This window comes from Winogradskyella sp. HaHa_3_26 (assembly GCF_019278425.1).
Lineage (GTDB): Bacteria > Bacteroidota > Bacteroidia > Flavobacteriales > Flavobacteriaceae > Winogradskyella > Winogradskyella undariae.
Genome location: NZ_CP058981.1, coordinates 2,571,541 through 2,627,500, shown reverse-complemented (window position 1 = coordinate 2,627,500; position 55,960 = coordinate 2,571,541). Strand labels below are relative to the sequence as shown.

At 33.2% G+C, this 55,960-nt stretch carries 48 protein-coding genes and 1 riboswitch (2 of these 49 running past the window's edge); of the genes, 14 read left to right on the top strand and 34 right to left on the bottom strand.

The features are described from left to right. From H0I32_RS11235 to H0I32_RS11205, 7 genes are all read right to left on the bottom strand, one after another. Positions 1-1,718, bottom strand: the 5' portion of a protein-coding gene (locus H0I32_RS11235; RefSeq protein ID WP_179313314.1) for a putative porin. The gene continues 238 nt to the left of window position 1, outside the view; only the first 1,718 of its 1,956 coding nucleotides appear in the window; it begins with the start codon at positions 1,716-1,718; its stop codon lies off the left edge, out of view. 135 nt (positions 1,719-1,853) lie between these two features. Further along, a complete protein-coding gene (locus H0I32_RS11230) occupies positions 1,854-3,773 on the bottom strand; it encodes a S8 family serine peptidase (protein ID WP_179313315.1) in 1,920 nt (639 codons plus the stop codon). A 185-nt stretch (positions 3,774-3,958) separates the two neighbouring features. After that, a complete protein-coding gene (locus tag H0I32_RS11225; protein WP_173586583.1) occupies positions 3,959-4,783 on the bottom strand; it encodes a hypothetical protein in 825 nt (274 codons plus the stop codon). A gap of 8 nt (positions 4,784-4,791) precedes the next feature. Beyond that, positions 4,792-5,616, bottom strand: coding sequence for a hypothetical protein (locus H0I32_RS11220; protein WP_173586582.1), 825 nt, complete (start codon positions 5,614-5,616; stop codon positions 4,792-4,794). 10 nt (positions 5,617-5,626) lie between these two features. Next, the gene (locus tag H0I32_RS11215; RefSeq protein WP_256928805.1) at positions 5,627-6,631 is read right to left on the bottom strand and encodes a RagB/SusD family nutrient uptake outer membrane protein; all 1,005 of its coding nucleotides are present in this window, start codon (positions 6,629-6,631) and stop codon (positions 5,627-5,629) included. Positions 6,632-6,641: 10 nt separating this feature from the next. Next, entirely contained in the window at positions 6,642-7,022 is a 381-nt protein-coding gene (locus H0I32_RS11210; protein WP_218747071.1) for a hypothetical protein, read from the bottom strand. Positions 7,023-7,034: 12 nt separating this feature from the next. Then, positions 7,035-9,980, bottom strand: coding sequence for a SusC/RagA family TonB-linked outer membrane protein (locus H0I32_RS11205; RefSeq protein WP_179313317.1), 2,946 nt, complete (start codon positions 9,978-9,980; stop codon positions 7,035-7,037). A gap of 213 nt (positions 9,981-10,193) precedes the next feature. Between H0I32_RS11205 and H0I32_RS11200 the strand changes: the two genes are divergently transcribed. The 4 genes from H0I32_RS11200 to H0I32_RS11185 all read left to right on the top strand — a co-directional run bounded on the left by H0I32_RS11200 (position 10,194) and on the right by H0I32_RS11185 (position 15,196). Beyond that, the gene (locus tag H0I32_RS11200; RefSeq protein ID WP_173586579.1) at positions 10,194-10,796 is read left to right on the top strand and encodes a ribonuclease HII; all 603 of its coding nucleotides are present in this window, start codon (positions 10,194-10,196) and stop codon (positions 10,794-10,796) included. A gap of 96 nt (positions 10,797-10,892) precedes the next feature. Then, on the top strand, positions 10,893-13,262 hold the full coding sequence (locus H0I32_RS11195) for a ribonuclease HII (RefSeq protein ID WP_179313318.1): 2,370 nt from the start codon (positions 10,893-10,895) through the stop codon (positions 13,260-13,262). A gap of 87 nt (positions 13,263-13,349) precedes the next feature. After that, positions 13,350-14,402, top strand: coding sequence for a nucleoid-associated protein (locus tag H0I32_RS11190; protein ID WP_173586577.1), 1,053 nt, complete (start codon positions 13,350-13,352; stop codon positions 14,400-14,402). A gap of 23 nt (positions 14,403-14,425) precedes the next feature. Beyond that, a complete protein-coding gene (locus tag H0I32_RS11185; protein ID WP_179313319.1) occupies positions 14,426-15,196 on the top strand; it encodes a YoaK family protein in 771 nt (256 codons plus the stop codon). Here H0I32_RS11185 and lipB read toward each other — a convergent pair. The 3 genes from lipB to H0I32_RS11170 are packed head-to-tail and all read right to left on the bottom strand — an operon-like array spanning position 15,193 to position 16,870. Further along, positions 15,193-15,894 carry a lipoyl(octanoyl) transferase LipB gene (lipB, locus tag H0I32_RS11180; RefSeq protein WP_179313320.1) on the bottom strand — a complete coding sequence of 234 codons (702 nt, stop codon included), beginning with the start codon at positions 15,892-15,894 and terminating at the stop codon, positions 15,193-15,195. The two genes, H0I32_RS11185 and lipB, sit on opposite strands and share 4 nt — an antisense overlap. Before the next feature lie 12 nt (positions 15,895-15,906). After that, on the bottom strand, positions 15,907-16,671 hold the full coding sequence (locus H0I32_RS11175; protein ID WP_179313321.1) for a hypothetical protein: 765 nt from the start codon (positions 16,669-16,671) through the stop codon (positions 15,907-15,909). A gap of 40 nt (positions 16,672-16,711) precedes the next feature. Beyond that, positions 16,712-16,870: a YqaE/Pmp3 family membrane protein gene (locus tag H0I32_RS11170; RefSeq protein WP_173586573.1), complete on the bottom strand. Its 159-nt coding sequence runs from the start codon at positions 16,868-16,870 to the stop codon at positions 16,712-16,714. Positions 16,871-17,061: 191 nt separating this feature from the next. Between H0I32_RS11170 and lysS the strand changes: the two genes are divergently transcribed. The 4 genes from lysS to H0I32_RS11150 all read left to right on the top strand — a co-directional run bounded on the left by lysS (position 17,062) and on the right by H0I32_RS11150 (position 22,684). Beyond that, the gene (gene lysS / locus H0I32_RS11165; RefSeq protein WP_179313322.1) at positions 17,062-18,750 is read left to right on the top strand and encodes a lysine--tRNA ligase; all 1,689 of its coding nucleotides are present in this window, start codon (positions 17,062-17,064) and stop codon (positions 18,748-18,750) included. 306 nt (positions 18,751-19,056) lie between these two features. Beyond that, complete coding sequence (locus H0I32_RS11160; protein ID WP_179313611.1) at positions 19,057-21,546, top strand: zinc-dependent metalloprotease; 2,490 nt, start codon at positions 19,057-19,059, stop codon at positions 21,544-21,546. 211 nt (positions 21,547-21,757) lie between these two features. Continuing rightward, a complete protein-coding gene (locus H0I32_RS11155) occupies positions 21,758-22,210 on the top strand; it encodes a Spy/CpxP family protein refolding chaperone (RefSeq protein ID WP_179313323.1) in 453 nt (150 codons plus the stop codon). A 111-nt stretch (positions 22,211-22,321) separates the two neighbouring features. After that, positions 22,322-22,684 carry a hypothetical protein gene (locus H0I32_RS11150; protein ID WP_173586570.1) on the top strand — a complete coding sequence of 121 codons (363 nt, stop codon included), beginning with the start codon at positions 22,322-22,324 and terminating at the stop codon, positions 22,682-22,684. 73 nt (positions 22,685-22,757) lie between these two features. Here the strand turns inward: H0I32_RS11150 and hemL are convergent, their stop codons facing one another. Genes hemL through H0I32_RS11135 form a run of 3 tightly spaced genes read right to left on the bottom strand, consistent with a single transcriptional unit; the run spans position 22,758 to position 25,787 of the window. Next, on the bottom strand, positions 22,758-24,044 hold the full coding sequence (hemL, locus tag H0I32_RS11145; protein WP_179313324.1) for a glutamate-1-semialdehyde 2,1-aminomutase: 1,287 nt from the start codon (positions 24,042-24,044) through the stop codon (positions 22,758-22,760). Positions 24,045-24,047: 3 nt separating this feature from the next. Further along, positions 24,048-24,878 (bottom strand): glucosaminidase domain-containing protein, encoded by an 831-nt coding sequence (locus H0I32_RS11140; RefSeq protein WP_179313325.1) that lies wholly within the window; start codon positions 24,876-24,878, stop codon positions 24,048-24,050. Between the two features lie 3 nt (positions 24,879-24,881). Continuing rightward, entirely contained in the window at positions 24,882-25,787 is a 906-nt protein-coding gene (locus H0I32_RS11135) for a 1-aminocyclopropane-1-carboxylate deaminase/D-cysteine desulfhydrase (protein ID WP_179313326.1), read from the bottom strand. Between the two features lie 519 nt (positions 25,788-26,306). Here H0I32_RS11135 and H0I32_RS11130 point away from each other — a divergent pair. The 5 genes from H0I32_RS11130 to H0I32_RS11110 all read left to right on the top strand — a co-directional run bounded on the left by H0I32_RS11130 (position 26,307) and on the right by H0I32_RS11110 (position 31,373). Next, positions 26,307-26,468, top strand: coding sequence for a DUF5522 domain-containing protein (locus tag H0I32_RS11130; protein ID WP_173586566.1), 162 nt, complete (start codon positions 26,307-26,309; stop codon positions 26,466-26,468). After that, complete coding sequence (locus H0I32_RS11125; protein WP_173586565.1) at positions 26,468-28,468, top strand: urocanate hydratase; 2,001 nt, start codon at positions 26,468-26,470, stop codon at positions 28,466-28,468. Before H0I32_RS11130 ends, H0I32_RS11125 begins: the two co-directional genes overlap by 1 nt. 16 nt (positions 28,469-28,484) lie before the next feature. Further along, positions 28,485-29,036, top strand: a complete 552-nt coding sequence (locus H0I32_RS11120; RefSeq protein WP_179313327.1) for a DUF4136 domain-containing protein — start codon at positions 28,485-28,487, stop codon at positions 29,034-29,036. 125 nt (positions 29,037-29,161) lie between these two features. Continuing rightward, a complete protein-coding gene (locus tag H0I32_RS11115; RefSeq protein ID WP_173586563.1) occupies positions 29,162-31,060 on the top strand; it encodes a SulP family inorganic anion transporter in 1,899 nt (632 codons plus the stop codon). Between the two features lie 121 nt (positions 31,061-31,181). Then, positions 31,182-31,373, top strand: coding sequence for a cold-shock protein (locus H0I32_RS11110; RefSeq protein WP_020895249.1), 192 nt, complete (start codon positions 31,182-31,184; stop codon positions 31,371-31,373). 198 nt (positions 31,374-31,571) lie between these two features. Here H0I32_RS11110 and moeB read toward each other — a convergent pair whose 3' ends face one another. From moeB to H0I32_RS11055, 11 genes are all read right to left on the bottom strand, one after another. Next, a complete protein-coding gene (gene moeB, locus H0I32_RS11105) occupies positions 31,572-32,621 on the bottom strand; it encodes a molybdopterin-synthase adenylyltransferase MoeB (RefSeq protein ID WP_179313328.1) in 1,050 nt (349 codons plus the stop codon). Further along, the gene (thiH, locus tag H0I32_RS11100) at positions 32,621-33,742 is read right to left on the bottom strand and encodes a 2-iminoacetate synthase ThiH (protein WP_179313329.1); all 1,122 of its coding nucleotides are present in this window, start codon (positions 33,740-33,742) and stop codon (positions 32,621-32,623) included. Before thiH ends, moeB begins: the two co-directional genes overlap by 1 nt. Positions 33,743-33,745: 3 nt before the next feature. Beyond that, on the bottom strand, positions 33,746-34,516 hold the full coding sequence (locus H0I32_RS11095) for a thiazole synthase (protein WP_218841341.1): 771 nt from the start codon (positions 34,514-34,516) through the stop codon (positions 33,746-33,748). A 123-nt stretch (positions 34,517-34,639) separates the two neighbouring features. After that, on the bottom strand, positions 34,640-35,245 hold the full coding sequence (thiE, locus tag H0I32_RS11090; protein ID WP_179313330.1) for a thiamine phosphate synthase: 606 nt from the start codon (positions 35,243-35,245) through the stop codon (positions 34,640-34,642). Next, the gene (locus tag H0I32_RS11085) at positions 35,235-36,020 is read right to left on the bottom strand and encodes a hydroxymethylpyrimidine/phosphomethylpyrimidine kinase (RefSeq protein WP_179313331.1); all 786 of its coding nucleotides are present in this window, start codon (positions 36,018-36,020) and stop codon (positions 35,235-35,237) included. The genes thiE and H0I32_RS11085 overlap by 11 nt, the downstream gene beginning before the upstream one ends. A 22-nt stretch (positions 36,021-36,042) precedes the next feature. Continuing rightward, complete coding sequence (locus H0I32_RS11080; RefSeq protein WP_179313332.1) at positions 36,043-36,645, bottom strand: thiamine phosphate synthase; 603 nt, start codon at positions 36,643-36,645, stop codon at positions 36,043-36,045. Positions 36,646-36,919: 274 nt separating this feature from the next. Next, positions 36,920-38,779 carry a phosphomethylpyrimidine synthase ThiC gene (gene thiC, locus H0I32_RS11075; RefSeq protein ID WP_179313333.1) on the bottom strand — a complete coding sequence of 620 codons (1,860 nt, stop codon included), beginning with the start codon at positions 38,777-38,779 and terminating at the stop codon, positions 36,920-36,922. 30 nt (positions 38,780-38,809) lie between these two features. After that, on the bottom strand, positions 38,810-39,013 hold the full coding sequence (thiS, locus tag H0I32_RS11070; protein ID WP_179313334.1) for a sulfur carrier protein ThiS: 204 nt from the start codon (positions 39,011-39,013) through the stop codon (positions 38,810-38,812). Between the two features lie 46 nt (positions 39,014-39,059). Continuing rightward, positions 39,060-39,154, bottom strand: a riboswitch (TPP riboswitch). 208 nt (positions 39,155-39,362) lie between these two features. Next, on the bottom strand, positions 39,363-41,450 hold the full coding sequence (locus H0I32_RS11065) for a thiamine pyrophosphate-dependent enzyme (protein ID WP_179313335.1): 2,088 nt from the start codon (positions 41,448-41,450) through the stop codon (positions 39,363-39,365). A gap of 450 nt (positions 41,451-41,900) precedes the next feature. Next, complete coding sequence (locus tag H0I32_RS11060) at positions 41,901-42,953, bottom strand: branched-chain amino acid aminotransferase (protein ID WP_173586554.1); 1,053 nt, start codon at positions 42,951-42,953, stop codon at positions 41,901-41,903. Positions 42,954-43,079: 126 nt separating this feature from the next. Next, entirely contained in the window at positions 43,080-44,375 is a 1,296-nt protein-coding gene (locus tag H0I32_RS11055; protein ID WP_246293594.1) for a dihydrolipoamide acetyltransferase family protein, read from the bottom strand. Positions 44,376-44,549: 174 nt separating this feature from the next. Here H0I32_RS11055 and H0I32_RS11050 point away from each other — a divergent pair, with 174 nt between their 5' ends. After that, positions 44,550-45,032 (top strand): Lrp/AsnC family transcriptional regulator, encoded by a 483-nt coding sequence (locus tag H0I32_RS11050; RefSeq protein ID WP_179313336.1) that lies wholly within the window; start codon positions 44,550-44,552, stop codon positions 45,030-45,032. Positions 45,033-45,099: 67 nt separating this feature from the next. On the opposite strand, the gene H0I32_RS11045 is transcribed toward H0I32_RS11050, so the two are convergent. From H0I32_RS11045 to paaD, 10 genes are all read right to left on the bottom strand, one after another. Beyond that, complete coding sequence (locus H0I32_RS11045; protein WP_179313337.1) at positions 45,100-45,696, bottom strand: transferase hexapeptide repeat family protein; 597 nt, start codon at positions 45,694-45,696, stop codon at positions 45,100-45,102. Positions 45,697-45,805: 109 nt separating this feature from the next. Continuing rightward, on the bottom strand, positions 45,806-46,558 hold the full coding sequence (locus H0I32_RS11040; protein ID WP_179313338.1) for an enoyl-CoA hydratase/isomerase family protein: 753 nt from the start codon (positions 46,556-46,558) through the stop codon (positions 45,806-45,808). A gap of 67 nt (positions 46,559-46,625) precedes the next feature. Next, positions 46,626-49,127 carry a phenylacetic acid degradation bifunctional protein PaaZ gene (paaZ, locus tag H0I32_RS11035; RefSeq protein WP_179313339.1) on the bottom strand — a complete coding sequence of 834 codons (2,502 nt, stop codon included), beginning with the start codon at positions 49,125-49,127 and terminating at the stop codon, positions 46,626-46,628. A 430-nt stretch (positions 49,128-49,557) separates the two neighbouring features. Next, on the bottom strand, positions 49,558-50,769 hold the full coding sequence (gene pcaF / locus H0I32_RS11030; RefSeq protein ID WP_179313340.1) for a 3-oxoadipyl-CoA thiolase: 1,212 nt from the start codon (positions 50,767-50,769) through the stop codon (positions 49,558-49,560). A gap of 334 nt (positions 50,770-51,103) precedes the next feature. Further along, entirely contained in the window at positions 51,104-51,967 is an 864-nt protein-coding gene (locus H0I32_RS11025) for a neutral zinc metallopeptidase (RefSeq protein WP_173586547.1), read from the bottom strand. 20 nt (positions 51,968-51,987) lie between these two features. Continuing rightward, positions 51,988-52,392, bottom strand: coding sequence for a hotdog fold thioesterase (locus tag H0I32_RS11020; protein ID WP_173586546.1), 405 nt, complete (start codon positions 52,390-52,392; stop codon positions 51,988-51,990). 118 nt (positions 52,393-52,510) lie between these two features. Further along, positions 52,511-53,698: a 3-hydroxyacyl-CoA dehydrogenase NAD-binding domain-containing protein gene (locus tag H0I32_RS11015; RefSeq protein WP_173586545.1), complete on the bottom strand. Its 1,188-nt coding sequence runs from the start codon at positions 53,696-53,698 to the stop codon at positions 52,511-52,513. A 93-nt stretch (positions 53,699-53,791) separates the two neighbouring features. Beyond that, positions 53,792-54,727: a pyridoxal-phosphate dependent enzyme gene (locus H0I32_RS11010; RefSeq protein WP_173586544.1), complete on the bottom strand. Its 936-nt coding sequence runs from the start codon at positions 54,725-54,727 to the stop codon at positions 53,792-53,794. Between the two features lie 39 nt (positions 54,728-54,766). Beyond that, the gene (locus H0I32_RS11005; RefSeq protein ID WP_179313341.1) at positions 54,767-55,549 is read right to left on the bottom strand and encodes an enoyl-CoA hydratase-related protein; all 783 of its coding nucleotides are present in this window, start codon (positions 55,547-55,549) and stop codon (positions 54,767-54,769) included. A 110-nt stretch (positions 55,550-55,659) separates the two neighbouring features. Beyond that, positions 55,660-55,960: the 3' portion of a 1,2-phenylacetyl-CoA epoxidase subunit PaaD gene (gene paaD, locus H0I32_RS11000; RefSeq protein WP_179313342.1), read on the bottom strand. The gene runs 197 nt beyond the window's last position; only the last 301 of its 498 coding nucleotides appear in the window; the start codon falls outside the window, past its right edge — the gene reads right to left on this strand; it ends in the stop codon at positions 55,660-55,662.

Genomic DNA, 55,960 nt, shown 5'->3' with positions numbered 1-55,960 from the left:
TATTTAGAAAAATAATTAAGTGTTACACCTGTTTGTAACAACATCGATTTTTTAAATATATCATTAGAATAATACAATGTGTTTCTAGTAATAAATGAGGGTACATTAAGTACATTATCGTCACTAACTACATTTTGAAACATTATGGTATTATCTAATGCAAAATTCCCAACTTTGAATTCTTTCTGTAATTTGAGTCTAAAATATTGGAGTGGCTTGGTATACTGCTCCGGTTTTATAACGTTAACACCATCGGAAGTGGTTTCGTCTAAATTAAAATAGGTGTAATTATCTATATTAGATAAATCTAAAGAAGCGTTGAACCATTTTTTTGAGTTAAGATTGAATTTGATTTGCTGCGTATTTACATTATTAAAGTTTTCTAAATTATACCAGTTATAGTTGATATAATCACTTTGATATAATAGATAATTATAATTTGCAAGCCTAGAATTAATTGAAATACCACCAGAGAAGGCTATGTCTTCATTTAATTTTAAACTGATAACTCCATCTAGATAACTACCTACAAAAGTATCTGACAGATTTAGTCCTCCTTTTGCTACAAGATCGAATCCTTTATAACTTTTAGAATACGCTCCTTCTACACCAAAGTAATTAGATTGTATTCTATTTGTAATTGTTTCGTCTGATAATATAACAAGACTATCATACCCGTAATTGATATCAGTGTAATTTAGTGCGAATTCTACATTACCTAATAAATTGTTAGAATATTGAAAACCTATGGCTGTTTTAAAATCTTCTAACTTTACTTTGTCATTTACACTTGTTGTAAATGCATTACCGAAAAAAGTTGTTGCGGCTGTTGTTTGAGAATATTGGTAATATTTGTCTTCAAATGAAATTTTATTAAACAAGGCTAATTTATTATTTGACAATGAATCTTTCTTTTTAATGATATCATAGGATTGTTCTAAATAAAAACGTTTCCCTTCTAGAGTGTTTTCTGCATCCTCAAATTGTGGATCGAATAGAGAACGATCTAAAAACTCAGCATTACCAGATGTGAAGTTAATAATATCATCTGACTGCAATCCTCCGTTTTCATTATTAAGTAAATCTTGTGCTACAAAATATCCTTTTGCATGATATTTTTGATTTTTAGAGTTGTAATTTGAAATGAAACGAAAATTACCTGTACTTGTTAGTACGTTCTGATAATTCCCTAAAGACCTTAACCCTTTATAAGCAATCGCAAAATTGAATTGCCTGGATAAATTTACCGTAAAGAAAGCATCTAACATTTGTCCTTGCTCAAAAGCTGTTTTATAAGTTAACCTTGTCCAAGGTGTTGGTACTTCATAATAATAAATATCATCATGTTCTAAATAATTAAAGTGACGTGCTCTTGCCCCAAATGAAGGAGCTGTACTGGTATCCCAAGAATTAAAAGTAAGAGAATTATAGGTTTGACCAATATTGGCAAACGGCATTAAACCAAATTTATCTTTTTGAAGGTAGTTAAATTTATATGCCTTTTTAATGCTTAAGGTTGTATCTACTTGTACTGAGTCTGATAAATTATTATACTGCAGATACATATCAATTGTTGCTATTTCTTTTTCTCCTTTAGATTTTTTTAATGAAGAAACGTCTTGTTTGGCAGACGTATTATCTTTAGTCGGTTTATTTTGAGCTGTAAGACCAAGAGTAAACAAACAATATATAAGTAAGTATTTTATTTTGATGCGCATTTAAAACAATCTAATTTTAAAACAAAGTAAACTATAAAATATTGTAAAAGAACAAAAAATTACAAATTACTTAACATAAAAGCGACCAACAATAATTATTGTTGGTCGCTTTTTATATTATTTAGAGAATGAATACTATTCTATAATAATTTTTTTAGTTGTTTTAGTATTTCCTTGAGAAATATTAGCTAAATAAACACCAGATGCAACATCTGTTAAATTTATAGTCTCATTGAATTGATATGAATTATTAGTATAGGTATTTTTATAAACTAGACGTCCGCTAATATCATAAACATCAATCTTAACATTCTCACTGCTGTTATTGTTATTAAATCTAATATTGAACTCACCTTTACTAGGGTTAGGCCATATAGAAAACTCATCATATTCAAAATCTGAATTACTTAAAACTAAATCAGAACCTGTTAATATTAATGAGAAAGGCTGAGTTCCTCCTGTTAAAAATGGATTTTTATGAGTTACTGTTAAAGTATAAGTTGCAACTTCTCCACTATTAATATTGATTCTCTCAACATTATCAACAATATTATCTCCTTTTGTAGCAGATTGTGTAACATTAGCACTATTTAATTTCCAAGGCATATATGTCGTATCTCCCTGAGTAATTCTTAAATCTAAATCATTAACTAAAACTGGATCTGTATCATTTAATATACCTGATCTATCAGTACCTGCTGGATCTGTCCAACAAATTGTAGCTATTATAGGGCTTGAACCTGTAGATGTAAATGTATAAGTAAAAGTTTGACTACTATTTAAAGTTTCTTCAGAAAGAACAGCAGTACCTTCAACCGCATCTGCAATTGTTTCTGCCATAGCTTTAATATTTATTAATCCCCATCCAAATATAGGATCTGGACCAATAGAATAAACATCGTCATCTGCGGTATGACAAGCTAATCCTTTTAGAGTAGCTGATCTCATAAAATTAGAATGCAATTGATTATAATACTCTTGCATTAATAATAAACTACCAGCAATTGTAGGTGAAGCCATAGAAGTACCTGAAAGCCTACCATAAGCACTATCATCTGTACTATAAGTAGAAAAGACATTATTTCCATCTGCTGAAATATCTGGCTTAACACGACCATCATCAGAAGGCCCTTGACTACTACTTGAACTAATATTTAAAGATAATAATGTTCCATTACCATCTGTACTAATAACAGGGTCATCAGCATTAGCCACAATTAAATTATTCTTACTATTTTTTTCACCAACTAACTTATCATATCCTGATGCATTACCACCAGTATATGTATTTGAACCATCATTTCCGGCAGAAACTACTTGTAAGTAATAAGGAGCACTATATGCTATCTGATCCCAAGATCTAGCTTCTGAATTGTAGGTACCAATATTTGCTGCTGTTGCATTTTCAATTGGAATTCCATATGAATGATTAGATAATAACAAACCATTATTAGTTATTTCATTAATAACCTCACCACTATCACCATTCCAATCATAAGAAATCATATCTGTAGCAGTTGCCATACCTTTAGCACTACTATTAACTCCACTAGCTCCAATAGTACCAGTAACATGTGTTCCATGATTACTTATTCCTAAACTTGAGGCTGCATCTGGTGTTTCAACTCTAGACCCTCCCCCAAACACTCTAAATTCATTGTGTGTCGCTAATACTGATCCACCATCCCATATACCAATATACATAGAATTACCAGTTAAATTTAAACCTAAATCTCCTCCGGCTTGTACAAAATTAGTTCTACTCGTTCTGGCACCACCAAGGTTATCTGTAGATATATAAACTGGCTTATTATTTACAATTTTTCTTATTTCCATGACCTTATCACCATCTTTGATAATTCTAGGTACATTATTAGCAATAACATAGGCATTAATTATGTCATCATTAACTTTTTGTTGTTTTAAAAAATCAGCTTTAAGACTTTCCAAACTGGCAACATCTGTATTTCTTAAAATCTCTTTAACTTCTGATTCATTCTGTGAATAAATATTAAAAGAGATTACACATACAATAACAAAACAAATTTTCTTCATAATATAAATTTTCTTCATAACAAAAAAACGATAATAAATTAATCGTTATTTCTTTTTTTTAGTAAATATAGGATATTCATTTTTAATAGGCATAATTATAAGAATGACTTTTTTCTCAAAAAAAAATCATAAAAAAAAACCCTCATTAAAAAATGAGGGTTTATTAATAATATTTAAAATATTATTTATTGTAATACAACTGTTACACTTTCTCCTAAAAGAGTTTCGTCTAATAAATCGAAAGTAATAATGTCGTTACAAATATCATATGATCCAGAACCTGAAATCACATAAGGAATATCAATACCATAACCTTGGCCAGCATCTTCACCACCCGATACAACGGTTACATCATAAGTAACTGGATCGATAGAGAATCTTAACACACCAGGGAAATCACCTTGATTAACTTGTCCACCTGTAAGAGTGAAAAAGAAATCTGGCCCCCATATTGTATCAACATCATAAGTGTAATCCATACCATCTACAGGTGTTACAGTAACCTCATAACCATCTTCTCCTGTTCCACTAGGAATATATGTAGAAGTCCCTGTATAGGTAGGAGAAACATTGATAGCAAATTCTGGTGTAGAATAGGTAAATGAGCTCACTTCTTCTGATCTTAGACCATCATTATTTAAAGTAATGAAATAAGCTATATAATCTGTAGAAGGATTTAAATTCCCAGAAGTAAAAACAGCAGATCCATTTGTAGGAACTATAGTACTACCCGTCTCAAATATAGTTGATGAATCAGGAGCTTCAGAACCAACAGTAGTAAACAAATAGTATATAGTATTTGTAAATTCTGATGATGTTATAGTTATATCTGTTTTACAAGCAGATTCAGCAGATACAGCAAAAGTAGCATCACTAATTAAAGCTGTAGGTTCTTGAGTTGGTAAATCAAAAGAAAAAGAATCATCACTATTACAAGATGTAGTAAGTACTAAAAGCAATACAGCAAATATGCTTAAAGAACTTTTAGCTAATTTTATATAGTTTTTCATAATTTATATTAAAATTTAGTTAATGTCAATTCATAATCTCCATAAGTCCCAAGAGTACCTGTACTAGCAAGTGTTTTAGAACTATCACTATAAGCAGTAGTAGTATAATCGAAGTCAGCAAACAGAGCTAAATTAGGTGAAGTACTACCGTCATCAAAGATAAATTCTTTAGTACATGTTATAAAAGTTACAGTTGTACCGTTAGTTAAGTAAGTATCAAATCCTATTGAATTATTAAATACAATGGTAGTAGCACTATCTGTAGATAAAGTTGCATCTAATTGATAAGACTCACCAAAAGCATCAGCTAAAGTAAGACCTTCATTAGTTCCTCCTGCAGAAAAGACTTCAGTAACTGAGTAAGTACCTACAAATTCTTCAATTTCAATAGGACAATCATCTTCAATAATTCTAAGATCAGAAGTTACATTGTAAACACCTTGACCAGCAATCCCTAAAGAATAATCAGTATTACCTTCAATAGAAAAAGTAATAACAATATCATCAGTTGGAGTAACATCATCATCAGCTGTAACAGTTATGTATGCCTCAAACTCACCAGCAGGGATATTTACAATACCGTTAGCTGGTTCTACAGTAAAACCATCAGGTACTGTAGATGTGTAAGTAAAACTTACATCTATACCGTCAGGATTAGTAGTAGAAGCATATAAAACAGGTACTAATTGAGGTCCATCGCCTTCAGTCATGGTATCTGAACCATTTTCAAACTGTAACCAATCGCTGTTTAATCCAAGATCTGGAGTTTCAACATCTTCACAAGATGATAATAAAACAGTGATAAATAATAAAAATAAATATTTCGTTTTCATAATAATAGTTTTAGTATCCGTCATTCTGAATCATATTTGAATTTGCAAATATTTCATCTTGAGGGATAGGAAGTGTGAATAAATAATTACTATTTAGCATGCTACAAGCATCAGCAGCTAAGATTGAACAATCTGAATTGTCTCTTACTAAATCAGTACCAGTTCTTTTTAAATCTAAAAATCTGTGTCCTTCAAAAGCTAATTCTCTAAAACGCTCATCTAATATCTTAGACATTGCATCAGAAACATTGGTAAAACTCTCATCAGTATAACTAGAAATTCTAGTTGTTCTAAGTGCATTATAATCAGCTGCAGCAAGTCCTAACTGAGTTGATTGTGCATAAGCTTCAGCTCTAATTAAATATTGTTCAGCAACACGAAACTCTTTAAGATCATTTAAACCTGTTTGAGCAGCAACACCTGGATATTTATTAATAGATCTATTAGTTGCACCAATTAGACCTAATCTAATATCGTTAGCATCATAAGAATTATATAATTTATCTGAAGAGATCCAATCAAGAGATCCAGAAACAGTAGTATAAAACTGACCTATAGCAGATCCTCCTACTTCTCTAGCTAACTTGAAAATTATCTCAGAATCTTCATTATCATTCCACATATTAGTGTAATTAGAATCATCTGTTAAAGTATAACTATCAATCAGTAATGTTGATTTAGCAATTGCAGTTGGATAATCTTGACGGTATAAAGCCATTCTAGCCTCAAGTGCTGTAACAGCATCTAAAGTAAAGAAAATGTTTTCTGTAAACGTCGTTGGAATTAAATCCTTTGCTAAAGTAAGGTCTGCTTCGATACCTGCAAATACTTCACCTACTGTATTTCTAGCTGGTTGCTCTAAAACAACAGAATAATCTAGATAAGGAACAGCTAAAGCTGACTCATCAGTATAAGAACTACTAAAATATACCATTTGTTTAAAATGAGCCCAAGCTCTAATCGCATATAACTCACCTCTTAATTTATCAAACTCAGCTTGCTCATCCGTAGATATTGCAATACTATTACCAGCTTCTAAGAATACGGTTAGCTCTGTTTATAACAGTAGCATACCCACTATATATACCCGCTGAAGTATCTTCTGAAGTATTAATAGACCAAGTATGTACTTGTACACCAGAACCATTATTAGATTCAGGTAATTGCACTTCATCTGCAAACCAAGAGTTCCAAGTGATAGCCGAATTACCAGGTATAACAGCATAAACACCTATAACACCATCTGTAAACTCAGTTAAATTAGTAATTGCATTACTTTCTGTTATTTCATCATCCGGTCCTATTTCGTAAGCATCTTCACAACTTGTAAAAAATGCTAAAGTCAATAGAAGTAAAGCTAAACCTAGTTGTTTACTAGAATTTAGTATATTATTTTTTATTTTCATTATCAATTTATTTTAAAAGTTTAAATCTACACCAAACGTAATTGTTCTAGGTGTTGGATACTCATATCCTGCAATATTATTATCATCTTCAGGATCGAAACCTGAGAAGTTAGTCCATGTATAAAGGTTTTGACCTTGAACATAGAATCTCATACCAGAAAATAAATTAGTATCACCTAACTGTTCAGAGGTAAATGTATACCCAATTGTTACGTTAGTTAATCTCACATAAGAAGCATCTTCAATATCTTTAGAACTGAATTCTCTATTATAAGCAAAACCTTGAGTATCTGTAACCTGACCTGGAGTTCTCCAAATATCTAACATTGATGTCGCTAGGTTATATTGTGAAAAGTTTGCATTTTCTTGAAAGAAAGATTGGTTATTAAATCTATAATAATCCTCTACCCAAGTAAATTGTGCTGATGCACTAAATCCTTTATAATTAATTTGAGAACCAAAACCACCAGTCCAAGTAGGCTCATAACTTCCCCATTGTGCTAAACTATTGTCTTCACTATAAGTATCTGTAACATTACCATCAGCATCTAAATATAAAGGCTGACCGTTTGCTGGGTTAACCCCTGCCCATCCTACAGCATAATGAGATCCAAAAGCTAAACCTTCTCTAACAATTGAAGTTCCAAGCTGGTATTCATCAACTTGACCTAAATCTGTAATTTCATTTTTGTTATAGTTAAAATTAAAGTTTAAGCTCCAAGAAAAATCTTTGGTTTGTAAAACAGTACCATCAATTTGTCCATCAAAACCTTTATTTTGCATTTTACCTGCATTGGCATCAATAGAAGCAAACCCTGAAGAAAAAGATAATGATTGATCAATAAATAAATCTGAAATACTTTCGATATAATAATCAATACTACCTCTTAATCTATTATTGAAAAAACCGTAATCTACACCTACGTTAAATTTCTCAGACTCTTCCCATTTTAATTGGTTGTTACCAATTGAAGCTACAGATAAACCTGAAACCCCTGCATAAGAAGCTGTACCATAAGTACCTTCATCTTGAAAATCAGCAATACCTGCTTGATTACCTGTTGTACCTATACTTGCTCTTAATTTTAAGTTATTAATCCAACTAGCTGTTAAGAAATCTTCATTATGAATAGCCCAACCTGCTGCTACAGCGTAAAATGTACCCCATTTATTAGCATCAGAGAATCTAGAAGAAGCATCTTTACGTAAAGTAAATTCTGCAAAATACTTGCTATCATAATCATATTTGATATTTGTAAACGCACCAAATAAACCTCTTTGAGTTACACTACCTCCAACATCAGGTATAAACCCATTAGTATCAGTACCAGCTGTAATACCTGTAGCATAACCAAGACGCTTAGCATCAATACCATAACCTGCAAAATTAGCATTAAAAGCATGATATTTGTAATACTCTACAAATGCAGACACATTTAAATTATGAACATCATTAAAAGTATTATTATAGCTTAAACTAGAAAGCGCGTTAATGTTAGCAATAAATGTATTACTAAATTCATAAGTACCTTCATCACCTATAAAACCAGCATTAGCACCAAAAAAAGTATCTGGTGATACACCACGCTCAAATTTTCTATCAATATAATCTACACCAATATTAACTCTCGCTGTAACATTTTTCATAAACTCTAAACTAGCATTACCACTAATATTAATTTTTAAGTCATTTTGTATACTACTGTTAGTGTTAAGATTTTCTAAAGCATTACCACCTAATAAAGGAGTACCTTGATCAGAAATACCTGTATTATAAGAACCATCAGGATTGTAAGGTGTCTCATAAGGCTGAGCTAAATACACAACAGCAAAAGGGTTATTTGTATTAATAGAAGCTTCAGAACTTATATAATTAGATTTAGAATACCCAATAGATGTCTTAACACCAATTTTAAATTTATCAGAAACTTTATGATCTACATTTAACCTTGCAGTAAATCTCTGTAAGCTAGACCTAAGAGCAATACCTTCTTGATCATACATACCTACAGATGTAAAAAACTGAGTTTTTTCATTACCACCAGACACAGAAAAATCATGTGTTTGTGTAATACCTGTTCTAAAGAAATAATCACTCCAATCTGTTGTTTCTGCATTTGCAATATCTGCATCAGACCATGTCCCTGGTGATTTCCAGTTTTCAAAAGTCATTTTCTCTTGAGCATTCATCATTTCAAAACGCAAGTCTCCAATTTCAGAAATACCGTATTGAGTAGAATATTTAACTTTAGACACTCCAGCAACACCTCTCTTAGTAGTAATTAATATAACACCACTACTACCTCTAGATCCATAAATAGAAGTTGAAGCCGCATCTTTTAAAACCGTAATATTTTCAAAATCATTTGCATTTAATGTTGCAAAATCACTAGAAGTAATTGGAACTCCATCCATAATATATAAAGGATCAGAACCACCATTAATAGAGTGAGTACCTCTAATTCTTACTTTAGCACTAGAACCAGGCTGACCTGAACCAGATGCAATATGTAAACCAGGAGATTTTCCTTTAAGAATTTGATCAAAAGACCCGATTGGAACTTGCTCGATATCTTTAGCTCCAACAGTAGAAACAGCACCAAGTACAGATTCTTTCTTCTGCTCTCCATAAGCAACAATTACTACTTCTTCAAGAGTACTTCCATCTTTCAATGCAACATTGTAAGAATTAGAAGACCCAACTTTAATTTCTGCAGGCAACATACCTACATAGGAAACGACTAATATATCACCTTGATTAACCTTGATAGTAAATTTACCATCAAAATCAGTCTGTTGACCATTAGAAGTACCTTTTACAATTACACTTGCACCCGGAAGAGGAAAATCATCCGAAGCAGTAGTAACCGTACCTGTGACAGTTTTCTCTTGTGCAAAAGAAAACTGCATCACGAACGCCATAAAAAGCGTTAATAACCATGTTAATTTTAATTTCATAAAACAATTATTTGAGTTAGTCTAATTGCAAACATCTTAATTAAATATTAAATAAGCAAGGCTTTTTGCTAAAAAAATGTTAACAACATTACGATAATAACAACAATTCAAGAAAGTCGTTTCTTTATTGTTTATCCCGTACACTCTCTAGTTAGATGGCAAAAGTGTAAAAAGGTTGCGTTAAAATTTTAACTTTGTAAAAAAAAACTTCTTTTGACACTAAAATCTCAATATTCATCATATATTTTAGAATGTGGTACCGACGAAGCTGGTCGTGGTTGTTTGGCAGGCCCGGTTACTGCAGCAGCCGTTATTTTACCTACTTCATTTAAGAACAATGTTTTAAATGACTCGAAACAACTTTCAGAAAAAAAGCGGTCTGATCTAAAACCAATCATAGAACAACAAAGTATTTCTTTTGCTATACAACACATATTTGAAGCCAAAATTGACGAAATTAACATTTTAAATGCCTCTATTTTGGCCATGCACGGTTCTATTTCTAAATTAAAAATAGTACCTGAATTTATCATCGTAGATGGTAATAAATTTAAACCTTATAAAAAGATTCCTTTTGAAACTATTATAAAAGGTGATGGCAAATATTTAAGTATTGCAGCTGCTTCTGTGTTAGCAAAAACTTACAGAGATGCATATATGGAAAAAATTCATGAAGAATTTCCAATGTATAATTGGAAACAAAACAAAGGTTACCCTACCAAAGAACACAGAGCAGCAATAAAAGAATATGGTATTACCAAGTATCACAGAAAAACATTTCGATTACTCCCTGTGCAATACAATTTAGACATCTAACATAAATTTAAATTCTTTTACGCTAGCATTAATGTCTAGTTTTAAAATTATAGTGGTTATAACTTTTTATATTTGTAATCTAAAATTTTAGATTTAATGAAGCGACTTGGTTTTTTATTGATTTTATTCTTATTTGTTTTGTCATGTCAAAAAGACTACAACAAAACCAAGCAAGCGCATCAATTTATACCCAATAAAACAGATGTAATTATTCAAGTTAATGAGCTTAACGATTTTATTAATAGTATTGAAAATAATGATATTCTTTCTACTATATATAATGAGCAGTTAAAAAACATTATCCCTATCCTAAACAACTTAAACACAACAAATCAAGTTTATATTTCTTTTACAGATTCCATCAATACAAATCCTGATTATTTAGTGCTAACAAAACACGATAGTACATTATTTGTAATCGATTCTATACCTAATCTTATTTCTGAAACTTTAGCCGATTCAAAAATTGAAAAGACTCAAATAAACGACAATACTATCTATCATAAAATTATTGGAAACACTTTTGCTGGCTCTAATAATTTAGAACTTATAAAAACATTAAATTCCGAAAATGAAAATACAGAAATCAGTAAACTCATTGAAACTGCTGATAAAAAATCTGTTGCTTCTGTAATCTTTAAACCTACAGTAAAAAATTATTCAAAATTATTATTCTCAGATTTCATAAATAAAGGTAAAACCAACTTTACCGTTCTAGATCTTAAATATAATGACACAGGTCTAAGTTACAATGGAATATTAACCTCTAAAGATTCTAGTTATAATTACATTGATAGCTTTAAAAATACTATCCCACAAAAAACGAATAGTCCTGCAGTAGTTCCACGAAATACAGAATCATTATTAAGTATTGCTTACGATGATTTCTCAGTATTCTTCAAAAATAATACAAAACTAAAAGGTGAAGATGCTGATAACTCTAACACTTTTTTAAATTTCACAAACGAAATTGCGTTAATCGATAATGCTCTTATACTTCATTCTTTAGACCCTAACTTTCTAGTAGAATCTATTGAAAACAAATCTTACACAGAATCATTTAGAGATTTTGACATTTTTGAATTTGAAGATCACGATTATTTCAAAACCATTTTAAAACCTTTTATCAGTTTTGAAAACGCACAGTACTTTTCTGTTTTTGAAAATTTTATTATTTTTTCTGAAACCACAGATCATCTAAAAGAAATACTTACAGACGCTTTAAATAACAACACCCTTGTAAATTCTGATGCTTTTATTAATATCAATGATAATTTAAGTGACGAAGCATCCCTATTTATATACAAAGATTCTAAAGAATTATCATCTATAATGGGAGAAAACCTTGACGGTTATAATGCTAATGCTGTACAATTTATACAGGAAGATAATTACACTCACATTAATGGTATTATTCAGAAATTTAAAAAACGAGCAGCTACAAATTCTGTAAACGAAGCCTTTACAACAAAACTTGAAGCACCATTAATAAAAGCTCCACAAACGGTTAAGAACCATATTACTAAAGCCAATGATATTGTTGCTCAAGACGTAAACAATACACTTTATCTTATATCAAGCTCAGGAAATATTCTTTGGAAGAAAAAACTTGAAAACAAAATTTTAGGTAAAATTGAGCAAATTGATATGTATAAAAACGGTCGATTACAATTAGCTTTCGCAACCTCTAATCGCATATATGTTTTAGACAGAAACGGTAATGATGTATCACCGTTTCCTTTAAAATTTAATGATAACATTACACAACCCCTTTCTGTATTTGATTATGATAAAAAGAAGGATTACAGATTGCTTGTAACCCAAGGTAAAAATCTTTTAATGTATAATGCAAAAGGACAAACTGTTAATGGTTTTAAATATAAAAATAACGACTCCAATATAATATCTCAACCCAAACATTATAGAATAGGAACAAAAGACTACATTGTTTTTGGAGCTGGAGAAAATTTAAAAATATTAAACAGACAAGGTAGCGCAAGAGCAAACGCAAAAGACAAAATTCGCTTTTCGGATAACGAAGTGTATTTATATCAAAACAAGTTTACAACAACAAATACACTTGGAGAATTAATTCAGGTTGACACTAGAGGAAAACAAACGTCCGAAAACCTTAATCTCACTGATAAGCATAAAATAAGCACAACCAGTAAAACGCTTGTTTCATTAAGAGAAAATAGGCTTACAATAAAATCTAGAAAAATAGATTTAGATTATGGTGATTACTCAGAACCAAGAATTTTCTATTTGAATGATAAAATTTATGTCACTACAACAGATAAACAATCTAAAAAAGTCTATCTTTTTGACAGTCAAGTAAAGTCTATTCCTAATTTTCCTGTTTTCGGTATTGGAGCTGCAACATTAGAAAAATTAGATAATGACAACGGTTTAGAACTGATTACCCAAAGTGATGACCAAACTATTGTAGTATATAAATTGAACTAAATCCTAGTATTATTTCTGTAAGTAGTTAAAACATTTAAACGTTAACATTACAGTATTACCTATTTATTTTAAAGATGATTTAACCCCATGATAAAAAGACAAAAAGCTTCTATAAAAAGCTGTATTATTCATAAAGTTGGTAACAAATTTAATGGCACAAAAAATGCTTTTTCAGATGCTAGTGTAGATTTTGATGAAGCTACTTACCATTTAATGCTACCTTATCTTTTAAAACCATTTGTTAGTGTTGCAGAAAGCTATCGTTTTCATCACCATAGCGATGTTGCCCTTAATGAAATTAACACTTATAGCGAGCAATTATTTAAAGACGATGCTGATTTTGTAGACATATCTAAGCACATTGTCACCCATTTATTTGAACAAAGTAATTCTGCTCAAATCAAAACAGGAGATGTTCTTATTTGTCATTTTGAAAACATTCAATACGAAGATTATTTTACAGATGCCATTGGTATTTTTAAAATAGAAAATAAAACTGAGTTTTTTCAAACGTATTTAGAAGACGGTAATAATTACGATATTTTAGTTCAGAAAGGTATTCAGGCAAAAAAAGTAGATAAAGGCTGTCTAATTTTGAATACATCCGATATGGAAGGTAAAATTGTGCTTAGTGTAGACAACAATTCTTATGATACACAATACTGGATTAAAAGCTTCTTAAACATTAAGTACCCAGACGATAGTAACCAACACACTAAAAACTGTATTGAGCTTTGTAGAGAGTTTTCTAAAGAAGTTTTGCAACCAAATTTCGGAGGTCAAGAGCAAAGTAATTTCTTAGCTAAAACCGTTGATTTTTTCAAGGAAAATGAAATTGTAAATATCGACACATTTAAAGAAGAAGTATTTGCAGAAGAAGATAAAATACAGTTGTTTGAAGACTATAAAAAAACATACGAAACAGACAATAAAGTATTAATTAGAAATCAATTTGACGTTTCTGAAGTCGCTTTAAAAAAGCAAAAACAAAAAATTAAAACAGAAATAAAACTCGATACAAACATTCAAATAAAACTTGATGTTGATGCACCAGATGCTTCTGCAGAATATTTAGAACGTGGTTACGATGAAGAAAAGAAAATGCATTACTACAAAGTGTTTTTTAATGACGAGGCTTAATTTTAATTAGCAATTTAAATAAAATGTTTAGACATCAAGGCACAAGCAGAACTATAAAACATAATCTGCGAATTGCTACCATTTTGTCCTTTGTCGCTGGTATTGTTAATGTCTCTGGATTTTTAGCTTTTGGAGAATTAACAACCAATGTAACAGGTCATTTTGCACTTTTTATAAGTGATGTTGCTAACTTTGAATTTTGGAAAGGAACCATCTATTTTTTATATTTTTTCTCTTTCCTATTTGGTTCTTTTTCGTCTAGCTTTCTTATTGAAAAATACAGAGGAAGTAAAAGGTTAAATGTCTTTGTACTTCCTACATTGTTAGAGTGTATAATTCTAATATTTATTGCCTTAATTAGTCATGTTGGAGCAATAGAATACTCAGACCTTATTGTTTGCGCACTTCTTTTTGCAATGGGGCTTCAAAACTCTTTTGTAACTAAAATTTCTAATGCAGTCGTAAGAACGACACACCTTACGGGATTATTTACAGACTTAGGAATTGAACTTTCTCAGTTATTATTCCCTATTTACCACCCAAATAGAGAGACAATAAAATCAACCATCAAACTTCGGATTTTTATTATCTGTTTCTTCTTTTCTGGTGGACTAACCGGAGGTTTTCTTTACACAAGATTAAACTTTAAATTAAACACGCTAATTGTCGGCGCAATAATCTTATTGGTCAGTCTGTTTTTTGATGATTTTAGATATCGATTAATAAAAACTAAAAGAAAGTACAAACAAAGAAGAAAAGCTGTAAATAAAAATCTATTTAAATCTGTAATCTAGTCTATAAAAGAAGCCTCAAAAAGTGTACTAAAATTCTTTAATATTTTAGCTTTAACTTCAGCTTCATTAACTAGATCAACCCCTAATTCATTATTTAAAGTTGTTACTGCTTTTCCTTTTATTCCACATGGAATAATGTTATCAAAGTATCCTAAATCAGCGTTTACATTAAGTGCAAATCCGTGCATTGTAACCCAACGACTAGCTCTAACTCCCATAGCACAAATTTTACGTGCAAACGGCGTACCTACACCTAACCACACACCTGTTTCTCCGGGACTGCGTTCGGTTTTTAAACCATATTCACCCAAAGTAAGAATGATTACTTCTTCTAGAAAACGTAAATATTTATGAATATCTGTAAAGAAATTATCTAAATCTAAAATAGGATATCCTACTATTTGTCCTGGACCGTGATATGTAATATCACCTCCCCTATTAATTTTATAGAATGTTGCACCTTTTTTGGCAAGTTGGTCTTCTGAGAGTAATAAATTAGATAAGTGACCACTTTTACCTAAAGTATAAACGTGTGGGTGCTCTACAAAGATAAAATGATTTTCTGTAACCAAATTAGTATCCTCTCGTCTATTCTTTATCTTGGTATCTAAAATAGATTTAAAGATCTCTTCTTGATAATCCCAAGTTTCCTTAAAATCTTTGGTTCCTAAATCTTGTAGTTTTATAACTTTATTCAAAACAATTAATTTTTAATCTTCTAAAACAACTTCGATATTCAATATTTCTGGATCCTTAAGCATATCTATAAACCCTACTTCATAAGTAACAGTTTTCCTATCCTCACTGTACATAGCTCCTTCTTTTGAAAAGGACTTTACAGCTTTAGGAAAATGGTAATTAATTATATATTTCGAAGATCCCAACATCAAAGCCGATTTATCTATACTATCTAAAGATTGTTGGTGCTTTTCCATATCAATAATTGCCACATTTCTTTTAAAAACAGTACCATCATACGAGTAACTCACCAAAGTAGAGCCTTCATTTCCCATACTAGAAAATGGACTTAGAGGCAAATTATCACTAGCAGTTTCACCTCCTTTCAAATTGTTAAAGTTATTCATTGCTTTATACATATCACGCAACTCGTTGGCATTGTCAAAATCTGTTTCTATATCAAAAAACATCTTTCTTTTATCAGGATCCATAACCATGTGAAGTTTATAATCCTCCATAGCTTTAATCTTTTCCTGTTCTTCTAAAGACAAATTAGAAATACTATCTTTATATTCTACCAAAAAGTCCTTAAAAACGATTGTAGAATCTACAGCTTTACTCATTTCATCTGAAGCATTTTCACCCATTTGTCCTAAAACATCCATCATTTCTGAGGCATCCATTGAGAACTTTACTGTACCACTACCATCTTCATTGACATAAATATTTTCAGAAAACTGACAACTTGTAAGCATCATTAATGCTAAACAACTAAGTAATGTAAAAAACTTTTTCATTATAATATTTTAAGTATTTAAGACGACAAAGGTAAGACTTTTATCGCTCAGGATTATTAAGAATAATCAATGCTGCAATAACACCAGGAACCCAGCCACAGAGCGTCAACAGAAAAGTAATTAATATAGAACCACATCCTTTATCAAGGACAGCTAAAGGTGGACAAATGATAGCTAATATAACACGCCAGAAACCCATAATATTGTTTAATGATTTAATGTCTTTATAAGACGTGTGCTTTATTGAATTGTTACACTTTTTCTGAATTTGTTAGATTTAAAACAAGGTTTCCATAAAATCTAACTAAAAGGTGCTCATTAATTTTTCTAAAAAGTGTAATTTTGCATTCGCTTATCAAAAAAGTAGATAAGCCTTTAAAATCAATAAGAATGCAACTTTCAGAACAAGAATTGGTAAGACGCCAAAAGTTAGAAAAGCTAAGAGCTTTAGGGATCAACCCTTATCCAGCGGATTTATTTCCGGTTAATCATACTTCCAAACAGATAAAATCTGATTTCGAAGAAGGTAAACAGGTTATAGTAGCAGGCCGTCTAATGGCAATTAACATTCAAGGAAAAGCTTCTTTTGCGCAATTGCAAGATAGCGAAGGTCGTATTCAAGTTTATTTTAATAGAGACGAAATCTGCGAAGGAGAAGACAAAACATTATATAATGATGTCTTTAAAAAACTACTAGATTTAGGTGATTTTGTAGGTATAGAAGGAACACTTTTTACAACTCAAGTTGGAGAAAAGACTGTAATGGTTAAAGATTTTAAATTATTGAGTAAGTCTTTAAAACCATTACCAATACCTAAACAAAAAGACGGAAAAACATATGATGCTTTTACAGATCCAGAAATGCGTTACAGACAACGTTATGCAGATTTAGTAGTAAACCCACATGTTAAAGAAGTATTTATAAAGCGTACAAAATTGTTTAATGCAATGCGTTCGTTCTTTAATGAATCTGGTTATTTTGAAGTAGAGACCCCTGTTTTACAACCTATTCCTGGAGGTGCTGCGGCACGTCCGTTTATGACACACCATAACAGTTTAGACATTCCATTATACATGAGAATTGCTAACGAATTATACCTAAAACGTTTAATTGTTGGTGGTTTTGATGGTGTTTATGAGTTTTCTAAAAACTTTAGAAACGAAGGAATGGACAGAACTCACAACCCTGAGTTTACAGCCATGGAAATCTATGTCTCTTATAAAGATTACAATTGGATGATGGACTTCTGTGAAAAACTTTTAGAACATTGTGCAACAGCCGTAAATGGAACTTCTGAAGCTACTTTTGGAGAACACAAAATTAACTTTAAAGCACCTTATAAGCGTATTACAATGCGCGATTCTATTTTAGAATTTACAGGTTTTGATATTTATAACAAGTCTGAAGACGAAATAAGAGCAGCTGCAAAAGGCATGCATATTGAAGTTGATGAGACCATGGGTAAAGGAAAATTAATTGATGAAATTTTTGGTGAAAAATGTGAAGGAAACTACATTCAACCAACATTCATCACAGATTACCCAAAAGAAATGAGCCCTTTATGTAAAGAGCACAGAGATAACCCAGAATTAACTGAACGCTTTGAGCTAATGGTTTGCGGTAAAGAAGTTGCCAATGCTTATTCTGAGCTGAATGATCCAATAGACCAACGCGAACGTTTTGAGCATCAATTAAAATTAGCTCAAAAAGGAGATGATGAAGCCACTGAATTTATAGATCACGATTTTTTACGTGCACTAGAATACGGAATGCCTCCTACATCAGGAATGGGAATTGGTATGGATCGTTTAATTATGTTCTTAACAAATAATCAAAGTATACAAGAAGTCTTATTCTTCCCTCAAATGAGACCTGAGAAGAAAAAAGTAGACCTAAGTGATAATGAAAAAGCGATTTTAGAAGTATTAAAATCCGAAAAGCGAATGGACTTAAATGTACTTAAATCACAATCGGGATTAAGTAATAAAGGTTGGGATAAAGGCCTAAAAGGATTAGCTAAACATGGCTTAACTAAAGTTGAAAAAACAGACGAAGGTTTGTTTGTAGAGTTAGTTTAAAAAGACAATAACATATATTAAAAAAAAGGAATTATCGAAAGGTAGTTCCTTTTTTTGTTTTAGTAATACAAACTAAAGCAATGACTAGCGTAATCATTACATTTAATATCACACTTTAGTTTAAAATATTTTTTCGAAAATACTAAAAAAACAAAAATTCCCTGAAATATTTTAAAGACTTCAATTAAATTAAGAATAAAGAAATACAAGAAGTATTACTCGTTAAAAAAATACTAAATTCTATTCTAATATTAACAAAAGCTTAATAGAATATGTATTTTCATCAAAATTTAATAAAAACTGACTATCTTGAAACACTTAACACTCAAACTACTCTTAGTAGTTTCTGCTTTTTTGGCATTCTCATGTTCCACAGCTAAAAAAGCTGGTAAATCTAAGAAAGATGCCGCTACAACAGCACAATCTTCAGGAAAAAAACCTGGAAAAAACGATCCAAAACCTTATAGTAAAGTCATTACAAAAGACGCTAAAACTGACAAAGGTTTATTTACAGTTCACACCGTAGATGATAAATTCTTTTACGAAATACCAGATTCTCTTTTTAACAGAGAAATGCTAATGGTTACACGTATCGCTAAAACAGCTTCTGGACTTGGTTTTGGTGGCGGAAAATTAAGCGAACAAGTATTACGATGGGAAAAGAAAGACAAAAAAGTATTGCTACGCATGGTTTCTTACCAAGTCGTTGCTGCAGATTCTTTACCTGTACATGAAGCGGTTGAAAATTCTAATTTCGAACCTGTAATTGCTACTTTTCCTATTAAAGCATTCAGTAAAGACTCATTAAGTACCGTAATTGATGTTACTGATTTATTTGAAAAAGATGTAAAACCTTTAGGATATCCACAACGTGCAAGACAACAATATAAAATATCGCGCTTAGATGGACAACTTTCATATATTGAATCTATAAAATCTTATCCTACAAATATTGAATCTCGTACGGTAAAAACATATGCAGCAGGAGCACCTCCTTCAAATTCTAACACAGGTGCTATTTCTTTAGAAATCAATAATTCTATGATTTTGTTACCAACAGTACCAATGAAACGTCGTTATTTTGATGAACGTGTAGGTTGGTTTACTAGTAGCCAAACAGATTATGGTTTAAAAGATCAAAAAAGTAAATCTTTAGAATTCTTAGATCGTTGGAGATTAGAAGTTAAAGATGAAGATATTGAAAAGTTTAAAAGGGGAGAATTAGTAGTTCCTAAAAAACAAATCGTTTATTACATTGACAGAGCAACTCCTGAACAATGGAAAAAATATATCAAACAAGGAATTGAAGATTGGCAAGTTGCTTTTGAAGCTGCAGGATTTAAAGAAGCTATTATAGCAAAAGACCCACCATCTGTAGAAGAAGATCCAGAATGGAGCCCTGAAGATGCACGTTACTCTGTAGTACGTTATTTAGCTTCACCAATACCAAATGCAAACGGACCTCACGTTAGTGATCCAAGAACAGGAGAGATTTTAGAAAGTGATATTAACTGGTACCACAATGTAATGTCTTTATTACGTGGTTGGTTCTTTGTACAAACTGCAGCAATAAATCCAGAAGCACAAAGCCCACAATTTAAAGATGAAGTTATGGGACGTTTAATTCGTTTTGTATCTTCTCACGAAGTTGGTCACACTTTAGGATTACCACATAACATGGGGTCTAGTGTAGCTTACCCTGTTGAAAAATTACGTGATCCAGAATTCACTAAAGTATACGGAACTGCACCATCTATTATGGATTATGCACGTTTCAACTATATCGCTCAACCAGGTGATGAAGGTGTTGCTTTAATGCCAGACATCGGAACTTACGATAAATACGCAATCTCTTGGGGTTACAGACCTATCTTAGACAAAACAGCAGAAGAAGAAAAAGCTATTCTTAACGGATGGATTATGGAGCATGCTGGAGATCCAATGTATCGTTTTGGACACCAACAAGCTGGTGATGTTGTAGATCCTAGTTCTCAAACTGAAGACTTAGGTGATGATGCCATGTTAGCAAGTGAATATGGTATTAAAAACTTAAAGCGTATTGTACCAAACTTAATTGAATGGACTACAGAAGCTGGTGAAGGTTATGATGATCTAGAAGAAATGTATGGACATGTAATTTCTCAGTTTAATCGTTACATGGGACATGTTTCTAATAACATCGGTGGAGTTTATGAATATTATAAAGCAGCAGACCAAGAAGGAGCTGTTTACACTGCTGTACCAAAAGATCATCAGAAAAAAGCAATGGCTTTTATTCAAGAGAACTTATTTGAAACTCCTGAATGGTTAATTGATAAAAATATTTTTGATCGTATTGAATTTACAGGTTCTGTTGAACGTGTTAGAGGTTTACAAGCAAGAACACTTGATAATATCTTAAGTTTAGGTAAAATGCAACGTCTTATTGAAGCAAACACTTTTGATAGTAATGCTTATGCTTTAACAGATATGATGAGCGATTTACGCAAAGGTGTATGGAGCGAATTAAGTACAGGAAAACAAATCGATACTTATAGACGTAATTTACAACGTGCATATATCGATAGATTAGCTTATTTAATGACTGCAGAAAACCAAAGATCAGGAAGAAGATCTAGTGCTTACGTTAAAGTAACACCTGTTAACACTAGCCAATCTGATATCAGAGCGGTTGTGAGAGCAGAATTAACTTCTTTACGTAGTCAATTACGTTCTACCCGTGGTAGAGATTCTATAAGTAGAATACATATTGCAGATGCAATAGAACGTATTAATCTTATTTTAGATCCAAAATAATCTACTTTTAATTCATTAAAAAAGGCTTCAAGTTAAACTTGAAGCCTTTTTTATTGCCTAATTTTTATCAGCATAATAAAAGCAAATAAACATCTAAACCTTCGCTATTTTATTTTTTACAAATGTTAAAAAAGGTGTTAAATCCTATTTTAGAATTAAACTTTTTTAGAATTCTTACATCTAAACTAGTATAACATAAAAACTAAAGAACATGAAAAAATTAGCAATCATTGCCTTAGTATTAGTAACCTTAACCGGGTATGCACAAAAAAAGGATCGTAAAAACATGGATAAGGAAAACCGCTCTGAATTAAGAGAAGACATATCTCCTAAAGGCATGGCAGAATTAAAAGCGAAAAGATTAACTTTAAAATTAGATTTAACAGATGCTCAACAAGCAAAAGTTCAAAAAGTCATTTTAAAACAAGCAGAAGAAAATCAAAAATTAAGAGAAGAAAAGAAAGCTGACAAAAGTGAAGAAAAGCAGAAACCAACTAAAGAAGAAATGGTTGAAAGACAAAATCACAGATTAGATCAAATGATTGAAATGAAACGTGAAATGAAGACGATCTTAACAGCTGAACAATATGCTGAATTTGAGAAAATGAAACCAGAACAAAAAAGAAAAAAAGGTCAACAAAAAGGAAAATACAGCAGAAAATAAGATTAAAAAATAATTATTTTTAAAAGAAAAAGTATCGCATAGTCGATACTTTTTCTTTTTATTGAATAAAATTGTTACTTTAGTCTTCTAATCATAAATAATTAATCCATAATGAAAAAGATAATTACCCTTTGCTTATTTGTATTTGCTCTATTTTTAGGAACTCAATCTGCCGTAGCGCAAAACAGTAATCTAGAAGTAAAGAAAAAAACAAATACTATTGTAAATGCCAAAGCAGCAAAAGAAACTAAAGCTTTAAGAAAGATTGTTGGATTTGAAAAAGTTCAAATGGATGATGTTTATGAAGTGATAAGAGAATACACTTATCACACTTACTTAATTGAAAATCCAGATTTAACTCAAGGAAAAGAGCCTAAAAAAATGGCAACGGTAAACGAAGAATTGGATAATAATATGAAAAGTGTTTTAACCGAAGAACAATTTAAACGTTTTAAGAATTATCATAATAACTAATTAAACTAGTTTTATATCATAAAAAAAGTCTCGCCATTGGCGAGACTTTTTTTATGATATAACTTTTACTAATTTAAAGATACTTTGCAATTTCTTCTACTGCTTCAATAGTCTCATTTAAATCTTCATAACTTAAAGCATCTGTTATAAACCAAGTTTCAAATGCACTTGGAGCAATATAAATACCTTTATTTAGCATACCATGAAAAAACTTTTTAAAAGTTTCATTATTTCCTTTAGCAGCCGAATCAAAATCAACAACAGGTTCTTCTGAAAAATGAACAGATATCATTGAGCCAATTCTATTAATCGTATGAATTACGTTATTCTTATTAAGCGCATCAGCAATACCTTCATGCAAATATTTTGTCTTCTCCTCTAACCTAGTCATTAAATCTGCATCCTCTTCAATTGCTTTAAGCATTGCTAAACCTGCAGCCATAGCTAAAGGATTACCACTTAAAGTTCCTGCTTGATAAACAGGTCCTAGAGGTGCTAGATGATTCATAATTTCATTCCTAGCAGCAAAAGCACCTACAGGCAATCCACCTCCAACAACTTTACCGAAACAAACTATATCAGCATCAACATTTTTTAATTCTTGTACACCACCTTTTGCAAGTCTAAATCCTGTCATCACCTCATCAAATATCAATAAGATATTATTAGCATCACAAACAGCTCTTAAGCCTTCTAAAAAACCATCAACCGGAGGAATACATCCCATATTACCAGCAACAGGCTCTACTATAATTGAAGCAATTTCACCTTTATTAGCTTCTACTAATGACTTAACATTTTCAATATCATTATATTTGGCTAAAAGCGTATCCTTTGCTGTTCCTTCCGTAACACCAGGACTATTAGGAGTTCCAAATGTAACTGCACCACTTCCTGCTGCAATTAGAAATGAATCGCTATGTCCATGATAGCAACCTGAAAATTTTATAATTTTATCTTTATTAGTGAATCCACGCGCTAATCTAATAGCACTCATACAAGCTTCTGTACCCGAATTTACAAAACGAATTTTATCAATATTAGGAACCATTGACACTGCTAATTCTGCAATCTCAGTTTCAATAGCTGTAGGCATTCCAAAAGATGTTCCTTGCTTCGTTTTTTCTATAACAGCATCAACTACTGGTGGAAATGCATGGCCAAGTAACATTGGCCCCCAAGAATTAATATAATCTATAAAACGATTTCCATCTTCATCATAAACGTAAGCTCCTTTTGCAGATTTCGCAAAAATAGGAGTACCACCAACAGCACTAAATGCTCTTACTGGAGAATTTACACCTCCAGGAATAACTTCTTGGGCAGCTTTAAATAAAACACTACTTCTTTGATATAACATAAATTAATTGGGAATAATAAGTTTTTGACCAATTGTAAGGTCATTTGATTTTAAATTGTTCTCAGCTTTTATAGCTTCAACAGATGTTTTATATAATCGAGAAAGAGAATACAATGTATCTCCTTTTGATACCACATGATTTTTAGTGTTATTTTTCTTTACACCTTCAATAATCGTAGTAGATTTCCTTTTAGAGGTCTTAACAGAAGGCTTAAGCACTTCTTCGTCATACTCATATAACTTATAACGCTCAATAAGACTAATCAATTTTTCAGGATATTTTCTGTCGGTTGCATAACCTGCTGCTCTTAATCCTTTAGCCCAACCTTTATAGTCATCTTCATCTAATTTAAATAAATCAGCATAACGACTTCTTCCTGTTAAAAATTCTGAATGATCTTCATAAGACATTTCTGCTTTTGGATATTTTCTAAAACATTCTTGAGAGCGATCATCGTCGTGATAAATTTTATCACCTGTCCATCCATGGCATTTAATTCCGAAGTGATTATTTGCCTTTACAGCCAAACGTCCACTACCCGATCCAGATTCTAAAATCCCTTGTGCAAGTGTTATACTTGCTGGTATTTTATGCGAACGCATTTTAGATTTAGCAATCTCAGCATATAAATCAATATAAACATCAACACTACTTGGTGCTTTGGTCTCTGTTACAACTGTAGGTTTTTCAACTGTTTTGTTACTTTCTTCTCTTTCCTTAACAGCAACAGTTTTATTCGTTCTGCTTTCTTCCTTCTTTGTTACAATACCTTTTTTAGGTCCACAACTCATTGCCAATACAGCAATTAACACTATTAAATATCTCAACTTCATATTTTATTCTACAATTAAAGGACGTTTTTTACGCTTCAACATTTCATTTACACCTGCAATTCCTTGTAAGCCTCCGGTATGAATGGCTAATATATTAGAACCCTCTGGAAAAAATCCCTTCCCAATTAAATCAAATATTCCATAGAGCATTTTACCAGTGTAAATAGGATCTAATGGAATGTTATAATCGGTCTTAAATCTATTGATAAACGAAATCAATTCGGGCTTTATTTTACCATAACCACCAAAGTGATAATCAGTTATCAGTTTCCAATTTTCTTGATTTGCAAATTTACGAATATCTTCTTGTAAAAAATCACCTTTTAACGCCGGAAAACCCAATACTTCCTGATCCTTTTGAGAAGCATTAATTAAACCTGAAATTGTACCTCCTGTTCCAACAGCGCTACAGATATAATTAAAATGAGAATCTTCGGGCACTAAAATTTCTTCACATCCTTTTACTGCTAGATCATTTGTACCGCCTTCAGGTAATATATAACAAGCTTTAAACTCTTCTTTTAATTCATCTAAAAAAGTTTCATTCATCTTTTCTCTATAAGCTTCCCTAGTTACAAAATTTAATTGCATACCACAGGTTTTAGCGAATTTTAGAGTGGAATTTAATTCACTTTTATAAGCTAATTCTTCACCTCGGATAATACCTATCGTTGGAATTCCATATTCTTTTCCGGCATAAGCAACCGCTGCAATATGATTTGAAAAAGCTCCACCAAAGGTTAATATTGATTTTGCACCAATAACCTTAGCTCGTTTTAAATTATACTTTAGTTTACGAAACTTATTTCCTGAAATAAAAGGATGAATTAAATCTTCGCGTTTAATTGTAAGCTCAATCGAAGATTTTTTTAGGCTTATTTTCTGATTTTGAATAGGATAGTGAAACAAATTCTTTATATTTTTAAGATAAAAAAGCGCTTATTAAGCAAGACTTACCTAAAGATTAAAACTAAAATTATTCTGCCTTAAAAGTAAGATTTAAATTTCAAAAAAGACCTAGATTTCAAATAGTTCAAATCTTTTTCATTACCATAAGCTTCACGTTCAAATGAAATATTTCTATATGCTAAATTCCATTTTCTATATTGAATCAATCGTATTAAAAATTCAAATACATAAATAATAAAAAACGGAAGGATTAGTAACTCTATTTGCTGTCGTAAATGTATTCTTTCATGATTTATAAGCACCAAATCTTGTTTTAATTTTTTTGTTTTTAAAATTACAAAGGGAAATATGGTAATACCTATATAACCTCTTGGCACTATATATTTTGAAATTAAGATCACAATTTATTCACTTCAAAAATTAAACCATTCTCATTTACAAAGAGAATAATACAGTATTAAAAAACCTCACTAAAGCCTCAGATTTATTTTCTCGAAATTAAGTTATCTTTGTTTAAATATGAAGAAATACGTTCCGATTGAAGAAGGAGACTACTATCTTACACCAGAAGGCTACCGTTGTTTTACTGAACAATACCATTTAAAACGTGGTTATTGCTGTGAAAGTGGTTGTAGACATTGCCCTTATGGCTTCAATAAAAATACATTAAAAAAGAAGTAATGCAAAGCAGAAAATTATCTTTTAAAGACCAAATATTAGAAGGCATTCCAAATATATTACCAGAGCCAAAACCTTATGATGCCTCTATAAATCATGCACCAAAACGTAAAGCTATTCTGTCGGCTGAAGAAGAAAAATTAGCACTAAGAAATGCCTTACGCTACTTTGATGAAAAGGATCATAAAACGTTATTACCTGAGTTTAAAAACGAATTAAATACGTATGGAAGAATCTATATGTATCGTTTAAGACCAGATTATAAAATCTATGCTAGGCCAATTTCTGAATACCCATCAAATTCAACACAAGCAGCAGCTATTATGCTTATGATTCAGAATAATTTAGACCATGCTGTAGCGCAACATCCACACGAATTAATTACGTATGGTGGCAACGGTGGTGTATTTTCTAATTGGGCGCAATACAGATTAACAATGGCTTATTTAGCCGAAATGAATGACGAACAAACTTTAGTAATGTACTCTGGCCATCCTATGGGATTGTTCCCTTCACATAAAGAAGCTCCAAGAGTTGTTGTAACTAATGGGATGATGATTCCTAATTATTCAAAACCTGATGATTGGGAAAAATTCAACGCTTTAGGAGTCACACAATATGGACAAATGACAGCAGGAAGTTATATGTACATAGGCCCACAAGGTATTGTACATGGAACAACAATTACGGTATTAAATGCTTTTAGAAAAATAAAAAAAGAACCAAAAGGAAATCTCTTTGTCACTTCTGGTTTAGGTGGTATGTCTGGCGCGCAACCAAAAGCTGGGAACATAGCAGGTTGTATTACGGTTTGTGCTGAAGTGAATCCGAAAATTACACAAGTTAGACTTGATCAAGGTTGGATTGACGAAAAAATAACAGATTTAGATCAGCTCGTTAGTCGTGTAGAAAAAGCCAAAGCAGAAAAAGAAACCATATCTATTGCCTATTTAGGAAATATAGTAGACGTTTGGGAAAAGTTTGATGACGCTAATATTCATATCAACATAGGAAGTGATCAAACTTCGCTTCATAATCCATGGGCTGGAGGCTATTACCCTGTAGATATTTCTTTTGAAGATGCTAATGAAATGATGGCAAATAAGCCAGAACTCTTCAAAGAAAAAGTTCAAGAAACATTACGTCGCCACACAAATGCTATAAACAAGCACACCGCAAAAGGCACTTATTTCTTTGATTACGGAAATGCCTTTTTATTAGAAGCTTCTCGTGCTGGTGCAGATATTATGGCTAGCAATGGTATTGATTTTAAATACTCAAGTTATGTACAAGACATAATGGGCCCCATGTGTTTTGATTATGGGTTTGGCCCTTTTAGATGGGTTTGTGCTTCTGGAAAACCTGAAGACTTAGCTAAAACAGATGCTATTGCATGTGCTGTTTTAGAAGATATTAAAAAGAATTCACCTATTGAAATTCAGCAACAAATGGCTGATAATATTCAATGGATTAAAGGCGCACAAGAAAACAAACTTGTCGTGGGCTCGCAAGCCAGAATTTTATATGCAGATGCAGAAGGTCGAATGAAAATAGCCGAAGCATTTAACCAAGCTATTAAAAATGGTGATATTGAAACTGTTATTTTAGGACGAGATCATCATGATGTTTCAGGGACCGACTCCCCATATAGAGAAACCAGTAATATTTATGATGGTTCTCGGTTTACAGCAGACATGGCCATACAAAATGTGATTGGAGATAGCTTTAGAGGAGCAACTTGGGTTAGTATTCACAATGGCGGTGGAGTTGGCTGGGGAGAGGTTGTTAACGGAGGCTTCGGCATGGTTCTTGATGGCAGTATAGAAGCATCAAAACGATTAAAACAAATGTTATTTTGGGATGTTAATAACGGGATTTCAAGACGAAGTTGGGCGAGAAACGAAGGTGCTGTTTTTGCTATAAAACGTGCAATGGAAGTAGAACCCAACTTAAAAGTGACTTTACCCAATTTCGTGAATGATGATTTATTAAATGAAGTATAATTAAAAACAAAATGTTATGAAAAAATTACTCAAACTCACACCTATGTTTCTTTTACTTATAGCGTTATCCTCTTGTAGTTCTGTACAAGTTGCTGCAGATTACGACAGAGAAGCTAATTTTGACAATTACAAAACTTTTGCATTTTTTAAACCCGGAATTGATAAAGCTGAAATCAATGATATTGATAAGCGTAGAATTTTAAGAGCTATTGAAGCCGAATTGATGGCTAAGGGTTATACAAAATCTGAAAACCCTGATATGCTTGTTAGCATCTTTACAAAATCGAATCAACGTGTAGACATTTACAATAACGCCTGGGGAAATGGCGCTTGGGGATGGGGCGGTTACGGCGGCTGGGGTTGGAGATCTGGTTGGAATAACAACCAAGTATCTACAACAACAGAAGGTGTATTATTTATAGACCTTATTGATACCAATAAAAAAGAATTAATCTGGCAGGGTTCTGGAACAGGAAATCTTGAAACAAGAAATATGGAAAAGAAAGAAGAGCGCATTAAAGAATTTGTAGCAGAAATGTTGATGCAGTTTCCTCCAGAAGAAAAATAAAAAACACTTATATTATATACAAAAGCATTGGTCCTCACCAATGCTTTTTTTGTTTGGGCAGTTTACGATTTATAGATTAAATTCAAAAAGTCTACCTTTGCCGCCTTTTAATAATAAGAAATATTATGTTCGGTCAAAACACCATTAAAAACTTCACACAAAACCCTAAGAATGATATCCTTGCAGGTATCACCGTTTCTTTAGCCATGATCCCTGAGGTTGTTGCCTTTGCCTTTGTTGCTCAAATTAGTCCAATAGTTGCACTTTTTGGTGCCTTTATAATAGGTATCATTTCTGCACTTTTTGGCGGAAGACCTGGTTTAATATCTGGAGCTGCGGGAGCCGTGGCGGTCATTTTTGTTCACATGATTCAAGAAGGGCATGCAAAAGGACTTTTATTCGATTCACCTGTAGAAAACATGGGCTATTTTTATTTATTAGCTGCAGTTGTTTTAATGGGAATTATACAAGTATTAGCAGGTGTTTTTAAGCTTGGAAAATTTGTACGCCTCATTCCACATCCCGTAATGTTAGGGTTTGTAAATGGTTTAGCCATTGTTATTTTTATGGCACAATTAGGAATGTTTAAGGAAAACACAAAAGATGTTTTTGGACAAAACATGCGTAAAACAGAATCTAAAGAACTGATTTATAATGTAAGTGATAATTCTGTGAAAGATTTAATTTCTGACACTAAATTATTTTCGATAAAAGGAGAATCAATAACCAATATTAATACGGGTGAAGAAGTTTTTATTATGTCTAACAATCAAGTTTTCGATGTAAAAACGAAAAAGGTTGTTTTTAATGTTCAGGATAACGGTTTCTACTCTGTTAAAGATAGCGGTGTTGTGAAATCAATTATGGAAGGCAAAAAACTTTACATAATGATAGGTTTGGTCTTATTAACCATGCTTATTATTTGGGGCTTACCTAAATTAACTAAAAAAATGCCAGCAGCATTAACAGCTATTTTAATCGTGACATTGATTTCTATCTTTGGTGGTTTACAATCTATTAATGTAGGAGATTTTATTAGAGATGGTGGTGGCGCTGGACTAAATGGATTTGACGAACTCTCTAGCAAACTAAATCTTGGTGAACTTTGGAGTCATTTGCCATTTAACTTAGACACTTTAAAATTCATTGCACCTTATGCTTTTTTAGCGGCGTCTGTAGGATTAATTGAAACCTTAATGACAATGAATCTTGTAGACGAACTAACAGACACTAGAGGTGACGGAAACAGAGAATGTGTTGCTCAAGGAGCAGGAAACATGGTCAGCGGTATCTTTGGAGGAACTGGTGGTTGTGGAATGATTGGACAAACCGTTATTAACGTTAATGCCGGTGGTAGAGGTCGTTTATCTGGTGTTATGATGGCTATTACGCTTCTAACTTTTATCTTATTTGCAGATAAATATATTGAACAAGTACCAATCGCTGCTCTAGTTGGTGTAATGTTTATGATGGTTATTGAAACTTTTGCTTGGTCTAGTTTAAGAATCATGAAAAAAATACCAATGTCTGACGCTGTCGTTCTTGTCATTGTATCTGTAGTTACGGTTATTTTCGATTTAGCTATAGCTGTATTTGTTGGTGTAATTATTTCAGCCTTATCTTTTGCTTGGGAAAACGCTAAGAAAATTAGAGCCCGTAAGCGTATTCAAGCTGATGGGACAAAAACCTATGAAATTTGGGGTCCTTTATTCTTTGGAAGTATTACTGCTTTTAATGAAAAATTTGATATTAAAAATGACCCTGACCATGTAGAAATCGATTTTGTTGAAGCACGAGTTTCTGATCATTCAGCGATTGAAGCTATTTTTATTATTGTCGAAAAATATCAAGCGGAAGGAAAAACTATCAAATTAAAACATTTAAGTGAAGATTGTAAAATATTACTTTACAAAGCGAACCCTAAATTTAAAGATGTTATTGTTGAAGCCATTAACGACCCTAGATATCATTTAGCTGCTGATCCTGAAAAATTTACAAGACCATTATCTGAATATAATGTTTAAATTTAATTGGCTATAAACAGAGATTAAAGCGCTTATTACAATAATTAAAAATAACTAGATTAAATTAATTGAATTTCAATTAATTACCTTATATTTGCACCTTAATTTAATATATTTTAATATGAGTACTGGTACAGTAAAATTTTTTAATGACTCTAAAGGTTTTGGATTCATAACAGAAGAAGGAAACAATAAAGAGCATTTTGTACATATTTCTGGTTTAGTCGATGAGATTAGAGAAGGTGATAATGTAGAATTCGATTTAGCAGAAGGAAAAAAAGGATTAAACGCAGTTAATGTAAAAGTTATATAATTATATATCTTACAATCTTTTTAAGAATAGAAGCCTATCTTTTAGATAGGCTTTTTTATGCTTAATAATTTAAGCTTTTATATTAAAAAGAATCGGCAGCCTTAATTTAACAACCAATTATCATCTTTTCTTTTTATAAGACTAGAAAGTGTTTGTTTTAGAGCTAATGTTATTGAAAACTACACTTTAAATACGCCACTATAATCCTTCTTTTAAATTATAAAAAACGGACTTCTCTAATCGTTTCTTTAAATAAGTAATAGCGCTATTACTTCTTTTTCCAGATTTGCAATAAACAACGACAGGTAATGTAATATCTATTTCTTTAAATCGTTTTGATAACTGTCCTAGAGGAATATGTTGTCCACCAATATGATACGCTTCTCTTTCTGATGCTTCTCTAACATCTAACAAATTATAACGTCCTTTGTTTCTATTCAATTCATCTAATGTGATCTCTTTAGTTGAAACAATGCCGCAGAAAAAATTATAATCTTTTTCTAAAGCATTAATTGTTGACGTTTCATCTTTTTCAAAACCCAATATCTGTTGATTCAAACTTAAAGCATCAAATAATAATAGCTTATTCGTCAACAGTTCTCCAACACCACAAATAAGCTTAATGGCTTCATTTGCCTGTAAACTCCCAATAATGCCAGGCAAAACACCCAGGACACCTATTTCTGAACAACTGGGAGACGCTTCAGGTTTTGGAGGTGTTGGATACAAACATCTATAAGTTGCACTTCCTAAATAATTAAAGACACTAACTTGACCTTCGAATTTAAAAATAGCGCCGTAAACTAAAGGTTTGTTCGTAATTACTGCTGCATCGTTTGTTAAATATCGCGTTGAAAAATTATCACTTCCGTCTATTATTATATCATAATTAGAGAATAACCCCATTGCATTTTCACGAGTTAGTTTTTCGTTATAAGTATTAAAAAGCACAAACGGATTCAATTGAGATAACCGCTTAGCAGCTGTTTCTGCTTTAGAAAAACCAACATCATTAATAGTATATAAAATCTGACGTTGTAAATTACTTTGATCGACTATGTCATGGTCTATTATACCAATAGTTCCAATACCTGCAGCTGTTAAATATTGTAAAACAGGACAACATAAACCACCAGCACCAATGACTAAAACCTTTGCTTGCTTCAGTTTTAATTGTCCTGCTTCTCCTATTTCATCTAAAATAAGATGACGACTGTATTGCTTTCGTTCTTCTGCGGTAAGACTCATTACTTTTGTATTTCTTCAAAATGTTCCCAATCTTTCCAAACCACTTCTAACCCTTGACCTTTTAACATTTTTACGATTTCTTCTGTACTCCTTTCATCAGAAATTTCAAACTGTTCTAAAGATTGTGGCTCTACAGTATAACCACCCGGATTTGTTTTAGATTCTGCACTAATTGAAGTAGCACCTAATTGAACAATATTATTTCTAAATATTTCATTTTCCCTTGTAGACATAGACAATTCTATATCTTCATCTAACAAACGAAAAGCACAAATTAATTGCACCAAATCACTATCGGTCATTTCTACTTTTGGCTCTAAACCTCCAGAATGCGGCCTTAATCTTGGAAATGAAATAGAGTACTTTGTCTTCCAATACGTTTTCTGTAAATATTTTAAATGTAATGCTGTAAAAAAACTATCTGCACGCCAATCTTCTAAACCAAACAGAGCACCTAATCCAATTTTATGAACACCTGCTTTCCCTAATCTATCTGGTGTATCTAAACGGTAATTAAAATTAGATTTCTTTCCTTTTGGATGGTGTTTCTTATACTCTTCTCTATGATACGTTTCTTGATATACCAATACAGCGTACAATCCGTTTTCAATTAACAACTCATATTCCTCTTGATCTAAAGGCTGAACTTCGATAGTAATATTCGAAAATTGAGAACGTATTATTTTAATCGCGTTTTTAATATAATTGACGCCTACCGTTTTATTGGCTTCACCTGTCACTAACAAAATATGGTCGTAACCTTTTGCTTTTAAAAAAGCCACTTCTTTTAAAATTTCAGCATCGGTTAATGTGCGTCTTGGTATTTTGTTAGTCATGCTAAAACCGCAATACGTACAGATGTTCTGGCACTCGTTACTTAAGTACATTGGCGCATACATTTGTATGGTATTGCCAAAACGTTTTTTAGTGAGCATGCTACTTTTCTGTGCTATTCGTTCTAAAAATGGTTTTGCAGCAGGAGAAATTAAGGCTTTAAAATCTTCTAAATCTAGCTTTTCTTTTGCTAAGGCATTTTCTACCTCAACGGTCGTTTTACTAAAGATACTCTCTAGTGTATTATCCCAATTATAAGTATCGAAAAGTTCTATGAAATTTGCCATACTTTAGTTTAAAAAACTTGTTAACGGACTACTAGCTTCCGCTTTATTTTTAATAGGAGCTAGTTTGGCTTCAAACGCCATTCTACCAGCTTCCACTGCCATTTTAAATGCTTTTGCCATCGCTACCGGATTTTTAGATACTGCAATTGCTGTATTTATTAACACAGCATCGGCACCTAATTCCATTGCATAAGCCGCATGCGATGGCGCGCCAATACCTGCGTCTACAATGACAGGTACATTAGATTGCTCAATAATAATCTCTAAAAAATCTTGCGTTTTTAATCCTTTGTTACTTCCTATCGGTGCTCCCAATGGCATAACACATTGTGTTCCTACATCTTCTAATCGCTTACACAATACAGGATCCGCATGAATGTAAGGCATCACTACAAATCCCAACTTCACTAATGCTTCAGCCGCTTTTAAAGTTTCTATAGGATCTGGTAATAAATACCTAGGATCTGGATGAATTTCTAATTTAATCCAGTTAGTCCCTAAAGCCTCTCTTGATAATTCTGCTGCGAAAATGGCTTCTTTAGCGGTTCTAACCCCAGATGTGTTTGGTAATAAATTAATATGAGCATGTTGTAAATGCGTTAAAATATCATCTTCATTATTTTGAACATCTACTCTTTTTAAAGCAACCGTTATGAGTTCACTTTTGGAAGCCAATAAAGCATCTTTCATTAATTCTGAAGAGCTAAACTTTCCTGTTCCGGTGAATAATCTAGAGGTAAATTCTTTATCTGCTATTTTTAATATTTTATTCATTTCTTTGTCTTTTTGAATTCGCATACTATTTGAATTCGTGTCAGGTTGAGCGCAGTCGAAACCTAATTAAACTTTATTTACAAGTTAATCTCTTGACTGCGCTCGAGGAGACATGCTTATTTTTTAGTATAAAATCTCTTTAAATTTTGAAATACTTGTAAAATCTTTAGTTATTGTCCCTGAGACCGCTATGCCATAAACACCTGTTGCTATAATTGCCGGAACGTCTTCCATACCAATACCACCAATAGCAATTATAGGCTTGGCTTCTTTTAATTTATCTATTAACTGCTTATAGCTTTCGATACCTAAAATTGGACTTAAATTCTTTTTAGTTTCTGTAAACTGAAAAGGTCCTAAACCAATATAATCCACTTGCTTTTCTATTAAACCTTTGCAATCTTCTAAAGTGTTTGCAGTACCACCAATTACAAATTGTTTTCCCAAATAAACTCTAGCTATTAATGGACATGTATCTATTTTTCCTAAATGAACACCGTCTGCTTTTACGGCTTTAGCTATTTTATAATGATCATTTATTATGAGCTTTACTTTAAATTGAGTGGTGATTTTTCTAGCTTTTTTTGCAGTTTCTAAAATGATATCTAGTGCCATTTCTTTTAAACGCAACTGTACTAATTCTGCTCCATTTTCACATGCTTTTTGTATGTTTTCTAAATGATCTTGCGGTGTTTTACCTTGAGAGATATAATGTAGTTTACTTAGCATTTTCTGTATATTTATGTGTTCCTAGCAAGGTGTTGTTTGAATTTAAAAACTGTTCGGTATACCATTTTACATTTTTACAGGCATCTTCTATGTTCATTCCTTTTTCTAAATTAGAAGCCAATGCTGACGATAAAACACAACCGCTTCCATGTTTTTGAAAAACGGTTTCTGCAATTGGCGGAATGTTTAGTTTTACTATTTTACTGTAATAGACTTCATCCCATCCTTTTTTATCCGTTCTATGACCTCCTTTTAAGTAGATATTTGTTCTTTCTGAAATAAAATCGATGGTGTCTTCTATAGATTTCTCTGGAAATAAGGCTTCAATCTCTTCGTAATTTGGTGTGATAAAATCACAACTTCTCAAGACTTCTTCTAAAATTTTTAAATCTTGTTTGTTATGAAAATTAAAACCTGCACTTGCTTTTAAAATAGGATCTAGTACTATTTTTATAGTTGGATTAAGCTTTTTTAATGTTTGAATAACTTCTAATAAAACGTCCCAAGACTGGATGATTCCTATTTTTACTACAGCAATGGCAAACCGTTGAAATAAAAGGTCAATCTGATTTAAAATAGTTTCTTTTTCAATCCAAATACAATCTTTAAAATCTATATCGTTTTGAACAGTAACTGCCGTACACACGGCTAAACCGTATAAACCATGAGCTTCAAATGTTTTAATATCTGAAGTAATTCCGGCGCCACTCGATGGATCTAAACCCGCTATTGTTAAGATGTAGTTTTTTTGATTCAATTTTTCTGTATTTAACATCAATAGGTTATTCAAAAAACACTTATTTATTGGTGCGTTTATTATATGTTTCTTTTATTTTTATAAAACCCTCTAACGGATTTTCAGTATTCCAAACACCACCTAAAACACCTATTCCTTTAAATCCTAACGTTATAGTTTCTTCTATCGTTTCAGCATTAATACCACCCATACCAATGATTGTTTTATCAATATGCTTAACATCAAAACCTTTTCCCTTATATCCTTTTTTTGATATTGAAGAAAAAACAGGACTTAATAAATGATAATCGAACTCAAAATAACACGCTTTTAATACTTCTGGCTCATGAAATGAAGAGCTTATGGTTTTACCAAACATATTTAGGTTTTTGAAATATTGACCAGGATTATCTATATGGTCCATTCTTTTTTGTTCTTGAAAATGAATACCTTTTAAATTGAAATCGTTTATCAGCTCATGAAAATAATGCACTACAATTCTGTTGTGATATTCTTTATCAATTTTGTTTAAATACGCAACGTGTTCTTCGTGATTTTTATCCGGTTTTCTCAAATGATACACCAATAAACCTTCTCTAAATAATTGGTTTAGTATTTCTATTTCGTTTGGAATATCGTTTTCTGGTGCGATAAGAACTATCATAGTGTTTTTAGTTTTTAATATTAAAAGATAAGATTACTTCGTCGTATCTCTTCGTAATGACGGTTACTTGGATTTTGAGTTAGGGATTACTCAGTTATTCTATTTTACTAAATAGGAACTCGTGAGTGTTATACAATTATAATGGCATTCTTTTGCTGTCAGTTCGAGTAAATTTATGCAGTGCCTTAATAAATTTGTATCGAGAACCAGCAAAAGATATAACGGAAAGCCCGCCCACGCTTTTTTTTCAAAGCGTGGGAACTTCCTTATAATTTTACAAATAAACTTCGGATCCTTTTTCTTTAAACTCTTTAGATTTCTCCTCCATTCCTTTTGCAATAACCTCGTTATCTACAATATCGTTAACTGCAGCAAAATCGCGTACTTCTTGAGAAATTTTCATAGAGCAGAATTTTGGTCCGCACATAGAACAAAAATGAGCGATTTTAGCACCTGCGGCAGGCAAAGTTTCATCATGATATTCGCGTGCACGCTCTGGATCTAAGCCTAAATTAAATTGATCTTCCCAACGGAACTCAAAACGCGCCATACTCAACGCATTGTCTCTGTGTTGCGAGCCTGGGTGACCTTTGGCCAAATCTGCAGCATGCGCAGCCAATTTATAAGTTATCACACCAACACGCACATCTTCTTTATTGGGTAAACCCAAGTGCTCTTTTGGCGTTACGTAGCACAACATGGCACAACCGTACCAACCTATCATTGCGGCTCCAATACCTGAAGTAATATGATCATAACCTGGTGCAATATCTGTAGTTAAAGGGCCTAAAGTGTAAAAAGGAGCTTCGTCGCAAAGTTCTATTTGCTTCTCCATATTTTCTTTAATCATGTGCATTGGCACGTGTCCTGGTCCTTCTATGAAACACTGGACTTCGTGTTTACGTGCAATTTGCGTTAGCTCTCCTAGCGTTTCTAATTCTGCAAATTGTGCTTCGTCATTAGCATCTGCAACAGAACCTGGACGCAGACCATCTCCTAAAGAAAAGGCTACATCGTACTGTTTTAAGATTTCGCAAATATCTTCGAAATGCGTATATAGAAAACTTTCTTTATGATGTGCTAAACACCACTTTGCCATAATTGATCCGCCACGAGATACAATACCAGTAACACGTTTTGCCGTCATTGGCACGTAACGTAATAACACACCTGCGTGAATGGTAAAATAATCGACTCCTTGTTCGGCTTGCTCTATTAATGTATCGCGAAAAATCTCCCATGTTAAGTCTTCGGCAACACCATTTACTTTTTCTAATGCTTGGTAAATGGGCACGGTACCCACTGGCACTGGAGAGTTACGAATAATCCACTCGCGTGTTTCGTGAATATTTTCTCCGGTAGATAAATCCATAATATTATCTGCTCCCCAACGGCAAGCCCACACTGCTTTTTCTACTTCTTCTTCTATGGATGAGGTAACGGCAGAATTTCCAATATTTGCATTTATTTTCACTAAGAAGTTTCGACCTAAAATCATAGGTTCTGCTTCTGGGTGATTAATATTTGAAGGAATTATTGCACGACCTCTTGCGACTTCAGATCTTACAAATTCTGGTGTAATTTTATCTGGAATAGAAGCACCAAAGTGTTCGCCTTTGTGTTGCTTTCTAATCTCTGTCATTTCATCTATTCGTTGGTTTTCTCGAATAGCGATATACTCCATTTCTGGCGTAATTAGTCCTTTTTTAGCGTAATGTAATTGTGTTACATTTTGACCTTTTTTAGCTCTTAGCGGATTCTTTAATAACTTAAAACGCATGTGATCTAAACTAGCATCGTTTAAACGCTCGTTACAATATTCTGAAGAGAATGATTCTAATTCCTCTACATCACCACGTTCTTTAATCCAAGGTTCTCGAATTCTTTCAATACCGGTATGTACATCTATTGATTTGTCTGGATCTGTGTAAGGTCCGGAAGTATCATAAATAGTTACGGGCTCGTTGGGTGTTTTCTTTTTTGTCATTGAGTCTACCGTATCACTCAATGTAATTTCACGCATAGCAACTTTAATTTGCGGGTGAATTTTTCCGTTGACATAGATTTTCTTAGAATTCGGAAACGGATGTCTTGTAATACCGTTTTGCTTTGGAGCTGTGTCTTTGTTCTTCATTTGATAATTGGTTTCCTTTTAAAATAAAAATCATCCTCCTTGAGTAGATTTTATAATTAAAATATCATCATTATTGTGAAGTAATCTTGAAGACCAATCTGTTTTCTTTACCACAGTATTATTTATAGCAATAGCAATGCCGTTTGTTTGAATTTTTAAATTTTCAACAAACTCTTGTAGTGTTATGTTTTCTAAAATGTGGTGATCTTCTTGGTTTACTTTTATAGTAATCATATTTATAAAATATTACTGTAAACCAAAATGGTAGTATTTCGATGTTTTATCGAACATAACTTTTTCCTACGTTGGTATTAACCAAATCAGGTTCTAAGGATGTTTCTCAAACTAATTTAATAGCTACTCCTAAAGTTTACACCTCAAATATAAAAGATTATTTACGACTTCCATACGCTTTTGAATTTATTTTTGAAATCTCTTTTTTTGAAAAAACATATTTTGACTAAAATCTATTTCTATAAAAATGAAGCAAATTGAAGTCATAAAAAAAGGGATTCATAATTGTTTTCCAATTATGAATCCCTTTTATTACACACATAACTATGTGTGTAATACTATTATAAACTTAATAGTTTAGTAGCTTTTCAATCTTAGCTTTTACTTTTTCTGTTGAAGGAATCATGGTTTGCTCTAAAGTAGAATTTAAGGGTATTGCAGGCATATTTTCACTGCCTATGGTCATTACTGGTGCATCTAAATATTTAAAGCATTCTTCTTGAATTTTACCTGATAAGGCTCTTGCAAAACTATTATTTGAAGGCTCTTCTGTTACAACAAGACATTTTCCAGTTTTCTTAACCGATTTCATAATGGTGTCTTCGTCTAAAGGATATAAAGTACGTAAATCAATTACTTCTATCTGATCTTGTATCCCTAATTCTTCCGATGCATTCATTGCCCAATGTACTCCCATTCCGTAAGTCACAATAGTTAATGTTTCTAAATTTTCTTGTTTCCAAATTTCTTGTAAAACCCATGCTTTACCAAAAGGCAATACATAATCTTCACTTGGCTCCACAGACGTTGCACCTTTCGTTCCTGGCACTTTAGACCAATATAAACCTTTGTGTTCTAAAATTACAACTGGATTAGGATCGTAATAAGCCGCTTTCATCAAACCTTTTAAATCTGCTCCATTACTTGGGTAAGCAATTTTAATACCACGAATATTTGTAATTACAGATTCAACTGAAGAGGAATGGTAAGGTCCTCCACTGCCATAAGCTCCAATTGGCACTCTAAGAATCATTGACACTGGCCATTTACCGTTAGATAAATAACAACTTCTACTTACTTCTGTAAATAACTGATTTAAACCAGGCCAAATATAATCGGCAAACTGAACCTCAACAATTGGTTTTAATCCAACTGCACTCATTCCAACGGTTGAACCTACAATAAAAGCTTCTTGAATTGGTGTATTAAACACTCTGTCGTCTCCAAATTTTTGCGCTAATGTTGCTGCTTCTCTAAAAACACCACCAAGTCTTCCACCAACATCTTGTCCGTATAATAAACACTCTTTATGCTTTTTCATCAGTTCTTCGACTGCAAATAAAGCACAATCTACCATCACCACTTTTTCTACACCTTCTGGTGAACGTGTTCCTTTTTCTTCGGTAATTGGTGTTGGTGCAAAATCGTTTGTAAATAAATCTTCAGGTTTTGGGTCTTCAGCTTTCAAGGCTTTTTCAAAATCGGATTGTACATCTGCATAGGCAGAAGCTTCAATTTGCTTCACTTCCTCTACTGAAAATCCTGCATCTAATAATTGTTGTTTTATTACTGGATATGGATCACGAGAACGTGCTTCATCTAAATCGTCTCGATACCATTCCATTCTTACACCTGAAGTATGGTGATTTAACAACGGAACTTTTGCGTGTACTAAAAATGGTCTGCGTTCTGTACGAATAGTTTCTATTACTTTTTCTAAGGCTTCGTAGCTTTCTGTAAAGTTGGCGCCATCTATTGATATCGCGTCTAAACCTTTAAATCCTGCTGCATATTCAAAAGCATTTTGTGCTCTTGTTTCTGCTGCATTAGCACTAATATCCCAACCATTATCTTGTACTAAATATAAGATTGGCATTTGCTTTAAAGCCGCCATTTGAAACGCTTCTGCTATTTCTCCTTCGGTTACTGAGGCATCTCCTAAACTACAAACGGTAATTGGTTTTAGAGCGTTCTCGACTGCGCTCGAACTGACAGGATCTGATTCTAAACTATAATCGTCTAAACCTTGTAATTCTTTATACTGCATGCCCATGGCGACTCCCGTAGCTGGAATGGTTTGCATTCCGGTTGCGGAAGATTGATGTGGAATTTTAGGCTTATCGTCATCCTTTAAACTAGGATGTGAATAATAGGTTCTTCCTCCAGAAAATGGATCGTCTTTTTTAGCTAACAATTGCAACATTAAATCGTAAGGTTCTAAACCAAAAGATAGTAACATGGCATCGTCTCTGTAATATGGAAATGCATAATCTTGAGGTAATAATTGTAGTCCTAAAGCGATTTGAATGGCTTCATGTCCACGAGATGTTGCATGTACGTATTTTGAAACTTGTTTAAAATTAGCTTCGTATAATTCTGCCATTGCTTTTGCTGTGCAGAGTTTTGAAAATCCTTTTTCTAGTGTTTCTTTTTTCATCTTGAATCGTTCTGTCATTGTGAGGACGAAGGACGTGGTAATCTCTTGTTGAGATGTTTCTCTTTCGCTTTGAATGACATTAATTTATGTTTAATTATTACTCAGAGTTTCATTGAGTTTTCGCAGAGATTCTATGAGATTCCTCGCTTTCGCTCTGAATGATATTATATTTATACTACCTACTTCGAAATGGATTCCTGCCCTCACAGGAATGACAAAACGTTAGGTCAGTTCGAGTGAAATTGCTTTTTCTGCAATTTTGTATCGAGAACTTTTATTGCTTCTCGATACAACTTGCTAATGCTTCACAAATCACTCGAAGTGACACTATTGCTTATTGCACGGTAATTTCTGCGTTAGCGATTGAACGGTCTGTTTGAGCTCCTTTTTGTTTTTCTCAAAAAGAGCGAGTAGTGAAAGCGCGACCCTTGTGGTAACGCCCAAATGACTCTAAGCCTTAATCATCCATCCAAATTTATCTTCAACCTTTCCTGTTTTTATAGCGTTTAAGGTGTTATTTACTTCTAAACCAACCGGACTTTCGTCGGAAACATGAATAACATCATCACCAACCCCAATGTCTTGAATGTAAGCAATACCAACGGCTGTACCAGTTCCGAATGCTTCTTCTAAGGTTTTATTTTTTGAAGCCTCTTGCACCTCATCAATTGTGATGGCACGCTCTATAACGTCGTAACCTTTATCTTTTAAAATAGCGATAACACTCATTCTAGTAATACCATCTAAAATAGAACCATCGCGTTTTGGCGTGATGAATTTACCTTCGATTTTAAAGAAAATATTCATGGTTCCTACTTCCTGAATATATTTATGTTCTACTGCGTCTAGCCACAATACTTGATCGTAACCTTTAGCTTTTGCTAACTCTGTTGGACGAATAGCTGCCGCGTAATTACCTGCTGCTTTTGCCTCTCCTGTTCCTCCTGCTGCTGCACGTATGTACTGTTTTTCGGCCCACAATTTAATACGGTTACTAAAAAATGGTCCTGCTGGAGATGCCATGATTATAAACTTATAATGATTTGCTGCCCGCATACCAATAAATGGCTCGTCGGCATACATGAATGGCCTTAAGTATAGTGCGCTTCCGTCTGCTGGAGGAATCCAACTGCGTTCGATATCTACTAATTGTTTTAAACCTTCTACGAATAAATCTTCTGGAAAATTAGGCATTCCCATTCGGTCTGCACTTGTATTTAATCGTGCTGCATTTTTATCTACTCTAAACAACATTGGGTTTCCATTTGCATCTACAGTTGCTTTCATGCCTTCGAAAATGGCTTGTCCGTAATGTAAAGCCATTGCTGCTGGATGTGTAGGAATCATTCCCATTGGGATTATTCTTGGGTTTACCCATGTGCCATTGTTATAATCACAAATAAACATGTGATCTGTGAATGTTGTGCCTAATGGTATGTTATTGAAGTCTAAAGCATCTACTTTAGATTTTTCTACTTTTGTTATTGAAATGTTAGGTTTCATAATTTTATTTTTTTTCGTCAGTTCGAGTCAAATTGCTTTTTTGCAATTTTGTATCGAGAACCTCTGAAAGCTTCTCGATACGATTCCGATAAAAAAATCAGAATCATTCGAAGTGACGTACGTTTTTTATATTTCTCTATTGATATCGAATTGTTCGAAATAATCTGCTACTCTTTTTACAAAGCTTCCGCCTAAAAAGCCATCAACTACTCTGTGGTCAAAAGACAGTGATAAATACATCATGCTTCTAATTGCAATTTCATCACCTTTTTCGGTAGTAATAACTTCTGGTCTTTTTTTGATGATTCCTAAAGCTAAAATGGCAACTTCGGGTTGATTGATAATTGGTGTTCCCATGACACTTCCAAAAGTTCCTACGTTAGAAATTGTGAAGGTGCTGCCTTTTATATCGTCTCCTGCTAGTTTGTTTTCTCTAGCTTTTCCTGCTAATTCGTTTACGTTACTAGCAATCTCTTTTAAATTTTTAGTATCTGCATTTTTTACTACAGGTACTATTAAGTTTCCACTTGGTAATGCTGTTGCCATACCAATATTAATATCTTCTTTTACAATAATGTTATTACCATCGACAGAAGCATTAATATTCGGAAAATCTTTTACTGCTTTCGCTACCGCTTCTACAAATAATGGCGTGAAGGTTAAACGTTCTCCGTGCTTTTGTTGAAAAGCTACTTTGTTTGCATTTCTCCAGTTCACCATGTTTGTCATGTCTGCTTCTACATAAGCAGTAACATGTGGTGATGTGTGTTTTGAGTATACCATATGATCGGCAATCATCTGACGCATACGGTCCATTTCGATGACTTTTCCTTTGCCTTTATCGAAATTTAATTGTGGAATTCTATATGCTGTTGGATCTTTCTCTGCAGCTGGTTGTGCGAACTTAAATGGTCTACCATCTTCTATATATTGAAACACATCGCTTTTACGAAGCCTCCCTTCGTGACCTGTTGCAGGAATTCGTGCTAATTCTTCAAAACTGATGTGATGTTCTTTTGCTATTGAAATGATTAATGGCGAAAAGAATGTGTTTGAATTTGATGTTGAAAATGAAGTTGAAGCTTGTTGAACTTGTTTTGGTCTTTTTGGTACTTTTTCCTTCTTTTGAGACGTCTCGACTGCGCTCGACGAGACATTACCTTGCTTTAAAGGTTGTACGTCTTCTGAAACTTCAAGAATTGCCATAACTTCTCCAACAGGAACTACATCTTTAGCTTGAAACATCGTTTTTACTAAAGTTCCTGAAGCTGGTGCAGGCACTTCATTATCGACTTTATCTGTTGCTACCTCAAGAATAATATCTCCTTTTTCAAATGTATCTCCTTGAGCAACTAACCAGTTGATTATAGTTCCTTCAGTAATACTTTCGCCCATTTTAGGCATTTTTAATTCAAAAGTCATCAAGCTGTTATAGTTTAGGATTATAAGAATTAAAGATAATGTATATCGCATTACACAATTGTTAAAATCTTTTAATTTACCATTAAAAAGGATATTATTCTTTAATTAAACGATAGTTAAGATTATTTAACTTATAATACTTAAATTTACCGTTTTAAAGCAACTTATTTCCTCATGCCACATACACTCGATAAAATAGACACACAACTACTCACTATACTTCAAAAAAACAGCAATCGTACGACAAAGAGTATTGCTGAAGAACTCGGCATGAGCACTTCACCAATATTTGAACGCATCAGAAAATTGGAAAAGGAAGGTTATATTGAAAAATATGTGGCTGTTTTAAACAATAAGAAAATAGGCTTAAAGCTCACCGTTTTTATTGGGATCACCTTGCAAGGTCATACGAGAAGTTATTTAGAAAAATTTGTAAAGGAAATTAACAATTTTCCTGAAGTTGTAGAATGCCATCGCGTCAGTGGAAACTTTGATTATTTACTGAAGCTTGTTGTTGAAGATATTGAAGCTTATGAAACCTTTATTATTTCAAAATTAACGCTACTTCCTTATTTAGGGAATGTACAAAGTTTGATTGCTTTGTCTACGAGTAAAGAGACTAATGAGATTGATTTGAGTCGGGTTTTAGAATTTTAATTAATAGAATACTTCTCGATATAATTCCGATAAAAATCGGAATCACTCGAAGTGACGTTACCTTACTTTACTTTTTAAAAGTCTCTCGAAGTGTTTTATAAACATCATCTTGTACTTTCATGTTTTCTGGTACTTCTCGAAGTGGTTCAACTTCTTTTAAACTTTCGTGACAATCCGCAGGTAATTGTTGGTATAATTGTGTGCCTTTTGTTTTCCAAGCAATCATTTCGTCTGTAATTCCTCTTATTATTTTTGCAGGATTCCCAACCACTAAACTTCGGTATGGAATTTTAGTTTCAGCTTTTACAAAAGACATGGCTCCGATAATACATTCATCACCAATCTCAGCATCGTCCATGATTACTGTATTCATTCCAATTAGGCAATTTTTACCCAAATTAGCACCATGAATTATCGCTCCATGTCCCACATGTGCGCTTTCTTTTAAGGTGATTGATTTCCCAGGAAACATGTGAACCGTACAATTCTCTTGTACGTTTACACCATCTTCTAAAATAATTTGTCCCCAATCCCCACGAATAGCGGCTCCTGGACCAATGTAACAGTTTTTACCGATGATAACATTTCCTGTAACTGCAGCTAATGGGTGAACAAAACTTGATTCGTGTACGACTGGTGTGTAACCTTTGAATTTGTAAATCATATATTATTGAACATTGTTATTTAGAGTAAAAGCGAAGAATCTCACAATGGGATTGCCATACTTCGACTACGCTCAGCACAAGCTTAAACTTCGGTCTCATAATGACAGATTATTTAAATCCTTTTAATTTTTCTTTTGTAAAGTTACTTAATACTAACCTACCACTAGTTGCTGCACGTTCTGCTAACAAGTTATCCCAATCATCAGTTCCTTGCCAGAATACTTTTTTCATTTCTTGCATCGCTTCCGTGTTATAAGTACATAAATGTTCGGCTGTTGTTTTAACTGCTTCATCTAATGCCTCTGTACTTTCAAAAACATGCGTATATAATCCTTTTTGTCTTGCGAATTCTGGTGAATAAAATGTGTTAGCATCAATCGCGATTTGCGACATTGCGCTTACTCCCATTTTACGCTCAATTGCTGGTCCAACCACAAATGGCCCAATACCAATATTTAATTCACTCAATTTAATGGCAGCGAATTTTGTTGCCATACAATAATCGGTTGCAGCTGCTAGTCCAACACCGCCACCAACGGTTTTACCTTGTACACGTCCGATAATAAACTTCGGACATTTACGCATGGCGTTAATTACGTTTGCAAATCCTGAAAAAAATACTTTTCCTGTTACTGCATCGTTGATGTTTATTAACTCTTCAAAGCTTGCTCCAGCACAAAAAGTTCTTTCTCCTCCACTTTTAAGGACGATTACTTTAATAGCATCGTTTGTTCCTGCATCAGTTATTGTTTGTGCTAGTTTTGCTAAGATATCTCCTGGTAGTGAATTGTGAGCAGGATGAAAAAATTCTATGTATCCTACTTCGTTTTCTGTTTTTATTTTTACGTATGCTTCTGACATGTTTGCTGTATTACTTATGTAATAGACCTGCTAGGTTTTAGAAACCTGCAAGGTCTTACATTGCTATTTATATTAATCCGAATTGTTCGAAATGATGATTCAAGTGTTTTCTCTCTAACAAATATCCTTCATATTTATTTAATTCTCCAAAAACTAAATTCTTTAATTTCGCTTCAGGATTTTCTTTGTAATACTCTAAATATTTCTCTCTTTGTTCTTTGAATTTTTCGATTGCAGTTTCTAAATCTGGATGTTTTAAACTATCTAATTTATCTTTTTCTAAATGAGGAAACTGTGATTTCAGCGGGAATTTATCATAATTCCATAAACTATGATGTACTTTTTCTAGAATCTTTTCTGGTGTCGCTATTTCAAAATCTTGAATTTCTCCTGAAGCAATTTTATAAGTATATTCTAAATGCTCAATCATATGCTGAGGTGTCATAATTCCCCATTTTGGCTTAGCATCTTCTTTTAATGCGTAAAGACAATCGTTAATTTTATCATCAGTCATTTCAGTTAAAACTTCTTGCTTTTTCTGAACCATAGTTAAGACTGTTGCGAATGCTACTTTCTCATCGGTATTAGCATCAAAAATTTCTGCATACCATTTTACAATTCCGCTTGGATGCTCTGCAGAAGCCACATCTCTATCTATTTTTTGCTTACACGTTAAGCGTACGTAAATGGTATCGTTGTGATATAACGGTCTTAAAAACCTGCATTCTTCTAGTCCGTAATTTGCTGAAACTGGTCCTTTATTTGGGTAGACGAATAATCCTGCCGCAGCTGAAATAATAAAATAACCATGCGCTGTTCTTTGTTCGAAAATACTTCCGTCTAAAGATGTAATATCTGTATGTGCATAGAAATGATCCCAAGTAACATTTGCAAAATTAATAATGTCTGTATCTGTAAATGTACGTCTGTGGGTTTTCATTGACATTCCTGGTTGAATATCTTCCCAATGGTATTTAAATGGATGTTGTGGAGCTTCCTTATATTTTGCGTTTTGCTGGTAAATACCAGTGATTTCTGTAATTGTTGTTGGTGAACCTTGAATTGCTGTACGCTGTAAGTAATGTTTAATACCTCGCATTCCTCCCATTTCTTCTCCTCCTCCAGCACGACCTGGACCTCCATGCACTAAGTATGGCATTGGCGAACCATGACCTGTACTTTCTTTTGCCATGTCTCGATTAACTACCATAATACGACCATGATGACTTGCGGCATTTATAACATACTCTTTAGCAATTTTATCATCATTAGTAGCAATAGAAGAAACCAACGAACCTTTCCCCATTTGTGCTAAAGTAATGGCTTCGTCTAAATTTTTATACGGCATTATTGTACTTACTGGACCAAATGCTTCACGTTCGTGAATGATTGTATTTTCAAAAGGATGATCAGAACGTAATAAAATAGGACTAATAAAAGCACCTTTTTTAGCATCTGCTCCAATGGTATTTATTTCATCTAAACTTCCATAAACAATTTGTGCTTCTTTAGATAAATCATTTACTGAATCTCTAACTGCTTGCACTTGTTGATGGCTTACCAAAGATCCCATTCTCACTTCTTTTAGCCTTGGATCTCCAATAGTGACTTTATCTAATTGTTTAGATAATGCAGTTTGCACATCTTCCACTAAATTTTGCGGAACAATAATTCTACGTATTGCAGTACATTTTTGTCCTGCTTTAACTGTCATTTCTTTTCTAACCTCTTTAATGAACAAATCGAATTCTGGTGTTCCCGGAACTGCGTCTTCTCCTAAAATCGAAGCGTTTAAAGAATCGGCTTCCATCGTAAATGGCACAGATTCTTGAATTAATTGCGGATGCGCTTTTAATAAGCGTCCTACTTTTGCAGAACCCGTAAAAGTGACAACATCTTGAGATTCTACCGTATCCAAAATGGTTTTCACCGTTCCGTTTATAATTTGTAATGCGCCTTCGGGTAAAATACCTGAAGCTATTATTTCTTTTGCTACAGCTTCGGCTAAATAAGAAGTTGAAGGTGCTGGTAAAACCACAGCAGGAACTCCTGCCATCCAGTTTACGGCACATTTCTCTAACATTCCCCAAACTGGGAAGTTAAATGCATTAATATGGACTGCAACTCCTTTTTTAGGTACCATAATATGATGCGCCATAAAACGTCCGCCACGAGATAAATCAATAGCATCCCCTTCTACGTGATATGGTTGGTTTGGAAACAGTTTTCTAAGGGAAGCATTAGCGAATAAGTTTCCGAAACCTCCTTCGATGTCAATCCAGCTATCTACTTTAGTTGCTCCTGTTCTGTAACTTAAATCGTAAAACGATTTTTTTCTTTTAGTAAGGTATAATGCTAATTTTTTGAGCATGTTTCCACGTTCTTGGAAAGTCATTTTACGAAGAACTTCTCCTCCTTTGGTTCTTCCGTAGTTAAGAATTTCTGGAATGTCTAATCCTTCTATAGCAATGCTTGTAAAAGCTTCTCCTGTTACTGCATCTAGAATTGGTGTTCCTTCTTTTTTACCTGTTGTCCATTGACCTTGAACGTAGTGTTGAATTTTATTCATATCAAATGCCTGCGCAGGCAGGTATCTTATTAATTATTACTTTTTCTCTGGCGTTACCTACAAGTCAGGCTTTCCGTTATATCTTTTTTACTTGTTCTCGATACAAAATTGCAAAAAAGCAATTTCACTCGAACTGACGTAAAAAAGGATGCCACTTCAATTGTGAAACACTCACGAATTCCTATTTAATAAAATAGAATAAATGAGTAATCCTTAACGCACTTACTTGCTATGCTTTTTTCTTAACCAAAGTATATTTCCTTTTTGTTAAGAGATTCCTGCTTTCGCAGAAATGACAAATCTTTAATTAACCAATAACCTTAGTTGGTATGCGCGTTAGCGATTGAGGCATTTGTTGAAGCTCTTTTTTGTTCTTCTCAAAAAAAGCGACTGCCGAAAGCGCGACCCTTGTGGTAACGCCCAAATTATTTTACAAATTCACATTTTCGATAATTGCAGCATACCCTTGTCCGACTCCAATACACATGGTAATTAACGCATATTTTTTGTTCTGTTCCTGCAACTCTAAAGCTGCTGAATACGCAACTCTCGCGCCTGTTACACCAAGCGGATGACCAATAGCTATGGCACCTCCATTTGGATTGATTCTTGGGTCGTTATCTGCAAGTCCCCAAGCACGAATACACGCTAAAGCTTGTGCTGCAAAGGCTTCGTTAAGCTCAATAATATCCATATCACCCATGGTTAATCCCGCTTTTTCTAAAGCTTTATTGGAAGCTTGCACAGGACCAATGCCCATAATTCTAGGTTCGACACCAACCACTGCAGAACTCACGATTCTTGCTAATGGTTTTAAATTGTATTTTTTTACTGCGTCTTCTGATGCAATAATGGTTGCCGCTGCTCCGTCGTTTAATCCTGAAGAGTTTCCTGCGGTTACGCTTCCGCCTTCTTTTTTAAAGGCTGCTCTTAGTTTTCCTAAAACTTCTAAAGATGATGTTGGTTTTATGAACTCATCTTTTGAAAATTGAATGGGATCTTTTTTACGTTGTGGAATTTCTACAGTAACTATTTCTTTTGCTAGTCGACCATTTTCTTGTGCTTTGGTTGCTTTTTGCTGGCTCCAAAGCGCGAATTTATCTTGGTCTTCGCGAGAGATATTATATTTCTCGACTAGGTTTTCGGCAGTCATTCCCATGCCATCTGTACCGTATAATTTTTGCATTTTAGGGTTGATAAAACGCCATCCGAAAGTGGAATCGTACATTTTAGAATCACCTCCAAATGCGGTTGATGGTTTTGCCATTACGTATGGTCCTCGCGTCATGTTCTCGACGCCTCCTGAAATAAAAACGTCTCCATCTCCTGCTTTTATAGCTCTGTTTGCGTGAATGATTGCGGATAATCCTGAGCTACATAAACGGTTTACGGTTTCACCAGGAACTGTGAATGGTAATCCTGCTAAAAGTGATGACATACGTGCTACATTACGATTGTCTTCTCCTGCTTGATTGGCGCATCCCATGATAACATCGTCGTAAGCTTCCTTAGGAATGTTTGGATTACGTTTTACGATTTCTGAAATTACAATTGCTCCTAAATCGTCTGTTCTCACAGCAGATAATGTGCCTTTGTAATTTCCTATTGGTGTTCTGATTCCGTCTATTATGTATGCTTCCATGTTTGAAATTGAAATTGAAATTGAAGTCGAAAATAGAAGCTTCTATTTCAAATTAATATTATTTTTTTGGCGTTCCCTAAAGGTCGGGCTTTCCGTTATATCTTTTTTTCTTGTTCTCGATACAAAATTGCAGAAAAAGCAATTTCACTCGAACTGACGTAAAAAAGGATGCCACTTCAATTGTGAAACACTCACGAATTCCTATTTAATAAAATAGAATAAATGAGTAATCCCTAACCCACTTACTTGTTACTTTTATTACTAATCAAATTTTATTTTTTATTTGCTAAGAAATTCGCTTCGGTAGACCTAAAGGTTTGTGCTATTCATGTATTTAATTTATAAGTGCAGCAAACGTATCTCCGTTTCTAATATCGCCTGTATTATAACCTTTCATAAACCACTCCATACGCTGTTCTGATGTCCCATGAGTGAAACTATCTGTGTTTACACTTCCTGTACTTCTTTTTTGTATAGCATCGTCTCCTACAGCATTGGCAGCACTCATCGCTTCCTCAATGTCTCCCGCTTGTAAATATTGTTTATTATGATGCGTCCAAACCCCTGCATAAAAATCGGCTTGCAACTCTTGTGCTACAGATAATTTATTAGCTCCGGTTTGATTGGTTTGACTTTGCAGTTGTCTTACTTTGTTAGAAGTTCCTAATAAAGTCTGAATGTGATGTCCTACTTCATGTGCTGTTACATAGGCAATTGCAAAATCACCTCCTTTAGCTCCGAAACGTGTTTTTAGTTCATCGAAGAAAGCTAAATCCATATATAATTTTTGATCTCCAGGACAATAAAACGGACCAGAAGCAGAAGTTGCACTTCCACATGCAGTATTAACAGCATCTGTGAATAATACCATTTTTGGCTCTTTATAATTACCGAGATTGTATTCTGAAAAAATTTGATTCCAAACATCTTCCGTATCTGCTAAAACGGTAGCCATAAAATTACCCATTTCAACTTCTTGACTCGTTAGATCTCTTTGTTCCACTTGCTGTGTTGAGGTTTGACTATTTGCTACCTGCTCTATAATTGGCGCTAATTGTTGCCCTGTTTCACCTCCAAAAAGTTGCAATAAAATTACAACTACGGCAATAACTCCACCACCAGCTGCTACTTTACCTTTAGTTCCCATGCCGCGTTTGTCTTCAAGATTCCCGCTTTGTCGTCTACCTTTCCATTTCATAATTTTATATTTTTACTATTTTACTCCCAATCTTTTTGTGTTCTGTAAGCAACACCTTTAAAAAGTGCTACTAACTCATTTCCTCTTTTGACTTCGATAATATTAAAACCTAATCTATTTTTCACATTTTCAATAACAGATTCTGCGGTAATATAATCGCCTTCTTCTAATGCTTCAATATGATTAATACTGGTTTCTATAGAAACTGCATATTTACCATGTGTGTTTGCTGCAAATCCGAAAGCTGTATCTGCTAAAGAATAACTAATTCCTCCATGCGCTTTACCCATACTGTTTAGCATTTCTTTTCTAATAGTCATTGCTACTTTGCAACGTCCTAGTTCACTTTCTAGAATTTCTATTCCTAGCCACGTGCTGTAGGCATCTTGTGATAGCATTTTATGTGGAATTTGTTCTGGTTTCATATTTATTATTTCGTCACTTCGAGTGATTCCGATTTTTCATCGGAATTGTATCGAGAAGCCTCACTTGTTCTCGATATAAAATTGCAGAAAAAGCAATTTCACTCGAACTGACGTTATATTAAAAAAACGTTTTATTTTCTTTATTCATGTTACGTAATAATGGACTACAACGGTATCTATCTTCGTGATATTCGTTATATAATTCGTCCATTTTTTGCACACACCAATCGATTCCTTTTTCGTCTGCCCAGGCTAATAATCCTTTTGGATAATTAACTCCTTTTGTCATGGCAATATCTATATCTTCTGCCGATGCGATGTTTAAAAATAAGGCATCTGCGGCTTCGTTGATTAGCATAACTAAAACACGATTAAAAATTTGATTTTTCAAAGACTCTTCGTCTTCATAAGTTTCAAAAGTCTTTGTGTTTGCGTGATTTGCCTCAATTATTTTGCCGCTTTTATCATAATCATAAAAACCTTTTCCAGATTTACGTCCTAAGTAACCTGCTTCAGCAAAACGTTTTTGAGTAAATGAAGGCTTATATCTTGGGTCGAAATAGAAGGCGGTAAATACGGTTTCGGTTACGGTGTAATTGACATCGTTTCCTATGAAATCCATTAATTCAAATGGTCCCATTCTGAAATCACCTAAAGATTTTAGACTATGATCAATGGTTGCAAAGTCTGCTAACCCTTCTTCGTATATTCTTAAGGCTTCACCATAAAATGGTCTTGCGACTCTGTTGACTATAAACCCTGGCGTGTCTTTGGCAACTGCTACTATTTTTTTCCAATCGGAAATTGTTTGAATCGCTTTTTCAAGTACTGCTTTAGATGTTTGAATGGCTGGAATGACCTCAACCAACTTCATTAAAGGTGCTGGATTGAAAAAGTGAATACCTACACAACGCTCTGGTTTATTAAGTGATGCTGCAATTGATGCTATTGATAAACTTGACGTATTTGATGCAATAATACAATCGTCAGACACATAAGTTTCTAATTCTGAAAATACTTTTTTCTTGATATCTAGGTTTTCAATAATCGCTTCGATAGTTAGATTAGAATCTGCTAAATCTATTAATGTATCTACATAAGAAATATTAGATTCTATTCTCTTTTTTTCAGCAGTATCTATTCTTCCTTTTTCAATTAAACGATTCAATATTTTTTCTAATGAAGCTTTTGCTTTATCTAAAGCTCCTTGATTGGTGTCGTACAATTTTACTTGACAACCAGAAGTTGCTGCTACTTGTGCAATGCCGCTTCCCATGGTTCCTGAACCTATAATTCCTATGTTCATGTTTTTACTTTTATTGTGGATTCCTGCCTACGCAGGAATGACAAATTATTTTTTTTATTGATACCCTTCGACTGCGCTCAGGGTGACAGTTATCTAAAATGGCAGATTTTTCACATCTACATTACCACCAGAAATAATAATTCCGATGTTTTTAGTTGCAAATTCTTCTTTGTTATTTAATACAGCTGCAAAAGCTACTGCACTTGATGGTTCTACAATAATCTTCATACGTTCCCAAATCAACTGCATGGCATTGATAATTTCCTCTTCCTCTACACATATTATTTTCTCTACATGTTTTTGAATAATTGGAAAATTACGATCGCCTAAATTTGTTCGAAGTCCATCTGCAATGGTATTAAAACTTAGATTCGTTTCTATTTGACCCGAAATTAATGATCGATATGCATCATCAACAGCTTTAGGCTCGGCACCAATTACATTACATTTTTCAGAGAAATAATGTGTTGCCAAAGCAGTTCCTGCAATAAGACCTCCTCCACCAACAGGTGCTAGGATAATATCTAAATCTGGTTGCTCTTCTAATAATTCAATTGCTGCTGTACTATTACCATAAATAACCTCATCTTGATTAGATGGGTGTAAAAATGATGTTCCCTTTTCCTCTTTAACTTTATTAGCTGTTGCTTCTCTTGCTTGAGGTGTCGATTCACATTCTATGATTTCACCCTCATAAGTTTTAACTGCATCTTTTTTGACTTGTGGTGCATTTTCTGGCATTACAATGTATGCCTTCACATGTAACTTTTGAGCTGCTAATGAAACTGCTTGGGCAAAATTACCTGAGGAATGTGTTACCACACCACGTTCTCTTTCCGCATCAGAAAGTGAAAGAATTGCATTTGCTGCTCCTCGCATTTTAAAGGCTCCCATTTTTTGAAAGTTCTCACATTTGAAAAATAGATTACAGCCTGCCTCTTTATTTAGCAATTCTGAGGTTAGCACTGGTGTTTGGTGAATAAAAGGTTTTATTCGGTTGTGCGCTTCTATGAGTGTTTGTTTATTCATCCTATAATAGATTCCTGCCTTCGCAGGAATGACAAAACTTTAGTTTCCTTTAAAATTTGGTTGACGTTTTTCTATAAATGCAGCCACTCCTTCTTTGTAATCTTCACTTTGTGCGGCTTCAATTTGTAACTTAGACTCCAACGCTAATTGAGATTCTAAATCGTTGGTCATCGATTTATTGAATAATTCTTTAATCATACCTAATGCTTTGGTTGGCATTTTTGCCAGTTTCAAAGCTAACTTATTGACATCTTCTTCAAAACTTTCTAATGGAATCATTTTATAAATCATTCCCATTTTCTCTGCTTCTTCTGCTGAAATTTTATCGCCTAACATGGCTAATGCTAATGCTTTTTGAAATCCGATTAATCTTGGTAAAAAGAATGTTCCGGCACTATCTGGAACCAGACCTATTAAACTAAACGCTTGAATGAAACTTACTTTTTCATGAGCAACAACAATATCACAAGCCAAAGCTATATTTGCTCCTGCTCCTGCTGCAACACCATTTACTGCTGCTATAACTGGTTTTTTAATCGCACGAATTCTTGTAATTATGGGATTGTAATGCTCTTCTAATATTTTTTTGAATCCAGGATTTAAATCTGGATCCGTCACTTCTTTTAAATCTTGTCCTGCACAAAATGCTTTTCCATTTCCAGTAAGAACAATTGCTCTAACCTCATCATTTGTTTCACAAGCATCTAAAGTATCGTGAAGCAAAAATGCCATTTCACGGTTAAAACTGTTGAATACTTCTGGTCTGTTTAGCGTGATGTATGCTATTTTATTTTCTATTTTTAAAAGTATGCTTTTATTCATATGTTTTTCTTTTATTGTGGATTCCTGCCTTCGCAGGAATGACAAAAATTTTATATGTTCTCGATACTAAATTGTTAAAAAGCAATTTCACTCGAACTGACATCAAATTTCTATTTTAAGCACTTGAAGTAATCAAATGGCTCTTGGCAATCGTCACACTGAAATTGTGCTTTGCATGCTGTGGAACCAAACTGACTTACTAATCTTGTGTTTTGTGAACCACAATTGGTGCACTTCACTATCCTTTTATCATTAAGCAATACATCTTTATCTGCTTCTGCGTTTAAAGGTGCTGCTATGCCATAATCTTCTAATGCTTTTCTTCCTCTTGGTGTAATCCAATCGGTGGTCCAAGCTGGTGCAAGAATTAATTCTATTTCTGAATCGTATCCTGCCACTTTTAATGCGGCT

What these genes read in the sequence shown, in the direction of transcription:
- H0I32_RS11230 (WP_179313315.1), bottom strand. Translation starts at nt 3,773, where the DNA reads ATGAAGAAAATTTGTTTTGTTATTGTATGTGTAATCTCTTTTAATATT.
- H0I32_RS11225 (WP_173586583.1), bottom strand. Translation starts at nt 4,783, where the DNA reads ATGAAAAACTATATAAAATTAGCTAAAAGTTCTTTAAGCATATTTGCT.
- H0I32_RS11220 (WP_173586582.1), bottom strand. Translation starts at nt 5,616, where the DNA reads ATGAAAACGAAATATTTATTTTTATTATTTATCACTGTTTTATTATCA.
- H0I32_RS11210 (WP_218747071.1), bottom strand. Translation starts at nt 7,022, where the DNA reads ATGAAAATAAAAAATAATATACTAAATTCTAGTAAACAACTAGGTTTA.
- H0I32_RS11205 (WP_179313317.1), bottom strand. Translation starts at nt 9,980, where the DNA reads ATGAAATTAAAATTAACATGGTTATTAACGCTTTTTATGGCGTTCGTG.
- H0I32_RS11195 (WP_179313318.1), top strand. Translation starts at nt 10,893, where the DNA reads ATGAAGCGACTTGGTTTTTTATTGATTTTATTCTTATTTGTTTTGTCA.
- H0I32_RS11190 (WP_173586577.1), top strand. Translation starts at nt 13,350, where the DNA reads ATGATAAAAAGACAAAAAGCTTCTATAAAAAGCTGTATTATTCATAAA.
- H0I32_RS11185 (WP_179313319.1), top strand. Translation starts at nt 14,426, where the DNA reads ATGTTTAGACATCAAGGCACAAGCAGAACTATAAAACATAATCTGCGA.
- H0I32_RS11175 (WP_179313321.1), bottom strand. Translation starts at nt 16,671, where the DNA reads ATGAAAAAGTTTTTTACATTACTTAGTTGTTTAGCATTAATGATGCTT.
- H0I32_RS11170 (WP_173586573.1), bottom strand. Translation starts at nt 16,870, where the DNA reads ATGGGTTTCTGGCGTGTTATATTAGCTATCATTTGTCCACCTTTAGCT.
- lysS (WP_179313322.1), top strand. Translation starts at nt 17,062, where the DNA reads ATGCAACTTTCAGAACAAGAATTGGTAAGACGCCAAAAGTTAGAAAAG.
- H0I32_RS11155 (WP_179313323.1), top strand. Translation starts at nt 21,758, where the DNA reads ATGAAAAAATTAGCAATCATTGCCTTAGTATTAGTAACCTTAACCGGG.
- H0I32_RS11150 (WP_173586570.1), top strand. Translation starts at nt 22,322, where the DNA reads ATGAAAAAGATAATTACCCTTTGCTTATTTGTATTTGCTCTATTTTTA.
- hemL (WP_179313324.1), bottom strand. Translation starts at nt 24,044, where the DNA reads ATGTTATATCAAAGAAGTAGTGTTTTATTTAAAGCTGCCCAAGAAGTT.
- H0I32_RS11140 (WP_179313325.1), bottom strand. Translation starts at nt 24,878, where the DNA reads ATGAAGTTGAGATATTTAATAGTGTTAATTGCTGTATTGGCAATGAGT.
- H0I32_RS11130 (WP_173586566.1), top strand. Translation starts at nt 26,307, where the DNA reads ATGAAGAAATACGTTCCGATTGAAGAAGGAGACTACTATCTTACACCA.
- H0I32_RS11125 (WP_173586565.1), top strand. Translation starts at nt 26,468, where the DNA reads ATGCAAAGCAGAAAATTATCTTTTAAAGACCAAATATTAGAAGGCATT.
- H0I32_RS11120 (WP_179313327.1), top strand. Translation starts at nt 28,485, where the DNA reads ATGAAAAAATTACTCAAACTCACACCTATGTTTCTTTTACTTATAGCG.
- H0I32_RS11115 (WP_173586563.1), top strand. Translation starts at nt 29,162, where the DNA reads ATGTTCGGTCAAAACACCATTAAAAACTTCACACAAAACCCTAAGAAT.
- H0I32_RS11110 (WP_020895249.1), top strand. Translation starts at nt 31,182, where the DNA reads ATGAGTACTGGTACAGTAAAATTTTTTAATGACTCTAAAGGTTTTGGA.
- moeB (WP_179313328.1), bottom strand. Translation starts at nt 32,621, where the DNA reads ATGAGTCTTACCGCAGAAGAACGAAAGCAATACAGTCGTCATCTTATT.
- thiH (WP_179313329.1), bottom strand. Translation starts at nt 33,742, where the DNA reads ATGGCAAATTTCATAGAACTTTTCGATACTTATAATTGGGATAATACA.
- H0I32_RS11095 (WP_218841341.1), bottom strand. Translation starts at nt 34,516, where the DNA reads ATGAATAAAATATTAAAAATAGCAGATAAAGAATTTACCTCTAGATTA.
- thiE (WP_179313330.1), bottom strand. Translation starts at nt 35,245, where the DNA reads ATGCTAAGTAAACTACATTATATCTCTCAAGGTAAAACACCGCAAGAT.
- H0I32_RS11085 (WP_179313331.1), bottom strand. Translation starts at nt 36,020, where the DNA reads ATGTTAAATACAGAAAAATTGAATCAAAAAAACTACATCTTAACAATA.
- H0I32_RS11080 (WP_179313332.1), bottom strand. Translation starts at nt 36,645, where the DNA reads ATGATAGTTCTTATCGCACCAGAAAACGATATTCCAAACGAAATAGAA.
- thiC (WP_179313333.1), bottom strand. Translation starts at nt 38,779, where the DNA reads ATGAAGAACAAAGACACAGCTCCAAAGCAAAACGGTATTACAAGACAT.
- thiS (WP_179313334.1), bottom strand. Translation starts at nt 39,013, where the DNA reads ATGATTACTATAAAAGTAAACCAAGAAGATCACCACATTTTAGAAAAC.
- H0I32_RS11065 (WP_179313335.1), bottom strand. Translation starts at nt 41,450, where the DNA reads ATGAAAAAAGAAACACTAGAAAAAGGATTTTCAAAACTCTGCACAGCA.
- H0I32_RS11060 (WP_173586554.1), bottom strand. Translation starts at nt 42,953, where the DNA reads ATGAAACCTAACATTTCAATAACAAAAGTAGAAAAATCTAAAGTAGAT.
- H0I32_RS11055 (WP_246293594.1), bottom strand. Translation starts at nt 44,375, where the DNA reads ATGACTTTTGAATTAAAAATGCCTAAAATGGGCGAAAGTATTACTGAA.
- H0I32_RS11050 (WP_179313336.1), top strand. Translation starts at nt 44,550, where the DNA reads ATGCCACATACACTCGATAAAATAGACACACAACTACTCACTATACTT.
- H0I32_RS11045 (WP_179313337.1), bottom strand. Translation starts at nt 45,696, where the DNA reads ATGATTTACAAATTCAAAGGTTACACACCAGTCGTACACGAATCAAGT.
- H0I32_RS11040 (WP_179313338.1), bottom strand. Translation starts at nt 46,558, where the DNA reads ATGTCAGAAGCATACGTAAAAATAAAAACAGAAAACGAAGTAGGATAC.
- paaZ (WP_179313339.1), bottom strand. Translation starts at nt 49,127, where the DNA reads ATGAATAAAATTCAACACTACGTTCAAGGTCAATGGACAACAGGTAAA.
- pcaF (WP_179313340.1), bottom strand. Translation starts at nt 50,769, where the DNA reads ATGGAAGCATACATAATAGACGGAATCAGAACACCAATAGGAAATTAC.
- H0I32_RS11025 (WP_173586547.1), bottom strand. Translation starts at nt 51,967, where the DNA reads ATGAAATGGAAAGGTAGACGACAAAGCGGGAATCTTGAAGACAAACGC.
- H0I32_RS11020 (WP_173586546.1), bottom strand. Translation starts at nt 52,392, where the DNA reads ATGAAACCAGAACAAATTCCACATAAAATGCTATCACAAGATGCCTAC.
- H0I32_RS11015 (WP_173586545.1), bottom strand. Translation starts at nt 53,698, where the DNA reads ATGAACATAGGAATTATAGGTTCAGGAACCATGGGAAGCGGCATTGCA.
- H0I32_RS11010 (WP_173586544.1), bottom strand. Translation starts at nt 54,727, where the DNA reads ATGAATAAACAAACACTCATAGAAGCGCACAACCGAATAAAACCTTTT.
- H0I32_RS11005 (WP_179313341.1), bottom strand. Translation starts at nt 55,549, where the DNA reads ATGAATAAAAGCATACTTTTAAAAATAGAAAATAAAATAGCATACATC.